This window comes from Prescottella defluvii (assembly GCF_000738775.1).
GTDB classification, from domain to species: domain Bacteria; phylum Actinomycetota; class Actinomycetes; order Mycobacteriales; family Mycobacteriaceae; genus Prescottella; species Prescottella defluvii.
This window is the reverse complement of sequence record NZ_JPOC01000022.1, coordinates 111863-169533: the sequence shown is the minus strand read 5'-3', so window position 1 is coordinate 169533 and position 57671 is coordinate 111863. Positions and strand designations below refer to the sequence as shown.

42 protein-coding genes (1 of these 42 cut by a window edge) are annotated in these 57671 nt (G+C 68.7%); 30 read left to right on the top strand and 12 right to left on the bottom strand.

The annotated features are described in order from the left end of the window. On the top strand, positions 1–233 hold the 3' portion of the coding sequence (locus tag IJ15_RS0109370; protein WP_031938076.1) for an HsmA family protein. The gene continues 154 nt to the left of window position 1, outside the view; only the last 233 of its 387 coding nucleotides appear in the window; its start codon lies off the left edge, out of view; the stop codon is at positions 231–233. 106 nt (positions 234–339) lie between these two features. On the opposite strand, the gene IJ15_RS0109365 is transcribed toward IJ15_RS0109370, so the two are convergent. Beyond that, a complete protein-coding gene (locus IJ15_RS0109365; RefSeq protein ID WP_031938075.1) occupies positions 340–876 on the bottom strand; it encodes a hypothetical protein in 537 nt (178 codons plus the stop codon). Positions 877–1087: 211 nt separating this feature from the next. Further along, a complete protein-coding gene (locus IJ15_RS0109360) occupies positions 1088–2191 on the bottom strand; it encodes an ABC transporter permease (protein WP_051918687.1) in 1104 nt (367 codons plus the stop codon). A 97-nt stretch (positions 2192–2288) separates the two neighbouring features. Between IJ15_RS0109360 and IJ15_RS0109355 the strand changes: the two genes are divergently transcribed. The 5 genes from IJ15_RS0109355 to IJ15_RS0109335 all read left to right on the top strand — a co-directional run bounded on the left by IJ15_RS0109355 (position 2289) and on the right by IJ15_RS0109335 (position 7912). Next, the gene (locus tag IJ15_RS0109355) at positions 2289–2891 is read left to right on the top strand and encodes a TetR/AcrR family transcriptional regulator (protein ID WP_231569477.1); all 603 of its coding nucleotides are present in this window, start codon (positions 2289–2291) and stop codon (positions 2889–2891) included. 113 nt (positions 2892–3004) lie between these two features. After that, the gene (locus IJ15_RS0109350) at positions 3005–5128 is read left to right on the top strand and encodes an oxidoreductase (RefSeq protein ID WP_031938072.1); all 2124 of its coding nucleotides are present in this window, start codon (positions 3005–3007) and stop codon (positions 5126–5128) included. Between the two features lie 506 nt (positions 5129–5634). Continuing rightward, positions 5635–6177, top strand: coding sequence for an HNH endonuclease (locus IJ15_RS0109345; RefSeq protein WP_156112066.1), 543 nt, complete (start codon positions 5635–5637; stop codon positions 6175–6177). Between the two features lie 25 nt (positions 6178–6202). After that, positions 6203–6454 carry a WhiB family transcriptional regulator gene (locus IJ15_RS0109340; protein ID WP_031938070.1) on the top strand — a complete coding sequence of 84 codons (252 nt, stop codon included), beginning with the start codon at positions 6203–6205 and terminating at the stop codon, positions 6452–6454. Between the two features lie 207 nt (positions 6455–6661). Beyond that, complete coding sequence (locus tag IJ15_RS0109335; RefSeq protein WP_031938069.1) at positions 6662–7912, top strand: cytochrome P450; 1251 nt, start codon at positions 6662–6664, stop codon at positions 7910–7912. Here the strand turns inward: IJ15_RS0109335 and IJ15_RS0109330 are convergent. Beyond that, entirely contained in the window at positions 7882–8397 is a 516-nt protein-coding gene (locus IJ15_RS0109330) for a hypothetical protein (protein WP_031938068.1), read from the bottom strand. The two genes, IJ15_RS0109335 and IJ15_RS0109330, sit on opposite strands and share 31 nt — an antisense overlap. Positions 8398–8583: 186 nt before the next feature. On the opposite strand from IJ15_RS0109330, the gene IJ15_RS0109325 reads away from it, so the two are divergent. Then, positions 8584–9696 (top strand): helix-turn-helix transcriptional regulator, encoded by a 1113-nt coding sequence (locus IJ15_RS0109325; protein ID WP_156112065.1) that lies wholly within the window; start codon positions 8584–8586, stop codon positions 9694–9696. Here IJ15_RS0109325 and IJ15_RS0109320 read toward each other — a convergent pair whose 3' ends face one another. Then, positions 9697–11769, bottom strand: a complete 2073-nt coding sequence (locus IJ15_RS0109320; protein ID WP_031938066.1) for an acyltransferase family protein — start codon at positions 11767–11769, stop codon at positions 9697–9699. Positions 11770–11903: 134 nt separating this feature from the next. Here IJ15_RS0109320 and IJ15_RS0109315 point away from each other — a divergent pair, with 134 nt between their 5' ends. The 7 genes from IJ15_RS0109315 to IJ15_RS0109285 all read left to right on the top strand — a co-directional run bounded on the left by IJ15_RS0109315 (position 11904) and on the right by IJ15_RS0109285 (position 17245). Then, positions 11904–13178, top strand: a complete 1275-nt coding sequence (locus IJ15_RS0109315) for an adenosylmethionine--8-amino-7-oxononanoate transaminase (RefSeq protein ID WP_407984068.1) — start codon at positions 11904–11906, stop codon at positions 13176–13178. A 49-nt stretch (positions 13179–13227) separates the two neighbouring features. Further along, positions 13228–14382 (top strand): 8-amino-7-oxononanoate synthase, encoded by a 1155-nt coding sequence (locus tag IJ15_RS0109310; protein ID WP_197059790.1) that lies wholly within the window; start codon positions 13228–13230, stop codon positions 14380–14382. Beyond that, positions 14379–15065 carry a dethiobiotin synthase gene (gene bioD / locus IJ15_RS0109305; RefSeq protein WP_031938063.1) on the top strand — a complete coding sequence of 229 codons (687 nt, stop codon included), beginning with the start codon at positions 14379–14381 and terminating at the stop codon, positions 15063–15065. The genes IJ15_RS0109310 and bioD overlap by 4 nt, the downstream gene beginning before the upstream one ends. Before the next feature lie 141 nt (positions 15066–15206). Beyond that, entirely contained in the window at positions 15207–15629 is a 423-nt protein-coding gene (locus tag IJ15_RS0109300) for a VOC family protein (RefSeq protein ID WP_031938062.1), read from the top strand. A 77-nt stretch (positions 15630–15706) separates the two neighbouring features. Beyond that, a complete protein-coding gene (locus IJ15_RS25260) occupies positions 15707–16333 on the top strand; it encodes a hypothetical protein (RefSeq protein ID WP_156112064.1) in 627 nt (208 codons plus the stop codon). Positions 16334–16414: 81 nt separating this feature from the next. Continuing rightward, positions 16415–16756, top strand: a complete 342-nt coding sequence (locus tag IJ15_RS0109290) for an ArsR/SmtB family transcription factor (protein WP_031938060.1) — start codon at positions 16415–16417, stop codon at positions 16754–16756. Positions 16757–16759: 3 nt separating this feature from the next. Continuing rightward, the gene (locus tag IJ15_RS0109285) at positions 16760–17245 is read left to right on the top strand and encodes an SRPBCC family protein (protein ID WP_031938059.1); all 486 of its coding nucleotides are present in this window, start codon (positions 16760–16762) and stop codon (positions 17243–17245) included. A 43-nt stretch (positions 17246–17288) separates the two neighbouring features. On the opposite strand, the gene IJ15_RS0109280 is transcribed toward IJ15_RS0109285, so the two are convergent. Then, positions 17289–18536 carry a DUF4303 domain-containing protein gene (locus tag IJ15_RS0109280; protein ID WP_031938058.1) on the bottom strand — a complete coding sequence of 416 codons (1248 nt, stop codon included), beginning with the start codon at positions 18534–18536 and terminating at the stop codon, positions 17289–17291. A 74-nt stretch (positions 18537–18610) separates the two neighbouring features. Between IJ15_RS0109280 and IJ15_RS0109275 the strand changes: the two genes are divergently transcribed. The 6 genes from IJ15_RS0109275 to IJ15_RS26025 all read left to right on the top strand — a co-directional run bounded on the left by IJ15_RS0109275 (position 18611) and on the right by IJ15_RS26025 (position 23405). Further along, positions 18611–18937, top strand: coding sequence for an SdpI family protein (locus IJ15_RS0109275; RefSeq protein ID WP_031938057.1), 327 nt, complete (start codon positions 18611–18613; stop codon positions 18935–18937). Positions 18938–19094: 157 nt separating this feature from the next. Continuing rightward, a complete protein-coding gene (locus tag IJ15_RS0109270) occupies positions 19095–19379 on the top strand; it encodes a hypothetical protein (RefSeq protein ID WP_031938056.1) in 285 nt (94 codons plus the stop codon). Between the two features lie 11 nt (positions 19380–19390). Further along, the gene (locus IJ15_RS0109265) at positions 19391–20194 is read left to right on the top strand and encodes a hypothetical protein (RefSeq protein WP_031938055.1); all 804 of its coding nucleotides are present in this window, start codon (positions 19391–19393) and stop codon (positions 20192–20194) included. A gap of 43 nt (positions 20195–20237) precedes the next feature. Next, positions 20238–22169, top strand: a complete 1932-nt coding sequence (locus tag IJ15_RS0109260; RefSeq protein ID WP_031938054.1) for a fumarate reductase/succinate dehydrogenase flavoprotein subunit — start codon at positions 20238–20240, stop codon at positions 22167–22169. Between the two features lies 1 nt (position 22170). After that, positions 22171–22923 carry a succinate dehydrogenase/fumarate reductase iron-sulfur subunit gene (locus tag IJ15_RS0109255; protein WP_031938053.1) on the top strand — a complete coding sequence of 251 codons (753 nt, stop codon included), beginning with the start codon at positions 22171–22173 and terminating at the stop codon, positions 22921–22923. Positions 22924–23228: 305 nt separating this feature from the next. Continuing rightward, positions 23229–23405: a hypothetical protein gene (locus IJ15_RS26025; protein WP_156112063.1), complete on the top strand. Its 177-nt coding sequence runs from the start codon at positions 23229–23231 to the stop codon at positions 23403–23405. A gap of 201 nt (positions 23406–23606) precedes the next feature. Here the strand turns inward: IJ15_RS26025 and IJ15_RS0109245 are convergent, their stop codons facing one another. Continuing rightward, positions 23607–25223 carry an ABC transporter substrate-binding protein gene (locus tag IJ15_RS0109245; RefSeq protein ID WP_031938052.1) on the bottom strand — a complete coding sequence of 539 codons (1617 nt, stop codon included), beginning with the start codon at positions 25221–25223 and terminating at the stop codon, positions 23607–23609. A gap of 93 nt (positions 25224–25316) precedes the next feature. Next, a complete protein-coding gene (locus IJ15_RS0109240) occupies positions 25317–26270 on the bottom strand; it encodes an SDR family NAD(P)-dependent oxidoreductase (protein WP_081880662.1) in 954 nt (317 codons plus the stop codon). 166 nt (positions 26271–26436) lie between these two features. On the opposite strand from IJ15_RS0109240, the gene IJ15_RS25255 reads away from it, so the two are divergent. The 6 genes from IJ15_RS25255 to IJ15_RS0109210 all read left to right on the top strand — a co-directional run bounded on the left by IJ15_RS25255 (position 26437) and on the right by IJ15_RS0109210 (position 47213). After that, positions 26437–27102: a TetR/AcrR family transcriptional regulator gene (locus IJ15_RS25255; protein ID WP_051918680.1), complete on the top strand. Its 666-nt coding sequence runs from the start codon at positions 26437–26439 to the stop codon at positions 27100–27102. 81 nt (positions 27103–27183) lie between these two features. Next, positions 27184–27918 (top strand): MBL fold metallo-hydrolase, encoded by a 735-nt coding sequence (locus IJ15_RS0109230; RefSeq protein ID WP_231569476.1) that lies wholly within the window; start codon positions 27184–27186, stop codon positions 27916–27918. Positions 27919–28277: 359 nt separating this feature from the next. Further along, complete coding sequence (locus IJ15_RS0109225; protein ID WP_031938048.1) at positions 28278–44759, top strand: amino acid adenylation domain-containing protein; 16482 nt, start codon at positions 28278–28280, stop codon at positions 44757–44759. A gap of 102 nt (positions 44760–44861) precedes the next feature. Then, positions 44862–45245: a VOC family protein gene (locus tag IJ15_RS0109220; protein ID WP_031938047.1), complete on the top strand. Its 384-nt coding sequence runs from the start codon at positions 44862–44864 to the stop codon at positions 45243–45245. A 27-nt stretch (positions 45246–45272) separates the two neighbouring features. Beyond that, on the top strand, positions 45273–46703 hold the full coding sequence (locus IJ15_RS25565) for a Mut7-C RNAse domain-containing protein (protein WP_197059789.1): 1431 nt from the start codon (positions 45273–45275) through the stop codon (positions 46701–46703). Positions 46704–46808: 105 nt separating this feature from the next. Next, complete coding sequence (locus tag IJ15_RS0109210; RefSeq protein WP_031938045.1) at positions 46809–47213, top strand: DUF1801 domain-containing protein; 405 nt, start codon at positions 46809–46811, stop codon at positions 47211–47213. A gap of 49 nt (positions 47214–47262) precedes the next feature. Here IJ15_RS0109210 and IJ15_RS0109205 read toward each other — a convergent pair whose 3' ends face one another. Further along, the gene (locus IJ15_RS0109205) at positions 47263–48759 is read right to left on the bottom strand and encodes a class I adenylate-forming enzyme family protein (protein ID WP_031938044.1); all 1497 of its coding nucleotides are present in this window, start codon (positions 48757–48759) and stop codon (positions 47263–47265) included. Positions 48760–48877: 118 nt separating this feature from the next. Between IJ15_RS0109205 and IJ15_RS0109200 the strand changes: the two genes are divergently transcribed. After that, positions 48878–50506 (top strand): acyl-CoA dehydrogenase family protein, encoded by a 1629-nt coding sequence (locus IJ15_RS0109200; protein WP_031938043.1) that lies wholly within the window; start codon positions 48878–48880, stop codon positions 50504–50506. Between the two features lie 266 nt (positions 50507–50772). After that, complete coding sequence (locus IJ15_RS0109195) at positions 50773–51267, top strand: OsmC family protein (protein WP_031938042.1); 495 nt, start codon at positions 50773–50775, stop codon at positions 51265–51267. A gap of 98 nt (positions 51268–51365) precedes the next feature. Here IJ15_RS0109195 and IJ15_RS0109190 read toward each other — a convergent pair whose 3' ends face one another. From IJ15_RS0109190 to IJ15_RS0109175, 4 genes are all read right to left on the bottom strand, one after another. After that, positions 51366–51668 carry a hypothetical protein gene (locus IJ15_RS0109190; protein WP_031938041.1) on the bottom strand — a complete coding sequence of 101 codons (303 nt, stop codon included), beginning with the start codon at positions 51666–51668 and terminating at the stop codon, positions 51366–51368. A 555-nt stretch (positions 51669–52223) separates the two neighbouring features. After that, positions 52224–53843, bottom strand: a complete 1620-nt coding sequence (locus IJ15_RS0109185) for an ABC transporter substrate-binding protein (RefSeq protein WP_156112062.1) — start codon at positions 53841–53843, stop codon at positions 52224–52226. Between the two features lie 36 nt (positions 53844–53879). Beyond that, positions 53880–54623, bottom strand: a complete 744-nt coding sequence (locus IJ15_RS0109180; RefSeq protein ID WP_031938039.1) for an SDR family NAD(P)-dependent oxidoreductase — start codon at positions 54621–54623, stop codon at positions 53880–53882. A 29-nt stretch (positions 54624–54652) separates the two neighbouring features. Further along, entirely contained in the window at positions 54653–56089 is a 1437-nt protein-coding gene (locus IJ15_RS0109175; RefSeq protein WP_031938038.1) for an MmgE/PrpD family protein, read from the bottom strand. Positions 56090–56577: 488 nt separating this feature from the next. Between IJ15_RS0109175 and IJ15_RS25560 the strand changes: the two genes are divergently transcribed. Both IJ15_RS25560 and IJ15_RS27050 read left to right on the top strand, forming a co-directional pair. Beyond that, a complete protein-coding gene (locus IJ15_RS25560; RefSeq protein WP_197059788.1) occupies positions 56578–57192 on the top strand; it encodes a TetR/AcrR family transcriptional regulator in 615 nt (204 codons plus the stop codon). Between the two features lie 140 nt (positions 57193–57332). After that, positions 57333–57599: an AlbA family DNA-binding domain-containing protein gene (locus tag IJ15_RS27050; protein WP_407984065.1), complete on the top strand. Its 267-nt coding sequence runs from the start codon at positions 57333–57335 to the stop codon at positions 57597–57599. Positions 57600–57671: the final 72 nt, after the last annotated feature.

Sequence of the window (57671 nt, the reverse complement as noted above, 5' to 3'; positions counted from 1 at the left end):
GCCGAATCTCCGACGAGTCAACGGAAACCGGAACATCCACCTTCGACAGGATCATGATCGTCACCGGAGGAGTGGCCATCGTGCTCATGGCCATTCACCTGGTGTGGGCCGTCATCGTCCTGCTCCGTGATCGTCCCTCCGAGAAGGCGAAGTTCCACCAGTTCAGCCTGGCCGTGTGGACGATCTGGCTGGTGCCCTACTTCACGGGGGCCATCGGAGCGATGACCGGCTAGCGCGGCCCGGGCCGGGCTGGGGCGCAAGTTCTTTGTCACGGCTCCTTTGCTTGGGTGATCGGAGACGCGTCCGGGAATATGTTGCGGTCGTTGCCGATTCCACCAGCTACCACACCAGTGTGACGCCCTGTGCACGAACAGTGCCGAAGAACCTCTTGCCGACATCCGAGCCGTCACGGTTGTAGCGATTCATGATCTCCGCCAGTTCATCAGCGAGTGCCTGGAGTGCTGGGCTGACGGTCTCGACACCGTCCTCTCGGTCCCATCCCCAACCCGCAGGAACTGCTTCGATCGTGATGACGATCGTGCCGTCGGACGGTGAGTCGACGGCATACGTGACCTCTGCGGGAGCGTCACGGAGGGGACTGTACACAGCCACTTCAGCAGCAGACCCCGGCCGCGTGAACGTCCGAGCGAACGCGATATCCGCATCGATCAGTTCCACAATCCGCGGCAGGCTCGCGTGTCGTCCAGCGTGACCGTATCTCCCGCCGTAGACCCGATCGCCGACCACACTGCGACCAGCTTCAGGCAGCAACCGGTCAAGCATGCGCTGCGCGGCCGACCGCTCACCATCACCAGTAGCCGGGTGGTCGATAAGGGCACGTAGACGGGTGATCCGCAAGCCGAGGCCGGTCGCCACCGAGCCACCCCCTTCTCCGCGGGAGCTGCCCAGAGACCCCGGTCCCGTATCGGGGCCAACCATACCGGCGGCACCCCACGCATATGGGGACGGTCTTGCCCACGCCCATCGTCGGGCTCGACATCTGTCAGACATGCTGCAAAGCCGAGCGCCGCCCGGAAGGTTCCTGGGCGGCGCTCGGTCTGTGCGGGCAACCGGTTCTATATGCGGATCAGTGCGCCTGGGAGGTTGCGGGCGCGGCAGCACGCTTGCGTAGCTGCGTGAGAGCGAGCAGCGCCGCGGTGACGACGAGCCACCCGCCCAGGATCAGGAGCCCGTGACCCACGCCGGCGCCGTCGAGGTAGATGATCGACTTGGCGGCGTCCAGAGCGCCTGCGCCGATCCAGAAGTTGCTCAGCATCGACCAGAATCCCGGCAGGAAGTCCGCGGGGAACGCGCCCCCCGCGGTCGGGAAGTTCACGAAGATCATCAGAGCCATCACGACCATGATTGCGGCCTTGCCGAAGATGCGGTTCACCACGATGGTGACCAGGCCGACGATGATCGTGTAGGCGACGACGACGGCGAGCATCGCCACGCTGGCAGCGAAGGATGCGCCGTAGAAGCCGACGAAGATCGCCGAGATCAGGTAGGCGAGGAGCGTGCCGATCGCCGACATCACACCCAGCACACCGAGCTGCTGCCGCAGCCGCATCCGCGGCGCCACCTGGGAGAGCACGGTGATGGTGAGGTAGCCGACGATGGTGCAGACCATGACGAGGTAGAACAGGCCGGTGCCGGTGGGGTCGTCCGCCGCGAGCGGCGCATGGTCGACGACATTCAGTTCGACGCCCTGCGCGGCGGCGAGCGGCTGGGCGAGCCCTTCGACTGCCTGCACGGTCATCACGCTCTCACCGGATGCGACGTGCACGTTCATCGGTGCGCCGAGCTCGATGACACCGGCGATCTCGCGGTTCTGCAGCCGATCGAGTGCTGCCGCGGTATCGGTTGCGGTCTCGAGGGCGAACTTGTCCCCGACGGTGGGGGAGAGGCGTTCGACGAGCGTGGTCGCTGCAGACTCGGGTCCGGCCACGACGACCTCGACATCGTGGGGCGTCGGATTGTGGAACGCGCTGACGTAGCACAGCGCGAACATCACCGCGAAGAACAGTGGGAAGACCATCGACTCGACGATCGTGCGCCACGGGGCAGCGGCGGCGGGGGTCGTCTGGGACGTGCTCGGGCCGTCGTGACCGATGGCCGGGGCGACCGCTTCGATGTCGGCCTCGAGTGCCTGGTCCCAATCGGGATGGCGGTGGCGGTGAGTGTCGGGCATGCGCACCAACCCTTTCTGATGACTACTCGTCAACATTGATGACGGTGAGGCAGTCAACACTGTTGACATCTTGGGTGTCAACATCGTTGACTAGGGGTTGGAAACTGCGAGCGAAGGGCAAGGCATGTCTGGTGAGATCGAGCACGGTGCCAGTACCGGTACCACCAACAATCGCGCCGCCGTGCATGCGGCGGCCGCGGAACTGTTCGCCGAACAGGGCTATGCGGCCACCGGAGTGCGCGATATCGCGCGCCAGGCCGGCGTCGACCCTGCGCTGGTGATCCGGTATTTCGGCTCGAAGGAAAAGCTGTTCGTGCGGACCATGACGATGTCGGACGCGTTCGTCGATCTCGTCGAGGGCCCGCTCGACGGGCTGGGCAGGGCGCTGGTGGACTTCGTCGTCCGACGCACCCGACCCCAGCAGACACGCGAATCCAATGCTATTTACGCCGCGCTCGTGCGCGCGTCGGATCGCCCTGCCGTCCGCGAGCACCTGCAGGAGGCGATCGAACAGATGCTCATCGCTCCTCTGGTGCCGCGCCTCGATGGTGACGATGCCGAGTTGCGCGCCCACCTGCTCGCAGCGCAGTTGTCGGGGTTGATGACCGCCCTGTATGTCGTCGAAAGTCCCTGGCTGCTGGCAGCGCCGATCGACGCCATCGTCGAACGCTACGGCGACGCTCTGCAGGCCCTCATCTGAATGTCGCCGAGCGTCCACCGATACCCGACCGGGTGCGCACATCCGCCCTTGTTGCACAACGCCGTTCGATCCATCTCGAGTTTATTCGCCTATCCCCAGGAATTGCTTCCCTCATGAGTGAGACCCAGACCTTCGCCCATCTCCTTGCCCCCGGCGCCATAGGCCCGATCACCCTCGACAACCGGGTGGTGCTCGCAGCCATGGACATGAACCTGTGCGAGGACGGTGAGATCCACCAGCCCGACATCGAGCACTTCGCCACCCGCGCCGCCGGCGGCACCGGAATGATCATCACCGGCTGCTGCGCGGTCGCGTATCCGCTCGGTTGTGCCAGCGAGAAAGAACCGGGCTTGTCGGAGGATCGGTTCATTCCGGGCCTGAAGGCGCTCGCCGACGCCGTCCACGAGACCGGTAGCAAGCTGTGTGTCCAGATGACCCATCACGGCAGGGTCGCCCGGATCGACACTCTCGAAGACCGCCCGATGCTCGTCCCCTCGCAGCCCAAGCCGCCGAGTGACATGCGCGCGATGATCGACTGCACGCCGGCGGAACTGAAGAAGATGGCCGCCATCCAGGGCGGCAACAAGCCGACCTACCATGAAGCCACGAAGGACGACCTGAACTGGCTGGTCCGAATGTTCGCCGAGGCGGCCGTCCGAGTGGAGAAGGCCGGCGGTGACGCGGTGGAAATCCACTGCGCCCACAACTACGTCCTCGGCGGGTTCCTCAGCAGCTACTCGAACCAGCGCGCCGACGAGTACGGCGGCTCGCTCGAGAACCGGGCGCGACTCGCGTGCGAGGTCGTGCGCGCGGTCAAGGCCGCGGTCGGCGACGGTCTCGCGGTGATCGTGCGGTTGGCGGGTCAGGAATACGGCGAATCCGGAGGCATGGCACCCGGCGAAGCGGCCGCCGCGGCGGTACTGCTCGAGCAGGCTGGTGCCGACGCGATCCATGTCACCGGCACCGCCCTCAACGCATTCGCGAACTTCACCGACGGCCCGCTGCCGAACAAGGTCGGCTTCTACACCGACAACGCAACCGTCATCAAGCACGCCGTGTCGGTCCCGGTCATCACCGTCGGCCGCATGCTGCCTGAGGTCGGTGAGAAGATGATCGCCGAAGGACGCACCGACTTCGTCGCGATGGGCCGTCAGCTGCTCGCCGACCCCGATGTAGTGAACAAGCTCAAAGCCGGTACGCCCGAGCGGGTTCGCCCCTGCATCAACTGCTACGTGTGCGTGCAGGAGAACTTCTGGGACGACACGCCTCTGTGCGCGGTCAACCCGGCCCTCGGCAACGAAACCCTGCTGCCGTTCCCCGCTGTGAAGGCACGCAAGCACGTCGTCGTCGTCGGCTCCGGCCCGGGAGGCCTCGAGTCTGCGCGCATCGCCGCCGAACGCGGGCACCGCGTCACCGTGCTCGAGAAGGCCGACCGGGTCGGCGGCACCTTGTGGTTCTCCACGCTGACCACCCCCGACAACGGGCGGCTGCTGAACTGGCTGAAGAACGAGGCCGCTCGCCTCGGTATCGACATCCGGCTCAACGCCACAGCCACCGCGGAGTCCGTCCGTGCGCTCTCGCCCGACGCGGTCGTCGTCGCGACCGGTGCCGTCCGTGAACGCCCCGCCGTCCCGGGCGGCGACCTGCCGCACGTGCACACCGGTGACACCATGCGCGCGCTCATGACCGGGTCCGGCGACGTAACCGGCCAATCTCCGTGGCTGCGACTGATGGGCCGGCTCGGCGGCCTCACCGGAATCACCAAGAGCCCCGACAAGATCCGGTTCCTCAGCAGCAAGTTCCTGAAGTTCTTGCCGATGACCCGCAACGTCGTCGTGGTCGGCGGATCCCTCGTCGGCCTCGAGCTGGCCGAGTTCCTCGCCGAACGCGGCAGCCGCGTCACCCTCGTCGCCGAGGGCGGACAACTGGGCGTCCCGATGGCTATGCCGCGCCGGTGGACCGCGGTCAAGCATGCCCGTGAAAACGGAGTCAACATCCACCGCAACGCCACGTTGACGCGGATCACCCGCAAGACCGTCGAGTTCATTGCCGGCGGGGAAACGCTGTCGGTGCGGGCCTCGATGGTGATCGTCGCCACCGGCGTGTCCGCGGCAGCGCCACTCGCGGAGGAACTCTCTGCGTCCGGTGTCGAGGTCCGTGTCGTCGGCGACGCCGGATCGGTCGACTACATCGAAGGCGCAATGCACTCGGCCTGGAAGACCGCCACCACGCTGTAGGACACCCCTCAGGGAGGGTGGAGGCCCCGTCGCATCTGCGACGGGGCCTCGCCTGTTCGGCAGGTCGCACGCCGGCCCCGTCACGAGCATCCGCGCACGGCTGAGACCCCGGCACGATTCAGATGTGCTGGGGCGCAACAAGGTTCCTGACCATCCTCGGGGAGGCGGGTCGACCCGCGTTCGACGAAAAATTCCGGCATGGTTGCGGCGAGTCGTGGCACACTGGTGATCCGGAACCGGCCATGCGATCAGGAAGGAACAGTCGGATGAACACCTACACGTATTCATTGTGCATGCAGCATCCGCTGATTCAGCGCCTGGACCGGACCGCTGAAAAGCCCGGCATCACAGCCGGATTCCGCGTCCTCTGACGCCCCTCCTCTCGGGGCGTGCGCGCCCCGAACCCCCGGCCACCATCCGGTGACCTGATGGCCGACCCAGGCCACGCAACGGGCTGCACACCTCGAGAACCCGCCACTCCCCACGAGATGAGGTTGTCGATTGTCATGGCCCGCACATCCCCCACCGCGATCACCGCGCGCACCTGGATGAATACCCGCGTGCACGTGCTCAATGCCACGTACGAGGACTTCGACGTCGTACCCGCCGCACGCGCGGTGGTGCTGGTCGCCGAAGAGCTCGCGGTCACGCTCGTCGAGCACACGCCGCGGTTCGTGGTGCGCTCCCAGCACGTCGCGATCCCGCTTCCCCGCACCATTCAGCTACTCGAGTACGTCCACACCCCGCCCCGGCCGGTGGTCGACGACGACTCCCGTGCGACGTTCCCGGCGATCCTGGTGCGCGACCACTACCGGTGCGCGTACTGCGGCCGCGGCGGTGCCCGCACGGTCGACCACGTGTTCCCCAAGAGCCGCGGCGGTGGTGACACCTACGGCAACCTCGTCGCCGCCTGCGCGGACTGCAACGGCCGCAAGGCCGATCGCACCCCCGAGGAGGCCGGCATGCCGATGCTGTGGCAGCCGCGGGCACCCCGAGACGACGCCAAACGCCAGCGTGCGATCTGGCGCGACCTGACCCCGGCACCGTGAATCGCCTTGAGAGGAGGCACATTCGATGACCACCATGATGACCTTGGCTGACCTGCTGTCGGTCACCGACGACACCACCGACTGGGATGTCGCCGCCTGCCGAGGCGACTGCCACCCTGACCGCTGGTTCCCGGATCCGAGCGAGGACTTCGACTACGCCGCCCGCGTCTGCGCCCGCTGCCCCATCGCCGCCGCGTGCGGCGCCTATGCGGCCACCACCGGCCAGACCGGGGTGTGGGGTGGCCGCGAGTACCGGCGCGGCCGCCCGGTCCGGTGAAAGGACCACCCGGCCGGATTCCGGGGGTTGGGCACGTTCGTCTCCTGCGGTTCCCGGCGGCAATCTCCGGCGGGCATGTGCGGGTTGCACAACTTTCCCCCGGTTCGCTGTCCGAAGAGTCCAAGCGGCATCGCCGATGGCCGTGTGACGATGGGATGTGCGGACGCCGAATGTGGTCGGCGATGTCCCCGAGCGAAGGAGCATGGCGTGGCAACAGTTCCCGGTGTCCCCGAGGGTTTCGACTTCACCGACCCCGATGTGTACGAGCAGCGACTACCGATCGCGGAGTTCGCCGCGCTGCGCCGGTCTGCTCCGGTCTGGTGGGTGGAGCAGCCGCCGACGAAGGGCGGATACGCCGACGAGGGCTACTGGGCGGTGACCAGGCACGAGGACGTCAAGGAGGTCTCCCGCAACAGTGAGGTGTTCTCGACGTGGGAGAACACCGCGATCGCCCGCTTCGGTGACGACATGCCCCGCGAGACCGTCGAGATGATGCGGCACCTGCTGATCAACAAGGACGCGCCCGAGCACACCAAGCTGCGCAAGGTCATCGCCCGCGGCTTCACCCCGCGCGCCGTCCAGAGTCTGCGTCCGGCGCTGAAGGCGCGGGCGGAGCAGATCGTCCAGCAGGCGGTTGCCGCCGGCTCGGGTGACTTCGTCGAACAGGTGGCGTGCGAGTTGCCGCTGCAGGCCATCGCGGAGTTGATCGGTGTGCCGCAGGAGGACCGGCACAAGATCTTCGACTGGTCCAACCAGATGATGGGCTACGACGATCCGGAGTTCGCGCAGGAGTCCGCGACGGCGTCCGCGGAGATCCTCGCCTACTCGTACGCGATGGCGGAGGAGCGGCGCAAGTGTCCCGCGCAGGACATCGTCACCCAGCTCGTCGAGGCCGACATCGACGGCGATGCGCTGGCCTCCGAGGAGTTCGGGTTCTTCGTGCTGCTGCTCGCGGTTGCCGGCAACGAGACCACCCGCAATGCCATCACCCACGGGATCCTCGCCTTCATGGACAACCCCGACCAGTGGGAGTTGTACCGGCGGGAACGTCCGGCCACCGCGGTCGACGAGATCATCCGCTGGGCCACCCCGGTCGTCGGATTCCAGCGAACCGCGTTGTCCGACACCGAACTCGGCGGCCGGCAGATCCGCAAGGGCGACCGGGTCGTGATGTTCTACTCGTCCGCCAACTACGACGAGGACGTGTTCGACAACCCCACACGATTCGACATCACGCGAGCCGACAACGACCACCTCAGTTTCGGTGGCACCGGCGCGCACTACTGCATCGGTGCGAATCTGGCGCGCATGGAGATCGAGTTGATGTTCAATGCGATCGCCGACCACATGCCCGACATCACCAAGCTCGGGGATCCGCGGCGGCTGCGGTCGGGGTGGATCAACGGCATCAAGGAACTCCAGGTGGACTACGCCGGCAAGTGCCCGGTGGTCCACTGAGAGCGACTGCGCGGCAACGGGGCCGGGACTCGATCCGAGGAGGGATCGGCCCGGCCTCGGCGTGTCGTCATGGTGACCGCCAGGGCGACGACGACAGCGGACAGGGCGGCCACGGCAACCGCGCCGAGCACTATCAGTCCTGCCTCGGCGGTGAAGTGGTTCCATCCGGCGGCCAGTAGCACCACCGCGCCGGCGGCGACGAGGGCGTCGAGCGTTACTGCGACCGCCGCGGCGATGTCACTGTCGGTGAGCACTCCCGCCAGTGCGGTGAGGGCGATGCCGTGGATGACGAACACGATCCCCAGCGTCGTGAGTGCCGGGGTCGCGAGACCGGTACCTGCCGCGAATCCGTTGGCGAGGAGCGCCAGGGGAAGAGCGCCGTAGAGGATCCGAGCGAATCCGACACCGCTGATCGTCCATCCGGTGGCGGTCGACCTGGTGTGGGCGTGGGTGGCCGAGCCCGCGTGCATGGTGGTGCTTGCCATGATTCTCACCTCGGGGAGGGTGCTTGCTGCTGGGATGCGAAGGCCCACAACCAGAACATCACGCCCCGCCGAGTTCGGCCTCGTGCAAACAGACGAGATCGGCGATAATCGAGCGTGGCAGGCTGCTGTGCACCCGACCTCCGCAAGGGGTGGTCGACCATCAGAATCGACGAGTTCTCCCGCCTCGTGTCTGCGATCTACGCGACGGCTGTCGCCCCCGAGCAGTGGGATTCGGTACTGCGCGGTCTCGTACGCGCCTTCGACGGCCACGGTTGCGGCCTGCTGACCTCGGCGACGGGCAAGCGGCGGGCCGACACCATGGTCCGGGAGGTCGGTGGTGATCCTTCCGCACTGGCGACCTACAACGAGTACTACGGTCGACTCGACTATGTGGCAGAAGTCGTGACCCGGGCTCCGATCGGCCGCATTCATACCGGGACCGAGTTGATCTACCCCAATACGCACACGGAGTTCTATGCCGACTGGTGCCGCCCCAGCCGGTTCGAGGACGGCCTGTTCGTTCGGCTGACCAGCGGGAGCAGCACGGCGTGGCTGGGAGTGGCGGCGGAGCGCGGCCCGGAACCGTTCGGGACCGCCGATCGGCTCTCGTCGTTCGGGCGGTTGGTGCCGCACCTCCGACAGGCGATTCGCACGCAGGCGAAGCTCGCCGCGCTCGCGCAGAGTGAACACGACCTGTCCGCGGCGATCGAGCAGGTGCCACGCGGCATCGTGATCATCGGACCGGACACCCGGATCCTGCACCTCAACTCCGCCGCCGAGAGAATCCTCGGCGCCGACGACGGCCTTCACCTCGATCCGGAGGGTTCCGTCGCCGCGTCCCGCACTCGATCCGATCGAGAACTCCGCGGTCTCATGTACCGCGCGCTCGAGGTGGACGGCGACGGTGTTCCCTCCGGCGGGTCAGTCTCCTGCCCTCGCCCGTCCGGGCGATGCGAATATGCAGTTCATGTGGTCCCGTTGAGCGAGGATGCCGTCGGACTGGACGCATCGACTGCCACCGCGCTCGTCGTGATCGACGACCCCGATCGTGTAGCGGGATCGGACACCGTCATGTTGCGCAGGCTGTACGCGCTCACCGACACGGAGGCGGAGGTTGCATTGCGGGTCGCGCGAGGCGACGGGCTTCGGCCGATCGCCGAGGAACTCTCCGTCTCGACCACGACGATCAGGACGCACCTGCAGCACATCTTCGAGAAGACCGCCACCCACCGCCAGGCCGAACTCGTCCGGGTCCTGCTGTCCATCGGCCCGGCGGGAAGGCCCGGACGACAGCGGTGATCACCACCAGCCGGTCGCCGGCCCGAGCAGACGATCGAGTTCGGGTGCGAGGGTGCGGACGTAGGTCGCGGTGAGGTGGTCGTCGTCGCGGTAGATCAGGACGTTGCCCTCGACCACGCGGCAGCGGTCGGTGCCGCACACGGCGTCCGACAGGTCGAGCAGTCGGACGGTCGGCAGGTACGCCGCGGCCGCCTGCGCCGGATCGACGGGCGCGAGGACCTCCGCGCGGTCGATGCCGCACGAGTCGGCGTTGCCGCCGCGCCGGGCGAGGCAGTCCGCAGCCCGGTAGCTGACGCCGTTCTCCGTGAGCCACGGCGTGTCGCGCAGGGCGATCACCGGCAGGTCCCGGGATTCGAGTTCCTGCCAGAGTGCGACGTACGTCTCCGGGGTGTAGTCGCCGGGCTCGTCCGGCAGGGGTCGGGTCGAGGTGCTGAAGACGTAGTCCGGGCGCGCCTCGGTGACGGCGTCGACGACCCCGAACGTCCACTCCTCGCACTCGCCGACCGGGTAGTCGTCGCCGACGGGCAGCAACGCGGGGCAGCCCACCTTCAAGTAGGTCTCCAAGCGGAAACGATGCTCGCGGGCCAGGATGTCCAGTGCCGGAATCCAGTGCTCGGCGTGTGAGCCACCGATCACCGCGATGCTCCGCTCGGCGTCGACGTCCCCGTAGGTGCAGGTGACGGGGTCGATCTGGCCGGCTTGCGACATACATCCGTCGCCCGTCGTCGGCGGCAGGTCGGCGTGAGCGACGAAACGGGACGGCTGCTCGCGCGCCTTGACGACGTCGGCGCCGGATGTGAGCGCCGCCGCACCCGGATAGGTGACCGGGTCGAGTTGGCCCTGCTGGGCCCATTGTTCGGTGCGCCGGTCGATGAATCCGGTCCAGGTCACCGATGCGGCGGTCACGACGACAGCGAGTACCGCGACGGCCGCGACGAGCGCCGACCGTGCCCGGCCGCGGTCGACGGTCCGGCGGATCGGGGTCTCGATCAGGCGGGTCGTCAGTTCCGCGAGCACCAGCGACACGACGATCACGGCGGCGCCACCGACAGCGCTCGCTTCGGTGCGGTCGGCGATCACCAGGTAGGCGATGAGGATCGGCCAGTGCCACAGGTAGAGGGCGTACGCGACGGAGCCGAGGCGCAGCAGCGGTCGGGAGGCGAGCAGGTCCGAGACCGGGTTCGCGCCCGCGTCCTCCTCCGGTCGCCTGCCCGCCACGATGAATGCGAGCGCGGCGCCCACCGGGACCAACGCCCACGGTCCGGGGAACTCGCTGCGCCCGTCGAGCACCATGCCGCAGCCGAGCACGATGGCCAGACCGGCGACCGACAGCGCGATCCGCCACCCCCGCGGCAGCCGGATCCACGGGACGACGCACGCCAGCACGCCGCCGGCGAGCAGTTCCCACATCCGTGCGGCGGAGTCGTAGTACAGCCACGTCTGCGGCAGATCACTGGTGGTCGCGTACAGCAGGGACGCCGCAGCCAGGGCCGCGAGGACGACGGCGAGCGGACCACGGACCGGCATCCCACGGGCACGCAACAGCCACGCGACCGCGAAGACGACGACGATCGCGGCCAGGTAGAACTGGCCCTGCACCGAGATCGACCACAGGTGCTGGAGGGGGCTCACCGACGGGTCGGCGGCCAGGTAGTCACTCGCGGTCTCGGCGAGGTGCCAGTTCTGGAGGAACGTCAGCGAGGCCGTCGTCTGGCGTGCGGTCTCGAACCACAGCGTCGACGGGTGGACCCAGACGGTGAACGCCATCGTCGCCGCGAGCACCACCACGAGGGGCGGCCCGAGTCGTCGGGTGATTCGCCCCACGATGGGGCGTGGATCGAGCCGGGACGGGCCCTCCGCGACCCGCAGCAGTGATCCGACGAAGAAGAATCCGGACAGCGCCAGGAAGATGTCGACGCCGCCGGAAACCCGTCCGAACCACACGTGGTAGACGACCACCAACCCGATCGCGAGGCCACGGAGACCGTCGAGATCGAGGCGGTGAACTGGGCGAATGCGGTTCTCTGAACCCGACGAGCCGCCGAGGGGCAGGGCGGTGGAGCGGACTGACACGCGATCCTTTCGAGGCGGCGCGGGGGCGATCCCGGATTGCCGCGGAGCGGTCGCGGCAGCGACGTCCCCAAAATACCTGTCGCATCGTCCCGGTGCCGGAGCACCTACAGTCGAGCGCCGTGAACTCCTTGCGTATGGCTTCTGAGCGGATCGTCGCCCTCGACACCGAACACCTGTGGCATCCCTACGGGGCATTTCCCGCCTCCACAGCCCCCCTGGTCGTGGAGTCCGCGGCGGGCGCCCGCCTCACTCTCGCGGACGGCACCGAACTGGTCGACGGGATGAGTTCGTGGTGGTCGGCGGTACACGGATACCGCAATCCGGTGCTCGACGCGGCGGTCACCGATCAACTCGGCCGGATGAGCCACGTCATGTTCGGTGGGCTCACCCACGCGCCGGCCGCCCGCCTCGCGGAGTTGCTCGTCGAGATCACACCTGCCGGTCTGGACAAGGTGTTCCTCGCCGACTCCGGATCGGTGTCGGTGGAGGTCGCCGTCAAGATGTGTCTGCAGTACTGGCGCGCCCAGGGGCGACCGGAGAAGTACCGGCTGCTGACGTGGCGGGGCGGCTATCACGGGGACACGTTCGCGCCGATGAGCGTGTGTGACCCGGACGGGGGCATGCACTCGATGTGGACGGACGTGATGGCACGTCAGGTCTTCGCACCCGCGCCGCCGCGCGAGTACGACGCCGCGTACGTTGCGGACCTCGAGCGCCTGGTGATCGAGCACCGTGACGAGTTGGCGGCGATCATCGTCGAGCCCGTCGTGCAGGGGGCGGGCGGCATGCGCTTCCACCACCCCGACTACCTGCGGGAGTTGCGTCGCATCTGCGACCGGCACGGACTGCTGCTGGTGTTCGACGAGATCGCCACCGGATTCGGCCGCACCGGCGAGCTGTTCGCCGCCGACCATGCCGGGCTCGCGCCCGACGTGATGTGTGTCGGCAAGGCCCTCACCGGCGGCTATCTGACGCTCGCCGCGACGCTGTGCACCACCGCCGTCGCGGAGGTGATCAGCGCCGGCGAGGGCGGCGGGATCATGCACGGCCCGACGTTCATGGGGAACCCGATGGCCTGCGCGGTCGCGGTCGCCGCGGTGGAACTGCTGCTGTCGCGGGACTGGCGTGCCGAGGTCGCGGCGCTGAACGAGGGGCTGGAGCGGGGGCTGGCGCCGGCGTGGGACATCCCCGGCGTCGTCGACGTGCGGGTGCTCGGCGGCATCGGTGTGGTCGAGTTGGCCGAGCCGGTCGACATGCAGACCGCCACCGACGCCGCCGTCGCGGCGGGCGTGTGGCTGCGCCCGTTCCGGAACCTGATCTACGCGATGCCGCCGTACGTGTGCACCGCGGAGGAGGTCGACCGCATCGCGGCCGGGATCGTGGCGGCCGCGCGTAGCCAGGTGGCGTGACGACAAGCCCACTTGAACGCCGTTCAAGTGGGCTTGTATGGTGCTCCGGATGGGAACCGATCGCAATGCTCTCAGTTGGCTGGACGACGTCGAACGCGCGAGGCGGGCGGCCGGACTGCGCCGCGAGGTGCGGACGCGGGCTGCGTCCGACCCGGTGATCGATCTCGCCTCCAACGACTACCTCGGTCTCGTCCGGCACCCGGAGGTGATCGACGGCGCAGTGGGTGCGGTCCGTCGCTGGGGCGGTGGCGCGACCGGTTCGCGACTGGTGACCGGCACGACGTCCGATCACGACCTCCTCGAACGTGAACTCGCCGAGTTCGTCGGCGCCGAGGCCGGCCTCGTGTTCGCGAGCGGCTATGCGGCGAATCTCGGTGCCGTCACGGCACTCTCGGGTCCCGGCGCGCTGATCGTTTCCGACGCGGGCGCTCATGCGTCACTGGTGGATGCGTGCCGGCTGTCCCGCTCGCGGGTCGTCGTCGCACCGCACGCCGACGTCGACTTTCTCCGGCGCACCCTGGCCGAACGCGCAGAGGAGCGGGCGCTGGTGCTCACCGATTCGGTGTTCAGCGCGGACGGCGACCTCGCACCGCTCACCGCGATGCACCGCGTGTGCCGTGACCACGGTGCGGTGCTGCTGGTCGACGAGGCGCACGGCCTCGGTGTCCGCGGGATCGGCGGGCGAGGCCTGGTCCACGAGGTCGGGCTGGCGGGGGAGTCGGACGTGGTCGTCACCGCGACGCTGTCGAAGTCGCTGGCCAGCCAGGGCGGCGTGGTGCTGGCGTCGGAGAAGGTCCGTGCCCATCTGGTGGACACGGCGCGCACCTTCATCTTCGACACCGGGCTCGCGCCCGCGGCCGTCGGGGCGGCCCGCGCGGCGCTGTCGGTGCTGATCCGGGAGCCGGAGCGGGCGATCGCGGTGCTCGACCGGGCCCGCGACCTCGCCCGCATCGTCGGGGTCGCCGAGCCCGCGTCGGCGGTGGTCTCGGTGATCCTCGGGGACCCGGAGGTGGCCTTCGCGGCAGCGGCCGCGTGCCGCGAACGGGGACTGCACGTCGGCTGCTTCCGGCCGCCGTCGGTGCCCGAGGGCACGTCGCGCCTGCGGCTGACGGCGCGCGCGACGATCGGAGCCGACGAGATGGACACCATCGAATCGGTTCTGGCCGAGGTGCTTTCGGATTCCCGTGCGGGAGTGCCCGCATGAGCGTGTTGGTGATCTCGGGTACCTCCACCGACGTCGGGAAGACCGTCGTCACGGCCGCGCTGGCGGCGGCGCTGCGCCGGTCCGGGCGCACCGTGGCGGTGTGCAAGCCCGCGCAGACCGGGGTCGGCCCGGCCGAACCCGGGGACCTCGCCGAGATCGTCCGGCTCGGCGGCGTCACCAGCACTGTCGAACTGGCCCGCTACCCGGAGCCGCTCGCCCCCGACACGGCTGCGCGCCGCAGCGGGCTCCCGATGCTGACCCGGTCCGACGTCGTGGCCGCGGTGCGCGATCTGGACGGACGGCACGACATGACGCTCGTCGAGGGCGCCGGCGGGCTGCTGGTGCGCCTCGGCGTCGACGGCTTCACACTGCGGGACGTCGCGGCCGACCTCGGCGCACCGGTGCTCGTCGTCGCCGCGCCCGGCCTGGGCACCCTCAATCACTGTGCGCTCACCGCGGAGGCACTCGGCTCGGCCGGGGTGAAGTGCGCCGGCTTCGTCGTCGGTTCCTGGCCCGAACGCCCGGACCTCGCGGCGCGCTGCAACCTCGACGACCTACCGGACGTCACGGGGGCTGCACTGGTCGGCCGGGTGCCCGAGGGCGTCGCGGGCACCGGCGCGGCAACATTCGCGGCGTCGGCGCCGGCATGGTTCGACGCCGAATGGCTCGCCGCATTGAGCTGAACGATCCTTCGGCGAGCGTGATCTCGCTGAGGTCGACGTCGGACTGGGTTCGCCGGGTCGATGAGTTTCGGGCGTTCGATGAATTTCGTGGGCATCGGGAGTCACTATCGATGACGTTGTCGCCGACCGAGCGGAGTTGTCATGTCCATCAAGGCCCGAGGCATCCACGTGAGCCTGCCGATAGCCGATCGAATGACTTCGATGCTGTTCTACCGGGACGCCTTCGGTTTCGAACCCGTCGGTGAACCCGCCGAGGACGGTGTCCCGGAACCTCTGATGTTCCGCATCGACGAGCGCACCCTGTTGGTCCTCGTTCCGGCGGGCGGCTTCGGATGGGTCCTCGGCGACGGGCGTGCGCTCGCGCCCGCGGGGACCAGCGAGTGCCTTCTGGGTCTGGAAGTGGCCACTGAACAGGAGGTTGCCGATCTGGTCCAACGCACGCGTGACGCCGGGGGAGAAGTGCTCGCCGAACCCGAGCGCAAACCCTGGGGGTACGTGGCGTTGTGCGGTGACCCGGACGGTCACGTGTGGCAGGTCGGGGTCGAACCTGAGCGGCAGGGGTAGAACGGCTCGGGCCGGCCTACTCGTCCACTTCCACCCGGCGGACCGCGGACCGCGGGCCGTGAGCTTGGAGGCCCCTCGTGGCAGTATCCATCCGGGGAGAGGGGGCGACAGTGCGCTGGATGATGTCGATGCTGGTGGTGGTGGGTTTGGTGGGCGCGGTCCCGCTGATGACGGCCGCCCCGGCGCATGCGTGTTCGTGTGTCTATCCGCCCGACGGATCGCAGATCGTCGAGCAGGTCTCCCACGCTGCGGCGGTCTTCACCGGTACGGCCATCTCCGAGCGTGTCGCCGACCAGACCGCGTTCTACGAGTTCGAGGTTCGCGAAGTGTTCGCCGGCGACGTCGGCGCATCGACGTCCGTTTCGTCCAGCGTGCAAGGCCCGGCGTGTGGGCGCAGTTTCGAGGTCGGTGCCGAGTATCTGGTGTTCACCTCCACGTACGAGACCCGCGGAGCGCAGTGGTCGGTCGACAGTTGCTCGGCGACAACGGAATCGACCGATGGTCGAACCCGCGAGGCGACGCTCGCCGTGCACGGCCAACCGCGAACGCCGAACCCGGGTGCGACCGACGTCGGGGTAGAAGAATCGTCCGTCGGAGTCGGTGTGGAGGCCTCGCGCGTGTGGACGGCGGTCGCCACCGTCGCCGCGATCGCTGTGCTGGCGGCAGTGGTGGTCTCCCTGCGGAATCGCTCGCGTCGGCAGTAACGACAGGGCGAGGACGACGACCTCGGGTGAATTCGAGTGCACACCCGTTGACATACAACCAATCGGTTGTAGGTTGGAGGGGTGAGCGGAGACGACGAGGACCGGGCGGACGCCCTGTTCCACGCGCTCGCCGACCGCACCCGGCGTGACATCATGCGCCGCGTGTTGGCCGGGGAGCACTCGGTTTCCGCGCTCGCGGCGAGGTACGACATGAGCTTCGCCGCTGTACAGAAGCACGTCTCCGTGTTGGAGAAGGCCGGCCTGCTCACCAAACGACGCAGCGGTCGGGAGCAGTTGGCCAGTGGCGACGTGGCTGCGGTGCGTTCGGTGGCATCCCTGCTCACCGATTTGGAGCAGGTGTGGCGCGGGCGCATCGCGCGTATCGACGAACTCATCGCATTCGACTCGACCCAGGAGGACTGAACGATGCCTGTAACCGATGTCAAGCAGGATCTGGACAAGCGCACCCTGACGATCACCGCCGAGTTCGCGGCGCCGGTGGAGCGGATCTGGCAGATCTACGCCGACCCGCGGCAGCTGGAGAAGGTCTGGGGTCCGCCGACGTTCCCGGCGACGGTGGTCGACCACGAGCTTGCCCCGGGTGGACGCGTCACCTACTTCATGACCGGCCCGGACGGTGAGAAGTTCGCCGGCTACTGGCAGGTCTCGGCGGTCGACGAGCCACGGAGCTTCTCGTTCGCCGACGGCTTCGCCGACGAGGACTTCAACCCGAATCCCGACATGCCGGTGTCGACGAACGTCTACACCTTCACCGAGCGCGACGGGGGGACGAGGGCCACGTACACGAGCACCTTCGAATCGGCCGAGGCGCTACAGAAGGTGCTGGACATGGGCGTGATCGAGGGAGCCACGTCGGCGATCGGCCAGATCGACGAGCTGCTGGTGTCCTGACTGCTCGCGGCGGTCGATCGCTGTGGATCGTGATCTCGCCGCGTCAGCGGCGGCTCCTCGAGATGGCGACCGCGTCACGCACGCGCGCATCCGGATCGGTGGACAGCCTGTCGAGCTCGGTCACGTACCGCGCGCGGAGGTCAGTCCCCATCCGGGTGTCCGTGAGAACGACCAGCGCGTGCCGGCGGACGGCCGCCCACGCGGATCCGAGGCCCCCGAACGCGACATCGATCTCGTCGGCAGCCAATTCGCAGTAACCGCTGCCGGGGGACAGGCGCGCACAGACCGGGTCGTGCAGCGCGGGATGGGCCGTCAGGGCCGCTTCGAGCGGGGTGTAGTCGAGTGGGGTCGGGACCCCGATGTCCCGGAACGAGGAGTACGGCGCGCTGAGAGCCCAGACGGCGACCTCCTCGGGCAGACCGTCGATCCGCGCGGTCACGACGTCCATGCGACCCAGCCGGGCGAGTGCCGCCGCGGCCCACGCGCGGTCGGGTGTGGGCAACGACCGCTGGACGACGACAGTCTCCAGCGCGTGGACGACGTCGTCGGAGGAGTCCCCGAGTTCACCGAGAAGCTTTGCCCACTGCCACTTTTCGCGGGCTCGCGAAAGGCGTCCCAACACCGCGGGTACGGCCGCCCGGCCGAGATCACGAAGCCAGGCAACCGCGCGTTCGCCTCCCGGCGGCGGTGACACGGGCGCGTCGACGATCGCGACGAGTTCGGCGATGCGGTCGTCCACGGGGAGGGCGGTGAGCCGGTCGACGGCGGCCTGTTCCTCGTCCAATTCGGGGAAGTGCTTGCGCACCTGCGCTTTCGACAAGCTGAGAGGAATCAGCTCCCAGGCCTCGTCCATTGCGACAGCAATGAAGTCGCGGTCGACGACCCCTTCGTCGACGAGGACGCGCCGGGCGGCGCGGCACGCTTTGGCGGCGGTGCGTTCGAATCGATGATGGACACGGTCCCAGGTCGCGTCGTCGTCGTCGCCTGCCGTCGCCGCCGCCGTGATCGCGTCCGCAAGGGCGTCGTCGACGTCGTCGGGATCGAGTTGCCACGGCCAGTCGGCCGGACTCCAACGCAGTGCGTCGGCGTCGAGTCCGGCGGTTGCGACGGACGCCAGCGACGTCTCACCCGCGACGCCGATCATCGGCCACGCGATCACGCCGCCGGATTCGGCGTAGAACTCGTGGAGCGCGGCGCCGTAGATCCGATCGTCCGGATACTCGGCATTCATTCTCCGCACGAACTCCACGATCCGGTCACGGAACGCCGACTCCACCCTCTTCCAGTCCACGGGCCGACCCTAGCCAGTGGCATGTCGGTAATGTCCGTTGCATCGAGATCAGCCGCAGATTGGGGGCCGGACCAGTGGACGCGTCGGAGTTGTGGGGGCTGACGATGACGCTGACGTCGACGACGCTTCTTCTCGCCGCGGTTGCCGCGCTGATACCGGGAATCGTCGGGGACGAGCCGAATCCCGTCGTGGGTATCCGCACGAAGGCGACGACGTCGAGCCCGGAAGCGTGGCAGGTCGCCCATCGCGTTGCGCGGCCGTTCCTCCGCCGGACGGTGGGGGCCGCGGCGGTGGGGTTGTGCATCCAGATATCGGTCGGTGTGTTGGCCGGTTTCGGGTCCGTGGAGTCGACTGTCGCGGCGGCCGTCGTGTGCGTGGCGGCGTTCGTCGCCCTGATGTAGGCGGCATCGAAGGGGAACGCTGCGGCGAAGGCTCTGCTGCGCTGATCTCGGCGTCCTGCCGCGGGGCAATCGACGGCGACGAGTCGGCGCTTCACGTACTGTGAGAGCCATCACATCGAGTTCGACCAGTGTATTTCGGAGCTTCTCGGAGGTACCGATGACCACCACCGAAGTGATGGATCTGCAGCGGACGATCGGCCATCTGCGTGAGTGCGTCGGGTCGCTGCGGGACGTGTACGGCGACGCTGCGGCGGTGCGACGGCTCGCGAACGATGTCGATCGCCTCGACATCGACGCCCACGACCTCACCGACTCGCCGCCGCGCCCCACGGTCGGGGCGGGCACCGAGCGGGTGCAGGTGCCGGACACCCCGTACGACCGTTCGCTGTGGCAGGGGGCTGACGACGAAGGTCTCGGCGGCAATCCGCACGAGAACGCGTGAGACCGCCGCGCGTGACCGAGATCGGTGCACCGTCGCCGGCTCGGGCGGACATCCGTGCGCGCACGCTGCGCACCGACCGCTGGTGGCTGGCGCCGCTGCTCACGACGCTCGGCCTCGCGGTCTTCGTCGTGTACGCGACGGTCCGCTCGTTCGTGCGGACCGCGTACTGGGTGGACGACTACCACTACCTGACGCCGTTCTACTCGCCGTGCATCAGTGCGTCGTGTGTGCCGGGTGCGAGCCACTTCGGTACGTGGGTCGGCGAGCTGCCGATGTGGATTCCGCTCGGATTCCTGGTGCTGCCGTTCCTGCTCGGTTTCCGGCTGACCTGTTATTACTACCGCAAGGCCTACTACCGGTCGATCTGGTTGGCGCCACCCGCGTGCGCGGTGGCCGAACCGCACTCCACCTACACCGGTGAGACGCGTCTGCCGCTGATCGTGCAGAACGCGCACCGCTACTTCTTCTATGTCGCGCTGGTGGTGTCGATGGTCAACACGTACGACGCGGTGCGGGCGTACGAGGGACCGAACGGCAGCTTCGGCCTCGGCCTGGGCAGCCTGATCATCACGGCCAACGTGATCCTGTTGTGGGCGTACACGCTGTCGTGTCACTCGTGTCGTCACGTCACCGGCGGTCGGCTCAAACACTTCTCGGCGCATCCCGTCCGCTATCGACTGTGGACGTGGGTGAGCAAGCTCAACACCCGGCACATGCAGTTGGCGTGGACCACGCTGGCGACGCTGATCATCACCGACTTCTACATCATGCTGGTCGCGAGCGGCTCCATCTCCGACCTGCGTCTCATCAACTGACGGGTTCGACGGGCACGGGCAATTCCAGCCGGAGGGGGAACACGTGGCAGAGGTGGAACGGCACAGCTACGACGTGGTGGTGATCGGTGCCGGCGGTGCCGGGTTGAGGGCCGTGATCGAGGCGCGGGAGCGGGGCCTGTCGGTGGCCGTGGTGTGCAAGTCGCTGTTCGGCAAGGCACACACCGTGATGGCCGAGGGCGGCTGTGCCGCGGCGATGGGCAACGCGAACTCCAAGGACAGTTGGCAGGTCCACTTCCGGGACACCATGCGTGGCGGCAAGTTCCTCAACAACTGGCGCATGGCCGAACTGCACGCGCGGGAGGCACCGGACCGGGTGTGGGAACTCGAGACGTACGGCGCGCTGTTCGACCGCACCGAGGACGGCCGGATCAGCCAGCGCAACTTCGGCGGGCACACGTATCCGCGCCTCGCGCACGTCGGTGACCGCACCGGCCTCGAACTGATCCGCACGATGCAGCAGAAGATCGTCTCACTGCAGCAGGAGGACTTCGCCGAGACCGGCGACTACGAGGCGCGCGTCAAGGTGTTCGCCGAGTGCACGATCACCGACCTCCTCAAGGACGGCGACCGCATCGCCGGCGCCTTCGGATACTGGCGCGAGTCGGGGCGGTTCGTGCTGTTCGACACCCCTGCGATCGTCATGGCGACCGGCGGCATCGGCAAGTCGTTCAAGGTCACGTCCAACTCGTGGGAGTACACCGGGGACGGTCACGCGCTGGCGCTACGCGCCGGCGCGAACCTGATCAACATGGAGTTCGTCCAGTTCCATCCGACCGGGATGGTGTGGCCGCCGAGCGTGAAGGGCATCCTCGTCACCGAGGGTGTCCGCGGTGACGGCGGGGTGCTCAAGAACTCGGACGGAGAGCGGTTCATGTTCTCCTACATCCCCGCGGTGTTCAAGGGCCAGTACGCGGAGACCGAGGAGGAGGCCGACCGGTGGTACGACGACCCGGACGACAACCGTCGTACCCCCGACCTGCTGCCGCGCGACGAGGTGGCCCGCGCCATCAACTCCGAGGTCAAGGCGGGGCGCTCGACCCCACACGGCGGCGTGTACCTCGACATCGCGTCCCGGATGCCCGCGGACGAGATCGTGCGCCGGTTGCCGTCGATGCACCACCAGTTCAAGGAACTCGCCGATGTCGACATCACGAAGGAGCAGATGGAGGTCGGCCCCACCTGCCACTACGTGATGGGTGGCATCGAGGTGGATCCCGACACCGGATCATCCACGGTGCCCGGCCTTTTCGCGGCCGGTGAATGCTCCGGCGGCATGCACGGTTCGAATCGGCTCGGCGGAAACTCGCTGTCGGACCTACTGGTGTTCGGTCGGCGTGCGGGACTCGGCGCCGCCGACTACGTCCAGTCGCTCGGGGCCCGGCCGACGGTCACCGAATCTGATGTCGCGTCCGCAGCGACCACGGCCCTTGCTCCGTTCGACCCGCCGGCGGAGGGACTCGGGGAGAACCCGTACACCCTGCACACCGAACTGCAACAGACCATGAATGACCTGGTCGGCATCATCCGCAACGAGGAGGAAGTCGAGCGCGCCGTTGCGAGGCTCGACGACATCAAGTCCCGTGTCGGTGGCGCGACCGTCGAGGGCCACCGCCAGTTCAATCCCGGATGGCACCTGGCGCTGGACCTGCGCAACATGGTGCTGGTGAGCGAGTGCGTCGCGCGTGCCGCGTTGATGCGGACCGAGAGCCGCGGCGGGCACACCCGCGACGATTACCCGTCGATGGACGCGCACTGGCGGTCGACGCTGCTGGTGTGCAGCACGGTGGCCGGCGACGGGGCGCTCGGTGATCACGTGTCGATCCCCGACGTGATCGTCACACGCGAGGAGCAGTCGCCGATGCGACCGGACCTGTTGGCGCTGTTCGACATCGACGAACTGGGGAAGTACTACACGGACGCCGAACTCGAGGAGCACCCGGGAAGGACGACCTGACATGGGCTACGACGCGAGGTTCCGGGTGTGGCGCGGCGACGCGACGGGCGGCGACCTGCGCGACTACACGGTCGAGGTCAACGAGGGTGAAGTGGTGCTCGACATCATCCACCGCATCCAGGCGACGCAGTCCTCCGATCTCGCGGTGCGGTGGAACTGCAAGGCAGGCAAGTGCGGGTCGTGCTCCGCAGAGGTCAACGGCAAGCCGCGGCTGATGTGCATGACGCGGATGTCGACGTTCGGCGAGGACGAGATCGTGACCGTCACGCCGATGCGCACATTTCCCGTGATCCGTGACCTCGTCACCGACGTCTCGTTCAACTACACGAAGGCGCGCCAGATCCCGTCGTTCACGCCTCCGCCCGGTCTCGCGCCGGGGGAGTACCGGATGAAACAGGTGGACGTCGAGCGTTCGCAGGAGTTCCGCAAGTGCATCGAGTGCTTCCTGTGCCAGAACACCTGTCACGTCGTGCGCGACCACGAGGAGAACAAGGAGGCGTTCGCCGGTCCGCGCTACCTGATGCGCATCGCCGAGCTCGAGATGCATCCCCTCGACACCGCGGATCGCCGCGATGCCGCGCAGGCCGAGTTCGGGCTGGGTCTGTGCAACATCACCAAGTGCTGCACCGATGTATGCCCGGAGAACATCCACATCACCGACAACGCGCTGATCCCAATGAAGGAGCGGGTCGCCGACAAGCGGTACGACCCCGTGGTGTGGCTGGGCAACAAGCTGTTTCGGCGACGGCAGTAGACCCTCGGGGCACGATTCGATCTGCCAAACATTCGATTGGTACCCCTCCGGTGTGGGCGCAAATTTTGGTATGTCGGCGCGGGGCCCCGGTCGCGTACCGGCACGGTCTGCGTCGCCGCACACCTCCGCCACCGTTCCGGTTGTTCCGCTGGTGCCGCAGAGCGCCGAGGCCCCGCGCCCGACTCCACCCGCACCCGTATGCCGGCGGCGGTGTGTAGGTGACCCCGAAGGGCACAAGAGGTAGCGGACCACGATCGCGATCTGATCGAAGAGACCGCCGATGTCACACGTCCGGGGGAACTGGCGTGAAGAACAAACTCATCACCGCTGCGGTGGCCGTGCTCGCGTCGCTGAGCCTGACCTCCTGTGGCGCGGCAGACGACACCGGTGACACCATCGACGACAACGACCGCCGTCGCCATCACTGCGGCCCCGACCACGACATCGGTCACGCCGCCGCCGTCCACCGCCCCGGAGGTTGAGCCGGTCACCTTCGGCTGCGGTGGCCGGTGCGGCCAGCGCGCGATGTTCGACGCAGACGAACCGGTGTCCTGCTGCCCCGGTTGTGGATCTCGCCGTCCGTTCCTGGCACGGGGCGGATCTGCAGCCCGCGGATCCGCCCCATCTGGTGTACGCCACGACCTCTATATCTGTTGCGGAACAACGCCGGATATCGGCAAGGGCTACTGCTCCATCCAGGCGTCGTCGAACAGGACGATGTTGTCGATACTGACGTTCGCGCCGTGCAGCTTCGGCGTCCACGCGGCGAACACGATCGACGGCGCCCACACCGCATACGGCACCGTCTCGTTGGCTACCTTCTGCATGTCGTCGATGACTGCTTGCTTCTCATCGTCGTTGCCTGCGGCCTGCAGGTTCACCAGCAACCCGTCCATTTCGGGGCTGTTGTACCCGGCGGCATTGTTGTTCGAGTCGCTGCCCAGTGATGCATACATGCGCACCAGCGGCGCGGTGTCGATCAGCGAGGCAGCTGCACGGGCAATGTCGAAGTCGCGGTCGGCATAGACCCGGCGAGTGAGGTCGGTGACGCTGTTGGCGTACACCACCTCCACGTTGAATCCGATCGAGTTCAGCGCAGCCTGGACCGCGAGCGCGCCCTGCCGGGAGGCCTCCTCGTTGATAGCCACGTAAGTCAGCTTGCCGTCGTAGCCGTCGGCCTTCGCCTGGTTCAGCAGCTCGCGCGCCTTGTCCGGGTCGAAGGCGACGCCCGGCACGTCCTCGTTGTACCACTGTGAGCCCTTGGGGTAGAGAGACGAGCCGACCGGGTCGTTGCCACCGCTGACCCGCTGGTTCATGGCCTCGGCGTCGACGCCGAGAGCGATTGCGCGGCGCACCCGTAGGTCCGCGCCCGGGCGTCCCTCGCGCTGGTTGATGACGCCGATGGCGCCGAGACCCACGATGTCGAGGTAGCCCTCGTATCCAGCGTCGAGTGCGCTGTCGATTGCCTCGGCGTTGCGGTAGAAGTATCCGCCGTCGAGCTGGCCGCTCTGCATGGACTCGACCATGCCCTGGGGGTTCGGGGTGGGAACGAAACGCAGTCCCGCCAGGCGCGGCTTGCCACCGACGTAGTCTGCACGCGGTGCGAGCTCGAGCACCTCGTTGGGCGCGAACTTGGTGACGGTGAACGGCCCCGCACCGATCGGGGTGAACGTCTGGCCGGCCTCCGAACTGGGCGCGACGATCATGCCGGGGCCCATCGAGAGCATCACCGGGAAATCGGTCCACTGACGCTCGAGCTTGAAGACGACGGTTTCCGCGTCGGGCGTGCGGATTTCGGCGACCGAGTTCACCCACACCTGCGCGATGTCGCGTTTGGCCGCGACGTATCGGTCCAAGCTCCACTTCACTGCCGCCGAGTCGACCGGCGACCCGTCACTGAAAGTGGCGCCGTCACGCAGCATGATCGTCCACGTCGACCCGCCGTCGGATGTGCTCAGCGCCTCCGCCAACTGTGGAATGTACTCGCCCTTCTCGAAGTCGTAGCGCATCAGCGTGTCGTAGATCGCGGCCAATTCGGTTCCGCCGGTCGAGCCTGCGACCGGACTCCTAGTCGGGTCGAGCGTCGCCGGGAAGCCGTACGCCCCATAGGTCATGACGCCACCATCGACGGGGCTACCGCCACCGGTACGGTCACCGACGTACCCGATCGAGTACCGGCCATCATTCGAGGCGCCGCCCGACTCCACGCCGTCGGCGGACGCACAAGCCGTCAGCACCAACGCGCCTATGGCTACAACCGCCGCCGCGCGGGATCCGCGCTGCCACAAACCTCTTCCCATCTCACAGCCTTCCGAATATGTACGTGGACCGGTCGGTCCATCGAGAACGAACGTGCAGCCCATCCAGACCCAGACGGGTTCGACGAGGGTGCGTCAGCTGACGCCCGCCCGGCGGGCGGCGAGCCCCTTCGCGAGGGTCGGCCCGAACATGCCCTCCGCCAGACTGTTTGCGCGGTCGTGCAGTAGGTCGGCCATGTCGGCGCGGTCGTAGCCGATCACGTACCGGCCGCTCTTCATCTCCCCCAACACGAAGTGCCCCAGTTCGCGCAGGTCCCACATCTGCACCGGCATGCCGTTGCTCTCGAGGAGCTTCTGCAGGTCGTCGAAGCTTTTGATGGTGCGCGCCTTCGGTGCGGGACTGGTGCTGGACCTCGTCAATGCCGCGGGCCGGTTGCGTTCCGCTTGGAACATGCCGGTGCGCATCATTCCGCCGGACGGGATGAACAGTGACGCACCGATGTTGGCCCCGGTCTCGGCGAGGCGGACGGCCAGGGATTCGGTGTAGATGCTCATCGCGGCCTTGCTCGCGGAGTACACCGCGACCCCCGGAGCTGGGGCGAGACCGCCGTCAGCAGAGGTCGTGTTGATGACCCAGCCTGGTTCGCCACCACGAAGCATCCGCGGCACGAAGGCATTCACGCCGTTGGCGACGCCGAAAACGTTGACGCCGAACGTCCACACCCAATCGTTGGTGTCGATCTCCCAGGGCTCCAGTCCCCCTGAGTCCGGACTCACGCCGGCGTTGTTGACCAGCAGATGGCAGGCGCCGTGGGTCTCGTAGACGTACTCGGCCATAGCCTCGACCGAATCTCGATCGGACACGTCCACGACACAGCCGGTGATGTCGCCGCGGCTCGCCAGTTCCGCGACCGTGGCGTCGAGCGCGCTCTTCTCGACGTCGGCCACCACGACTTTGGCTCCCTGTTCGAGGAGTGCCTCGCAGATCCCGTGACCGATTCCACTGGCGCCGCCGGTGACCACGGCCACCCGGCCTCGCAGGCTCTCGAGCAGGGGGCGGTGAGCGCGAACATCCGCTGTTTCAGACATGAAGTACCTCTCGGTCGTCGATGGAGGGGCGCCCGAGCAGTAGCCGGACCGCCGTGAAGAGCATTGACGATAGTGAAAACGTCATTTTCACTATCGGAAGCTACAATCTCACACCGTTGGTGTCCAGTGCCGAGATGCCGACCATGCGACGAGAGGTGTGACAGACGTGGCAGCAAAGAAGGGCCCACCAGCCAATCCGGTCGCGACGGCTGCGGTCGACCGACTGGTCAGCAAGCGCCGCGCCAGCTACGCGGACGACGCCGCGCGCCTCATCGGCGCGTGCCGCGAACTCATCGCGGAGTCTGGCGAGGTCGACCCGCCTGTCGGCCTGATCCTCGAACGCGCGGGACTGTCCAGTCGCGCGTTCTATCGCCTCTTCAGCTCGAAGGAAGAACTTCTCGTGGCAGTCCTTCAGGACGGGACGAACACCATGGTCGCCCACATCGAGGGACAGATGGCGAAAGCCGATGGCCCCCTCGCGCAGGTCGAGTCATGGGTCCGTTCTGCACTCGCCCCGTACGACGAGGCCGCCGTCTCGCACACGGGGTCCCTGCTCCGTCATTCCCGCAGCTGGGAGAAGACCTTCCCCCGGGAGGTGGCAACGATTCGTGCCGAGTTCCTTCGGCCGCTCGTCCGGGCGATTGACCAATTGCGACCGAGCGCAGACGACCCGACGACCGAGCGTGCCGCCGAGTTCATCTACTACTCCTACGTCGGGATGGCGGCCAAGTCCGATGCGCTGGGCCGCGCGCTCACCGACTCCGACATCGACGCACTCTGCCGGTGCGCGACGCTGATCGCCACCGAGTTCGCGGCCCCCACAGCGAGCTAGCAGCTAGGCGACGAGAACCCGAACGACGCCCCGGCTGCACTGCGCATGCGAGCCACTGAGCCACAATGGATTCCCGTGACGATGGTTGAGGAAGTAGCGCCCGGCGTGTTCCGCGGTAGCGGAACGCATGTGAACTTCGTGCTCCTGCGAGATGGTGACGCGCTCACCCTGATCGACGGCGGCTACCCCGGGGACGTCTCCGCGGTCGAAGGGGCGATCCGCTCGCTCGGCCGGCGACCGGAAGATGTCCAGGGCATGCTGCTCACGCACGCGCATGTCGATCACATGGGCGCGATCGTCGCGTTCCACCAGCGCTACGGGATCCCGGTCTTCACCGACCCAACGGAGGTGGCGCACGCGCGCCGGGAATACCTTGAGCAGGCCACGGGCAAGGACTTCATCCCGATGCTGCACAAGCACGGTGTGGTGCCGTGGCTGTTGCGCATCGCCCGCGCCGGCGCCACCAGGTCGGTGTCGGTGAACGCGCAGGCCGTCACATCCGGTCATCATCTGGATCTTCCGGGCGGCCCCCTGCCGGTGGCCACCCACGGCCACACCTCCGGGCACACCGCCTTCCTTCTACCTCAGCACGGCGTAATCGTCACCGGCGATGCGCTGGTCACCGCGCATCCGCTGTCGAGAATCCTGGGCCCGCAATTGCTCCCGCCGGTCTTCGACCACGGCCACGGGGACACACTCGGGGCCCTGGACCACCTCGCGGGCCTGGACGCCGACACCATCCTGCCGGGCCACGGCCCCGTGGTGTCGCTGCCGATCGCGGCGGCCGTCGATCAGGTGCGTGAATGCGCCAACTGAACGGCACCCGGTTCCCCGCTCACCGGCACCGGCACCGCGCTCGCGCTCGGGTCGCTCGAGGCGGTGTTCGGCGTGCTCAGCGGGGTGCTGGGTGTGGTGGCTGGGGTGGTATTCCTGGTGGTGGCCGGGGCGCAGTGGTGAGCTGAGCAGGATCGACACGAAATCGTCACTCGCTCCGTCGCGGCGCACCGACGTATCGTTGGTGCAATGACGAACATCGACGCAAACCCCGCGTCGACGAGCGCACTCGGCGTTCGGCCGCGGACGATCGGGTCACCCGGCACCGGCTGAGGTGACGGTGTCGGGTCCACAGCCCGACAATCGGACCTCTCGGTCCGTATGAAGCCGCAATCCTGCTGATGGAGCTTCCTTTTCGAGTCGAGACGGCGCCCGGCACGCCGGACGCCGGTGATCGGCTGTCGGTGACCGGTCCCGGCGCAGGGTGTTCGGATCCGATGCCCCTGACACCCGCGCAGGTGGGCCAGTGGCTCGCCCAGCAACTCGACCCGAGTGTGCCGATGGTGGTTGCGCAGTGCGTCGACATACGGGGGCAGCTCGACATCCCACTGCTGTCGCGGGCCGTCTCCGAGGCGGCCCGCGATTTCGGTTCGGGCCTGATTCGCCTGGTTCCGCACGATTCGTATCCGCGTCAGGTCGTCGACCCGTCCCTCGACACCGACACTCGTCTGGTCGACCTGCGCGGTGAACCCGACCCCGATGCCGCGGCACGCGAATGGATGCGGTTCGACATCGGCACCCCGCTCGACCTGTTCCGGGACCGACTCGCGATCACCGCACTCCTGCAGATCGCCGACGACCGCTACTTCTGGTACACGCGGACCCACCACATCGCGCTCGACGGGGTGGGCGCCGCGACGCTGCTGTATCGGATGGCGGAGCTGTACAACGCGGCCGTCGCCGATCATGCCGCGCCCCCGAACACGGCCGCCGGTCTCGAGAAGGTCCACGCGGCGGAGGCGACGTACGTCGGTTCGACGCGGTGGGAAACCGATCGCGACTACTGGCGCGAGCGGACCGCCGGGATGCCCGAGCGGTGCAGCCTCGCCGACCGCGCCGCACCGGCCCACGCCCACGGCCGGGACGTCGGAGCCGAGGTCGAACCCGAGGTCGCCGAGGCGCTGGCGGCCGCGCAGGACCGGTACGGGGTGACGCTCCCGGTGCTGGTCGCGTCGGCGATCGCCGCCTACACCGCCCGGCACGTCGGCGCGTCCGACGTCGTCCTGAGCCTGCCGGTCTCCTCCCGGACGACAGCGGTGCTGCGCCGCTCCGGGGGGACGCTCGCGAACGTCGTCCCGCTGCGGGTGTCGGTGGGTACCGGCACCACGGTCTCGGAACTGGTGGCGGACGTCGCCGCCGGACTCTCGGGCGCTCTGCGCCATCAGCGTTACCGGCACGAGGACCTGCGCCGGGACCGCGGGACGCGCGGGTCGGGCCGCGGGTTCTCGGGCCCACTGCTCAACCTGATGCTGTTCCCGACCGAACTGCGCCTCGGCGACGCCCGGACCTCGCTCGAGGTGCTGTCGTCGGGCCCGATCGAGGACCTGCTGGTGAACGTCTACCGGTACGGCGACGGCGGCACGATCCGGCTGGACTTCAAGGCCAACCCCGACCTGTACGACGACGCCACCCTCGGCCGGCACTACCGGCGGTTCGCCAGGATCCTGCGCGAACTGGTGACCGCCGACCCCGATGCCCCCGTCGGTGAACTCCCGCTCGTCGACGCCGCGGAGACCGCGGCACTGCTCGCGCAGTCGTACACCCCCGGCGTGCCGGGCGGCGGGACGCTGCCCGACCTGGTGGCCCGTGCCGCCGAACCGGACCGGGACCGCGTCGCGGTGGTGTGCGGCGCCGACGCGCTGACGTACCGCGAGCTGTGCGACGACGCGAATCGTCTTGCGCGCAAACTCGTCACGCTCGGGGTCGGGCCGGAGTCGCGCGTGGCGGTCGTGTCGGGACGGTCCACGGACCTCGTCGTGGCGCTGCTCGCGGTCCTGGCCGCGGGCGGGTCGTACGTGCCGATCGAGACCCCGTCGCCGCGTGCCCGCCGCGACTATGTGCTCGCGGACGCGCGGGTGACCTGTGTGCTGACGACCGCCGCGCTCGCCGAGGAGCTGGCGGGCGTCGACGCGGCCGTCGTCGCCCTCGACTCGCGCGCCACCCGCGACGAGCTGGCGCGGCTGCCGTCCGCGCCCGTGACCGACGCGGACCGGATCGCCCCGCTGCGACCGGACCACCCGGCGTACTCGATCTACACATCGGGCTCCACCGGTCGGCCGAAGGGGGTGCAGGTGAGCCACCGCAGTGCCGCCGCGCTGCTCACCAACGCGAACGCCTCGTTCGGTACCACCGCCGCCGACGTGTGGACGATGTTCCATTCCTTCGCGTTCGACTTCTCGGTGTGGGAGATCTGGGGCCCGCTGACCTCCGGCGGAACGCTGGTGGTGGTGGATCGGGACACGGTGCGGACCCCGGACGTGTTCCTCGAGTTGCTCCGCCGCGAACGGGTGAGCGTCGTCAACCAGACGCCCGCGGCCTTCCTGCAGTTGGCCGAGGCCGAGCAGGACGCGGCCACCTCCCTGCCCGACCTGCGCCGGGTCTTCGTCGGCGGCGACGAGTACGACCAGCGGCGTCTCGTGCCGTGGCTCCAGCGTCATGCGGAGGACCGGGCGGACCTCGTGGGCGTGTACGGCATCACCGAGACCACGGTGTTCCTCAGCTCGATGCCGATGACCCCGGAGTCGGCGGCGCAGGGCGGCGGCAACGTCGTCGGGCGGGGACTGCCCGGTGTGCGACTGCATCTGCTCGATCGCCGACTGCGGCCCGTCCCGGTCGGTGTCGTCGGAGAGATCTACGCCGGCGGTGCGCAGGTCGCCCGCGGCTACGCCGGGCGCCCCGGACTCACCGCCGAGCGATTCGTCGCCGACCCGTTCTCCGGCGGTGGCAGCCGGATGTACCGGTCGGGGGACCTCGCCCGCCTCGACAACGCCGGACAGCTGGTGTTCCTGGGGCGCAGCGACTTCCAGGTCCAGGTGCGGGGCTTCCGGGTGGAACCCGGGGAGATCGAAGCGGCCCTCGTGGAGTGTCCCGGTGTCGCGCACGCCGTCGTGGTGCCGCGCCGGGCCGCACCCGCAGACCCGGTGCGACTGATCGCGTACGTCGTGCCGGAGTCGGGTGCGGTGCTGGAACCGGCGGCGGTGCGGGAGCAGGTGGCGGGCACCCTCGCCTCGTACATGGTGCCGGCCGCGGTGACGGTCCTCGAGCGGCTGCCGCTGACCGTGAACGGGAAGGTCGACCGGAAGGCATTGCCGGAACCGGACTTCGGTGCCGCGTCGAGGTCGGGTCGGGCGCCGGCCGGGGCCGCCGAGGAGCGGTTGGCCGGACTGTTCGAGGAGGTCCTCGGGACGGACTCCGTGGGCGCCGAGGACTCGTTCTTCGCATTGGGCGGCGACTCGATCATGGCGATCCAGTTGGCGTCCCGCGCGCGCACGGCCGGACTCGCGTTGACCCCGCGCGACGTCTTCGAGCGGCCGTCGGTCGCGGGACTGGCGTCGGTGGCCACCGCACTCGCCGGACCTGCCCCGGTGCTCGAGGAACTGCCGGGCGGTGGGGTGGGGCCGGTGGCCGCGACACCGATCGTGCGCTGGCTCGTCGACCGTGGCGGCTCGTGGACACGGCTGTCGCAGTCGGTGTGCGTGGCCTCGCCGATCGGACTGGACGGCGACGACCTGCGCACCGCGGTGCAGGCCGTCCTCGACCACCACGACATGCTGCGCGCCCGCTACGTCGGCGGCCCCGACCGTGGCGCCGCGGCCTTCGAGGTCCCGCCGCCGGGCACGGTCGAGGCCGCCGACGTCGTGCACCGGCTCCCGCTCACCGCCGACCCCGGCACCGACGATGCCGCCGCGGCACTGGTCCGGGCACGCGGTGAGGCCGCCGACCGACTCGACCCCACGGCCGGTCGGATGCTGCAGGTGGTGTGGTGCGATGCCGGGCCGGGCCGGTCGGGACGTCTGCTGCTGGTGGCCCACCACCTGGTCGTCGACGGCGTGTCGTGGCGAATCCTGTTGCCGGACCTGGCATCTGCCTGGCAGCAGGCGCGAGACGGGCGGTCGGTGCGACTGCCGCCGGTGGGGACGTCGATGCGGACGTGGGCGCACGTCCTGGGACGGCGTGCGCGCGGGGACCATGCCGCCGAGATCGCTTACTGGCGGGGTGTGCTCACCGGCGCCGACCCGGACCTCGGCCGTCGGCCGTGGGATCCCCGGATCGACGTGGCCGACACCGTCGAGACCGTGACCGTCGATCTGCCGCAGGCCGTGACCGAGGCACTGTCCACCGCGGTGCCGGAGAGCGTGCACGGGAGCGTCGACGACGCCGTCGTCACTGCGCTCGCCCTGGCGCTGACCACCTGGCGTCATCGGCGCGGCGCCGCACCGGACGCGTCGACACTGCTCACGATCGAGGCGCACGGCCGCGAGGACCAGGTGGTGGCGGGAGCGGACCTGTCGCGGACCGTGGGGTGGTTCACCACCACGCACCCGGTGCGCCTCGACCTCGCGGGCATCGACCTCGACGCCGCGTTCGCCGGTGGGCCGGTCGCGGGGGAGGCCCTCAAACTCGTCAAGGAGCAGCTGCGGGCCGCCCCCCACCACGGAATCGGTTACGGCATACTGCGTTACCTCGCCCGCAACGCCGCTGCCCCGGGCCCCCTCGACGGGTTGCCGACACCGCAGATCAGCATCAACTACCTGGGACGGATGGTGGTGGCGTCGCACGGCGTGGGCGGGGACTGGCTGCCGGTCGACGAACTCGGTGACCTGGGTTCGATGGTGGAACCGGACATGCCCGCCACCGCCGGCCTCGACATCAACCTGATCACCGTCGACACCGATCGGGGACCGACGTTGCGGGCGAGCCTGGCGTACCCGGGTGGCGTGCTCGACCGGCGGGCCGTCGAGGACCTGGCCGAGCTGTGGCGGTCGGCGTGCCGGTCGCTCGCGTCGGCGGCCGACCGGCCCGGCGCCGGCGGCCTGACCCCCTCGGATCTGCCGCTCGTGCATCTCGACCAGGCGACCGTCGAGCGTCTCGAACAGGAGCACCCGGGGCTTGCCGACGTGTGGCCGCTGTCGCCGCTGCAGGCGGGACTGTTGTTCCAGACCGAGCTGGCGGGCGACGCGCACGACCCGTACCTGGTGCAACTCGAGATCGCGCTGGGCGGGGCGGTCGATGTCGACCGGGTCCGCCGCGCCGTTCAGACTCTCCTGGATCGTCATGCGAGCCTGCGGGTCTCGTTCGCCACCGGGCCGGACGGCGACCCCGTGCAGTTGGTGCCGGAACACGTGGAACTGCCCTGGGCGGTCGCCGACCTCGAGAACGTCGTGGACCCCGACGCGGCCACGCGGGTGCTGGCCGACGACCGTGCCCGGCGCTTCGACATGGGGGTGTCGCCGCTGCTGCGGGGGCTGCTGATCCGCACCGGCCCCGATGCGCACCGACTGGTGCTGACGCACCACCACATCCTGCTCGACGGCTGGTCGGTGCCACTGCTGGTGCGCGAACTGCTCGAGGCCTACGTCGCACCTGGTCCGGGCGCGGCGCCGGTGCCGCCGTCGTTCCGGGAGTACCTGTCCTGGCTGGCGGGCGCCGACCTCGCGGCATCGACGGCGCGCTGGGTGGACGCGTTGGCGGGCGTCGACGAGCCGACGCTGCTGGGGCCGCTCGAGCGGGGGCGACAGTTGCCGACGGTGCCCCGGGCGGACCGGCTGCTCCTCACCGGCGAGGCGACCGCCCGGCTCGAGGCGGTCGCGCGTGAGCGGGGGGTCACCCTCAGCACCGTCGTGCGGGCGGCGTGGGGAATCGTGCTGGGGGCGTGGACCCGCCGCGACGACGTGGTCTTCGGCGCGATCGTGTCCGGACGGCCGCCGCAGATCGACGGCGTCGAGTCGATGATCGGCCTGTTCATCAACACGATCCCGGTACGGATCCGCCTGCATCCCGCCGAGACGCTCAGCGAACTCCTCGACCGTGTCCACGCCGAGCAGACCTCGCTGCTCGACCACGAGCACGTCGGTCTCGCCGACATCGAACGGGCGACCGGCGCGGCCGCTCTGTTCGACACCATCACCGTCTTCGAGTCGTATCCGGTCGACCGGGCGGGACTGACCGCGGACACCGACTTCGCCGGGATGCGGGTGACCGACGTCGCCGTCCGCGACGCCACCCACTATCCGTTCGCACTCGCGGCGTCGCTGAACGGCGGGCTCGAGATCCGGATCGACTACGCACCCGAACTCTTCGACGCGGTGGAGGTCGACGCGGTGGCCGATCGGCTCGAGCGGGTGCTGCACGCGTTCGCCGACGACCCCGGGCAGACGTTGGCCCGGCTGCGACTGCTGTCCGATGCCGACTACCACCGACTCGCGCCCGTGCTCGGACGCCGCGGCGGCCGGCACCGCACCCTGGCCGGGATCCTCACCGACGCGGCCGCGCTCGACCCGGACGCGCCCGCACTGTCGTGCGGCGATCGCACCGTCACCTACGCCGAACTCGACGCCCGGTCCTCGCGCACGGCCCGGTGGCTGATCGACGCCGGAATCGGCCCGGAGAGCGTCGTCGCGCTGGGATTGACCCGGTCCCTCGAGTTCGTCGAGTCGGTGTGGGCGGTCGCGAAGACCGGGGCCGCGTTCGTGCCCGTGGATCCGACGTATCCGGCGGAGCGGATCGACCACATGCTCCGCGACTCGGGCGCGGCGGCAGGGTTGACCGTGCGGGACCGGCGGGCCCGGCTGTCCGACCGGATCCGGTGGTGGGAGATCGACTCCGACGATCACCGGGACCGGTTGGCGCTCTACTCGGCGGACCCGGTCACCGACGCGGACCGTACGGCGACCCTGCGAGTCGACAACCCGGCCTACCTGATCTACACGTCCGGCTCGACGGGGCTGCCGAAGGGGGTGGTGCTCACCCATCGCGGTCTCGCGAACCTCGTCGTGCAGGAGCGCGAAAGCCTCACCGTTACTTCCCATTCCCGGGTCTCCCAGTTCACGTCGCCGAGTTTCGACGCGTCCGTCTTCGAGTTGCTGATGGCCTTCGGGTCGGGCGCGCACCTGGTGATCGCCCCACCCGACGTCTACGGCGGCCGGGAACTGGCCCGGCAACTGGCGGACGGGCGGGACACGCACGCGTTCTTCACCCCGAGCGTGCTCGGGTCGCTCGATCCGGACGGCGTACAGGGCCTGGACTCGCTGCGGTCCCTGGCGGTGGCGGGGGAGCCGTGCCCGCCCGAACTGGTCGGCCGGTGGGCGTCGGGCCGCGACATGTTCAACGCCTACGGGCCCACCGAGGTCACGATCATGTCGAACATCGCCGGCCCGCTCGCCCCGGACGACCCGGTCACCATCGGCGGCCCGACACTCGGCTTCGTGGAGCTGGTGCTCGACGCGCGCCTGCAACCGGTCCCGATCGGTGTCCCGGGCGAGTTGTACCTGGGCGGACCGGCGATCGCGCGGGGCTATCACCGGCGGCCCGGTCTCACCGCGGAACGGTTCGTCGCCAGCCCCTTCGTGGCGGCGACCGACGACCCCACGGGCGAGGACGAGGGCACCACACCAGGTGACCGTCTGTACCGCACGGGCGACATCGTCCGGTGGCTGCGGGACGGTCCCGCCCTGACCCTCGAATACCTCGGGCGCAGCGACCTGCAGGTCAAGGTGCGCGGGTTCCGCATCGAACTCGGCGAGATCGACACGGCCCTCGCCGAGCACCCGGCGGTGGAGTTCGCGGCGACCCTCGGCCGGACCGCGCCGTCGGGGGAGACCGTCCTGGTCTCGTACGTCCGTTCCGGGGACGACCCGGCCGTCGACCCCGACGAACTGGTCCGTCACCTCGCCGGCCGGCTACCGTCGCACATGGTTCCGGCGCTGATCGTGCCGATCACGGAGGTCCCGCTCACCCCCGCCGGCAAACTGGACCAGCGGGCGCTGCCCGCCCCCGACTTCCCCCGCCTCGTCGATGCCACGACCGCCGCGGTGCTCACCCCGATCGAGGCGATCGTCGCCGCGCACCTGCGGTCCGTGCTGGGCATCGACCGAATCGGTTTGGACGACAGCTTCTTCGACCTCGGGGGCAACTCGTTGATGGCCACGCGGGTCACCGGCCGGCTCGATGCCGCGCTCGACGCCGACCTCGACGTCCGTGCACTGTTCGAGGCGCCGACCGTGCGCGGGCTCGCCGCGCGGGTCGAGCACGGCGCAGGCGCCGAGCACCGGCCTGTGCTGCGGCCGTACGACCGACCCGACGTGCTGCCGCTGTCGTCGGCACAGTTGCGGATGTGGTCGATCAACCAACTCGACACGTCGTCGCCCGCCTACAACATCGTCATGGCGGTGCGCCTGCGCGGCGACCTCGACGAGGAGGCGCTCGCCGCCGCGGTCCGGGACGTCGTGTGCCGCCACTCCAGTCTGCGCACGATGTACCCGGTGGTCGACGGCACACCGAGCCAGCGGATCGTCGACATCGGCGAGGTGCCCGAACCGCCGGTGGTGGCGGTGCTCCGCGCCGACCTCGACCCGCACCTGCAGCGGTTCGCGTCGCCGGGCTTCGACGTGAGCACCGAGGTGCCGCTGCGGGCCGAACTGATCCGTGTGTCCGGCTCCGAGCACGTGCTGGTCGTCGCGGCACATCACATCAGTGCCGACGGCTACTCGATGGCGGCTCTGGGCCGGGACGTCATGCGCGCGTACGAGTCCCGCCGGCGAGGGGTGCCGCCGGACTGGCCGCCACCGCCCGTGGAGTACGTCGACTACGCGTTGTGGCAGCGGGAGCTGCTCGGGTCGCCCGACGATCCGGAATCGCGCTACGCGCGGCAGCTCGACTACTGGAGCCGGACGCTCGACGGCATCCCCGATCTGGTCCCGCTACCCACCGACCGGCCGCGCCCACCGCGGCAGTCGCTGCGCGGCGCCATCGTCGGTGTCGACGTCGACCGGGCGACCCACACCGCGCTCGCCGATCTGGCGCGCCGGGGCAACGCGACCATGTTCATGGTCGCGCACGCCGCGCTCGCGGTGCTCGTCGCCCGGCTGTCGAGCACCAGCGACATCGTCATCGGTACCCCCGTTTCCGGCCGCGGGGAGGCCGGGCTGGACGACGTGGTCGGCATGTTCGTCGGGACCCTCGTGCTGCGGACACCGATTGACACCGGTGCCGGATTCTCCGACGTGCTGAGCACGGTCCGCGAGGTCGACCTCGGCGCCTTCGCGCGCACCGACCTGCCGTTCGAACGTCTCGTCGACGAGTTGGCCCCGACCCGGTCGACGTCGTATGCGCCGCTGTTCCAGGTGCTCGTCGAGTACCGCGCCGACATGACCGACCACCTGCGGCTGCCGGGCCTCGACGTCGAACCGATCGAGCGGGACCTCGGGGTCTCGAAGTTCGATCTGCAGCTGAGCGTGTCGGAGTCGTTCGACCCGGACGGCGCCCCGGAGGGCATGCGCCTGGACCTCACGTACGCGACCGACCTGTGGGACGACGGCACCGTCCGAGGATTCGCCGACCGGCTGCACCGGATCCTCGGCGCCGCCGCGGTGGACCCGCACCGTCCGGTCGGTGACATCGACCTGCTCACGGCCCACGAGCGGTCGGCGATCGGATCGGCGATCGGATCGGCGGTGCTCACCGGAGCCCCGACGGGGATGGACACCCTCGCCGACGTGTTCGCGGCCACTGCTGCCGAGCACCCGGACGCGACGGCCGTGGTGTCCGGCGGCACCCGGCTCACGTACGCGGACCTCGCGGCGTCCGCGAACCGGCTCGCGCGCCTGCTCGTGAGTCGTGGTGTGGGTCCGGAAACTGTTGTGGCACTGGTGCTTCCGAGATCGACGGAGATGATGGTGGCGATCGTCGCCACCGTCGCGACCGGCGCCGCCTACCTGCCCGTCGACACCGGATCACCCGCCGAGCGGATCGCGTTGGTGCTCGGCGACGCCGCACCTGCGTGCGTGGTGACCACCGTGGATGCGGCCGCCGCGCTGGACCCGGTGACGGCCCCGTTGCTGCTGCTCGACGACGGCGCGACCCGCGTCGAACTCGAACGTCTCTCACCGGCGCCGCTGCAGGGCGCCGAGCGCACCGCGGCCCTGCGCCCGGACAACACCGCGTACGTCATCTACACCTCAGGGTCGACGGGCCGGCCGAAGGGCGTGCAGGTGACGCACCGCAGCGCGGTGGCCCTCCTCGCGAACGGGAAGTCGTTGTTCGATCTGCGCGCCACCGACGCGTGGACGATCTTCCACTCGTTCGCGTTCGACGTGGCGGTGTGGGAGGTATGGGGCCCGCTGGCGAGCGGTGCAACCGCGGTGCTCGTGGACCCCGTGACGGCGCGGACTCCGGAGGACTTCGTCGCCCTGCTGCGCCGCGAACGGATCACGGTGCTCAACCAGACCCCCGCGTCGTTCTACCAGTTGGTGGATCGCGACACCGCCGATCTGCCCCTGCGCTACGTGTTCGTCGGTGGCGAGGAACTCGCACTCGAACAGGTCGCCCGCTGGTACGACCGCTGCCCGGGCAGCGCGGGACGGGTGTTCGAGATGTACGGGGTCACCGAGGCCACGGTCATCGACAGTGCGGCCGCGCTCGACCGTGCCTCGCTGACCGGGATCTCCGGCACCGTGATCGGCCGGGGCATCCCGGGCGTCGGCCTGCACGTGCTCGACGCACGTCTGCACCCGGTCCCGGACGGGGTGGTGGGAGAGATCTACCTCTCCGGTGAGGCCGTGGCGCGCGGCTACATCCGACGGCCGGGCCTGACCGCCACCCGGTTCGTCGCGGACGGCCGCGGCGGTGGGCGGCGGCTCTACCGGACCGGCGACCTGGGCCGCCGCGGCCCCGGCGGGCAACTGGAGTTCTTGGGGCGCAGCGATTTCCAGGTGCAGGTGCGTGGGTTCCGGATCGAACTCGGCGAACTCGAGTCGGCCCTGCTGCGGTGTGACGGGGTGACGCAGGCCGTGGTCGTCGCGCAACGTGGCGGCAGTGCCGGCAGCGATCGGCTCATCGGGTACGTGGTTCCCGCGGCGGGTCGCACCCTCGACCCGGTCGAGGTCCGTCGGCAGGTGGAGACGTTGCTGCCGTCCTACATGGTGCCGGCCGCGGTGACGGTGCTCGACGCACTGCCGGTCACGGTCAACGGCAAGATCGACCGGAAGGCGCTGCCGGAACCGGATTTCGGGGCGTTCGCCGGTGGTGGCCGCCGGCCGGCCGGGGAGGTCGAGGAGGCGCTGGCCGGGCTGTTCGCGCAGGCGCTCGGCGTGCCGGAGGTAGCGGCGGACGACTCGTTCTTCGTGCTCGGCGGCGACTCGATCACCGTCATCTCGCTGGTGTCGCGAGCCCGGGCGAGCGGGTTCGGGCTCACCCCGCAGGACGTCTTCGAGCACCCGTCGGTGGCGGGACTGGCCACGGTGATCCGGGCCGGAGGCGAACCGGGCGGACGTCCGGTGCTCGACGAGCTGGACGGCGGCGGTGTCGGCCCGGTCGAGCCGACACCGATCGTCCGCTGGCTGGCCGAGCGCGGCGGGAACTGGGACCACTTCTCGCAGTCGGTCACCGTTGCGGTCCCGGCGGAACTGTCCGCCGCCGACCTCGCCGGCGCCTTCCAGGAGGTGCTCGACCGGCACGACATGCTGCGGGCCCGCCGGATCGGCGCGGGCACCGACCTGCACCTCGAGGTCCCCGAACCGGGCACGGTGGTGGTCGGCGAGTGTCTGCGGCGGGTGGACTGCTCGGATGTCGTCGACAGTGACCTCGACTCGGTGGCGGCGCGGGAGCGGGTCTCGGCGATCGATCGTCTCGACCCGGCGAGCGGTGTGATGGTGCAGGCGGTGTGGTGCGACGCGGGACCCGGCCGCGCGGGCCGGCTGTCGGTCGCGATCCACCACCTGGTGGTCGACGGGGTGTCGTGGCGGATCCTGCTGCCCGATCTGGTGTCCGCGTCGGAGCAGATCCGCTCCGGCCGGGAACCCCGATTGCCCTCGGTCGGCACCTCGATGCGGACGTGGGCGCACGAACTCGCGGTGGCGGCCACCGCACCGGATCGTGTTGCCGAGATGGACTGGTGGACGGACACGCTCGTGCCACCGGACCCGGTGCTCGGCGATCACCGGTTCGATCCGGACACGGACACCTCCGTCGGCGAACTCGAGGTGAGCCAGACCGTCGAGGTCACTCGGCGGTTGCTCGATCGCCTGCCCGAGGCCTACCGGGCGACACCGGGCGATGCGGTGTTGTGTGCGACGGCGATCGCGGCGGCACGGTGGAACCGGTGGGGCGGTGTCGGACGGTGGGTGCGTGCCGTCGTGTCCGTCGAAGGGCACGGCCGGGACGAGGACGCCGTGCCCGGGGCCGACCTGTCCCGCACCGTCGGATGGTTCACCACCGCGTATCCGATCCGCCTCGACCTCACCGACGTCGACCCCGCGGACCCGGGCGACGTTCTGCGCACCGTCAAGGAGCAGGTGCGCGCGGTCCCCGGTCACGGCATCGGCTACGGACTGCTGCGGTACCTCAACCCGGACACCGGTCCCGCCCTCGCCGCCCTCGCCACCCCGCAGATCTCGGTCAACTATCTCGGGCGACTGGCGGGGGACGCGTCCGGGGACTGGAGTGCGGCGGTCGGCGCCGCGGATTCCGGCCCCGCCTCCGCCGCCGGTAGCGACGGCCCGGTGCCGACCACCCTCGCGGTGGACGCCTACATCGCCGACGGTCCGGCGGGCCCGCAACTGATCGCGAAGATCCGGCACGCGCGCGAGGTGCTCGACGCGGACGCCACCCGCGAGTTCGTGACGCTGTGGGAGGACGCGCTCGGCGAACTCTCCGAGCACCTCGGCGACCCGGCGAGCGGGGGCCTCACCCCGTCGGATCTGGACCTGGTTCCCGCGACGCGCGCGGAGATCGCGCGCTGGGAACGCGCGCACCGCGGTGTCGTCGACGTGTGGCCACCGACTCCGCTGCAGGAGGGGTTGCTCTTCCACGCGCTGCTGGCGCAGGAGGACGTCGACGCCTACCACGTCCAGTTGGTCCTGGACCTCGACGGTGACATGGACGGACCGCGGATGGCCGCGGCGGCGCAGGCACTGCTGGACCGGCACGCGAGCCTGCGCACGGTGTTCGACAACCGGGACGACGGCAGTGTCGTGCAGGTGCTGCTGGACCACGTTCCCGTCGACTGGTCGGCGGTCACCGTCGCCACCGCAGCGGACGGTGACGCCGTGATCGACCGTGATCGCGGCCGCCACTTCGACATGCGCGCCGCGCCGCTGATCCGCTTCCTGCTGATCGATGTCGGCGGTCGGTCCCACCGACTGGTGATCACCAACCACCACATCGTGCTGGACGGCTGGTCCGCGCCGCTGCTGGTGGCGGATCTGTTCGACCTGTACGCAAACGGCGGCACACCCCTCGACCGGGCGGCGCCGCCGTACCGGGACTACCTCGCGTGGCTGGTCTCGCGGGACGCGGTCGCCGCGGCACGAGCCTGGGCGACGGCGCTGTCCGGGCTGCCCGGACCGACGCTGGCCGCCCCCCATGCGGCCGGGCGGCAGCTGTCGGCGAGTGCGAGCGAGACTGTGCCACTGGATGATTCGACCGCTGCGGCTCTGGTGCGGACATCCGAGACGGTGGGGGTGACCGTCAACACCGTCCTGCAGGTGGCGTGGGGCATCCTCCTCGGCGAGATGAGCGCCGGGACCGACGTCGTGTTCGGCACCACGGTCTCCGGTCGCCCGCCGATGGTCGCGGGCGCCGAGGCGATGGTGGGGCTGTTCATCAACACGGTGCCGGTGCGAGTGCGGCTCGATCCCGACGAGACCGTGCGCCAGTTGCTGGTGCGGCTGCAACGGGAGCGGACCGCACTGATGGCGCACGAGCACTTCGGGCTCACCGCGATCCAGCAGGCGGCCGGGTTCGGTGGACTGTTCGACACCGCGATGGTGTTCGAGTCGTATCCGATGGACCCCGGTGCACTCGACCGGCTCACCGACCGCACCGGACTGCGGGTGACCGGCGTCGTCGGCAATGATTCGACGCACTATCCGCTGTCGCTGATGGCGTTCGAGGACACGCGGTTGCGGATGCGGCTGCGGTACTCGCCGGACGCACTCGATCCGGCCGACGTCGAGGATCTCGCGCAGCGACTGCGGCGCGTCGTCGAGACCGTGGCGCACCGCCCCGACACCCCGGTGGGACGGATCGATCTGCTCGGCGGTGCCCGCCGCGCGGAACTCGTCGACGTCGCGGAGGCGGCGTCGGTGCCGCCGCGGACCTGGCCGCAGATCCTCGCGGATGCCGCCTCCCGCGATCCCGATGCGATCGCGTTGCGCTGGAATGGAACCGACACCACCTATCGTGAACTCGACGAGCGCTCCACGCGGCTGGCGCGGGAACTGGTCGACCGGGGCGTCGGCCCGGAGGACTTCGTGCCGGTCGCGGTGCCGCGTTCGGCCGAGTCGGTGACGGCCACGTGGGCGGTCGCCAAGAGCGGTGCGGCGCCCGTGCCGATCGACCCGAAACTGCCGGCGGGGCGCATCGAGTACATGCTCGAGGACTGCGGCGCCGCGGTCGGTCTCACCGCGACCGGCGACCACGTGCTTCCGGGCGGCGTCGACTGGGTGGCCCTGGACGGACTCGACCTGGACCGTCGCTCGGCGCTGCCGATCCGCGACGACGAGCGCACCCATCCGGTCCGCATGGCCGACCCCGCCTACCTGATCTACACGTCCGGATCCACCGGTGCACCCAAGGGCGTCGTCGTGTCGCACGCCGGGCTGCCGCACCTGACCGCCGCGCAGGTGGATCATCAAGGCGCGAGTCCGGACTCGCGGGTCCTGCACGTGTGTTCCCCGAGTTTCGATGTCTCGATCCTCGAACTGATGCTCGCCTTCGGTGCCGGCGCGACATTGGTGGTGGCGCCGCCCGACCTGTACGCGGGCGCCGAGCTCGCGACGTACGCGCGGGAGGAACGGATCACGCATCTGCTGGTGACCCCCGCGGTGTGCGGGACGATCGAGCCGGGGTCGCTGCCCGACGTCGAGGTGATCGAGGTGGGCGGCGAACTGTTCGGTGCCGAGCTGGTGGACGCGTGGGCGCACCGCACCCGGTTGCTCAACGCGTACGGTCCCACCGAGTGCACCGTGTGCGTGACGACCAGCGACCCGCTCGAGCCCGGAACGCCGATCACGATGGGCGGACCGGTGCCCCGCTCCGGTGTCGGCGCCGTCGTCCTCGACTGCTGGATGCGCCCGGTGCCCGACGGCGGTGAGGGCGAACTGTACCTGTTCGGCCCGTGCCTGGCCCGCGGCTATCGGGGACAGCCGGCACTCACGTCGGAGAGATTCGTCGCGAATCCCTTCGGGGACTACGGGTCTCGGATGTACCGCTCCGGTGACCTCGTGCGTCGTTGCGGCGGGCGGGGCCTGCAGTACGTGGGACGCACCGACTTCCAGATCAAGATCCGTGGACTGCGCATCGAGATCGGGGACGTCGACGCCGCCCTCACCGCGCACCCGGAGGTGGAGTTCGCCGCGTCCCTCGGCCACGACGCGCCCAACGGGGAGACGGTGCTGGTGTCGTACGTCCGGCTCACCTCGGACGGTGCCGTCGACGGTGCCGCCCTGCGGAAGTTCGCGGCGACGTCGCTGCCGGCCTACATGGTGCCGTCGGCGATCACGATCCTCGACGAGGTGCCGATGAACTCGAACGGCAAACTCGACCGCGCCGCGCTGCCCGCGCCGGCGTTCACGGCGGGGGAGTACCGGCCGCCGCGCACCGACGTCGAGCGCGTGCTGTGCCAGGTGTTCGCCGACGTCCTCGGCGCCGAGCGGGTCGGCATCGACGACAACTTCTTCGAACTCGGGGGCAACTCCCTCAGCGCCGTGCGGGTGGTCGCCGAGGTGCAGTCGCGACTGCACCGGGCACTGCCGATGCAGTGGGTGTTCGGTGACCCGACGCCCGCCGTGATCGCGCGGCGTATCGCGGGGGACGCCGGAACGCCGGAACAGTCGGGGAACCTGCTCAGGATGCGGGCCGGCGACGGGGGCAACCCGCTGTTCTGTGTGCATCCGGCGATCGGACTGGTGGGCTGCTACACCGGACTCGTGCCGTACGTGCCGTCCGGGCGTCCGGTGTACGGCCTGCAGTCGCCGGGAACGGTCGACGTCGACCACGATCCCGGGTCGATGGAGGCACTGGCCCGCGAGTACGTCGAGCTGATCCGGCGGGTACGCCCCCACGGTCCCTATCACCTGCTCGGGTACTCGGTCGGCGGCGCCATCGCCCACGCGATGGCCGTCCGGCTACGGGACCTCGACGAGGAGGTCGGGACCCTGATCATGCTGGACACGCAGACCGCCGACTCGGTCCCGGAGGCGTCCCGTACCCCGAGCCTGGGCATGCTGTTCGCCGAGTTTGCGGGAATCGACGAGATCGACGGCCCCGACGGCGACCTCACCCCAGAACGTGCGGAGCAGTTGCTGCGGCAGAGCGGCGGACCGTACGCGTCGCTGACCGCCGACGATCTGCGCCGGCTGTACGCCGACTACGTCCACACCGTCGGCCTCGGGCAGGCGTACCGGCCGGCGGAGTTCGACGGCGATCTCGTCTACATCGCGGCCGACGGCGGATCGGGACGGTCGCGGACGCCGTGGGATCGCTTCGTGTCCGGTGCTGTCCGGGTCCATCCGGTCAGCCACACGCACAACAGGCTCACCACACCCGAGGCGCTCGCGGAGATCGGACCGATCGTCGGTGCCTGTCTGGACGGCGACGTCCGATGATCTTGCGGGACAACCGCGATCGGTGCTTGGATGGTGCGCAGCGTCGCGTGCCGATGACGGACTGCGTCAGGCATGGAGGCGTCGTAGCACAAGGGGTCTTCCATGGCCGTCTCGTTCAATCACACCATCGTCTTCGCGCACGACAAGTACGTGTCCGCGCACTTCCTCACCTCGCTCTTCGGCCTGCCGGACCCGGTTCCGGCCGGTCCGTTCCTGGCGGTCGTGCTGGAGCACGGCGTCACTCTCGACTTCGCGGATCCGCCGATCGACGTCCTGCCGCAGCACTACGCGTTCCTCGTCAGCGAGGACGACTTCGACCGCATCTACGGACGGATCCTCGACCAGGGGATGGAGCACTGGGCCGATCCGCACCGGACCCGGCCGGGCACCTTCAATCGGAACGACGGTGGTCGCGGCGTCTACTTCCGGGACCCGGCCGGACACAACCTCGAGATCCTCACCCGCCCGTACGGTTCCGGCGGGTAGAGGGGCGGAGACGGCGAAGGTAGGCGGGTGGGCGACGCCCCGCTCGGTGCGGTACCGGTGAGGGATCGACATAGGTGCGAGTTCCGCTTCTACGGGGAGCTGGACGAGTTTCTGCGGCCCGCACAACGCCGGCGGAGCTTCGAGCATGCCTTCGACGGGACGCCGTCGGTCAAGGATCGGATCGAATCACTCGGTGTCCCACACACCGAGGTCGATCTGATCCTCGTCGACGGCGACCCCGTGGCCTTCGACCATCGACTCGCCGGCGGGGAACGCGTCGCGGTGTATCCGGCGTTCCAGACGCTCGAACTGCCGGGGGCCCCGCCGCTGCGCCCGCCGTTGCCGCAGCCGCGATTCGTCCTCGACGTGCACCTCGGCCATCTCGCGCGCTACCTGAGGCTGCTCGGATTCGACACTCGGTACCGCAACGACAGCGGCGACGACGAACTGCTCGCGCTGTCGCGCCGGGAGGATCGGATCCTGCTGACCCGGGACGTCGGCCTGCTCCGGCGGGCGGCACTCGTCCACGGCGGCTTCCTGCACGAGACCGATTCCCGGCGCCAACTGCGCGAGGTGCTCGACCGGTTCCACCTGCAGGAGCGCATCGCGCCGCTCACGCGGTGCGCCCGCTGCAACGGGCTGATCGGACCGGCGACACCCGCGCTGGCACGCGGGCGCGTACCCAGCGGCGTCCTGCGGGAGCAGAAGAGATTCAGTCGCTGCCGGGACTGCGGGCAGTTGTACTGGCCGGGTGGGCATCTCGACCGTCTGCGGGCGCGCCTGGCGGAGATCGGGGTGTGGCTCCAGGAGGACGGCAGCACACCGCAGGCAACGGTGCAGAATGAGGCCATGAGGCTGTGGATCGTCGAGTACGTTGCCGGGGAGCCGGGTTGCCCACCGGTTCTCAAGGGAAAGCTCAACCGGCCGTGGAACTGGAACGCGTTCGATCCCGAGCCCGCCGAGGCGCCGGTCGAGTCGGACTACGAACTCGTCACGACGAATCGGCGGCTCGACGTCGACTACTGGGGCGTCAACTGGCTCGCATCAGAGCAGTTCCTGCGGATCTGCCGTGGCTTCGGACTCCGGCTCGTGACGGTGCCGGTGCGAGTACTGCAGTCCGGCGGGGTGCCGACGGCGAAGCGGTACAGCTACCTGCGCTGGGGTGAGTGGGCGTCGGTGATCGACGTGGCGGCATCCGACGTCGAACTCGAACTCGATCTCGTCAGCGGTGAGCCGTCCCGTCATCGGAACTTCCCCGACGCGCCGATGTTCGAATCTGTCGCCAGGTTCGAGATCGCGGAGGAGCGAGTTCCCACTGCCGCCGCCTTCATCTGCACCGACGTCGACTACAAACTCGTCTGCACCGACGAGTTCAAACGCGCCTGCGAGGCGGCGGAGCTGCGCGGCCTGGAGTTCTCGCCGCTCACCGAGTACACGAAGACCGACTTCTGGGGGTAGTCCTGGATCGGGGCGATTCGCGATGCGGCCGCGCCCTCCGACGGGGATACTCGGGTGGCACGTGGGCGACACCATTCGTGGATCGTGAGAGGACGGCCGCAACCTGTGAAGCAGACGACGCACAGCTCTGACGACGGAGCGGGACAGGATGCCCCTTCTCGACTGATCGACGCGAGGATCGAGGAACTCGGCGACTGGCGCGGCGAGATGCTCGCCCGGATCCGAGCCCTCATCGTGCAGGCCGACCCCGACGCGGTCGAGGAGTGGAAGTGGCGCGGAGTCCCGGTGTGGTCGCACGACGGAATGATCTGCACCGGTGAGACGTACAAGAACGCCGTGAAGGTGACCTTCGCCAAGGGTGCGTCGCTGGACGACCCCGCGGGGCTGTTCAACTCCAGCCTCGAAGGAAGCACCAGACGCGCCATCGATTTCCACGAAGGCGACGAGATCGACGAGAAGGCCTTTGCGGCGCTCGTCCGCTCCGCCGTCGAACTGAACGCAGGACGGTGACCGCCTCGCCCCGCACCGACGTTCTACGGTGCGGGGCGACAGCTTCCGATCAGAGCACCGTGTCGCGGATCGTGTGCTTGGTGAGCTTGCCCGACGGGTTGCGCGGCAGTGTGTCGACGGTGATCGCCTCGCGGGGCAGCTTGTAGCGGGCGAGCTTGTCCGCGAGGTACTCCCGGATCTCCTCGATACTCAGGTCGGCGCCGTCGGAGGTGACGACCACGGCCACGACGATCTCGCCCCACTGCGGGTCCGGTCGCCCGATCACGGCGACGTCCGCGATCCGGGGGTGCGCGCGCAGCGACTCCTCGACCTCCTGCGAGTAGACGTTCTCGCCGCCGACGATGATGACGTCCTTGAGACGGTCGACGATGAACAGGAATCCGTCCTCGTCGATGCGGGCGACGTCGCCGGTCCGGTACCAGCCGTCGGTGAATGCGTCCGCCGTCGCGGCCGGGTTGCCCAGGTAGCCGCGCATGCGGGTGTCGGCGCGCATCCAGATCTCGCCGGTATCACCGGCTTTCGCGTCGGACCCGTTCGGTGTCACGACGCGCAGGTCGACGCCGGGCATGCCGCCGCGGCCGATCGAGCCGGCACGGGTGAGCTGCTCGTCCGGATACAGCGCGGTGCCCACCGGGCCCATCTCGCTCATGCCGTACACCTGGTAGAACCGATCGGTGCGGTAGGCCTCGACCAGCATCCGGGCGGTCTCCTCGCCCAGGGGCGCGCCACCGTAGATCCACTTGTCGACACTCGACAGGTCGTAGGACGTGAAGTCCAGGCCCTTGGCCTTGCAGACCTGCAGTGGTGCCAGGTAGGCGACGGGTGCGCCGAAGAACGCGGTGACCTTGTGCTCCTGCACCGTTTCCAGGAACGCGATGGGGTCGTACTCCTCGAGGAGCACGACGGTGCCGCCGAGGAAGAGCGTGGTGAGCATCCAGTTGTTGAGGGGCGACGCGTGCCAGATCGGCATCGCGATCAGCATCCGGTCGTCCCGCGTCAGCGGGATGGTGGAGGCGATCAGCGGCGGCACGGACGCGATGCTGCGGTGCGTGTGCTCGCAACCCTTGGGGGCGCTGGTGGTGCCGGAGGTGTAGAGCACCTGCGCGAGGTCGTCCTCGGTGACGGCGACGCCGTCGGATTCCGGCGCCTGATCGACGGCCCGACGGAAGGCGTCGGTGGTGAGCCAGGTGGTCTCCGGTGCGGCGGCCGTGACGATCTCGGCGAAGGCGGAGCCCACCACGCCGACCCGGGCGCCGCTGTGCTCGATCGTGTAGCGCACCTCGGGGACCTGCAGTTTGTGGTTGACCGGCACCAGGACGCCGCCGGCCCGCCAGATGCCGAACGCGGCGATGACGAACTCGGGGGTGTTGGTGGTCATCACCGCGACCCGGTCACCTCGGCGGACCCCCGCCTCGGCGAAGACGGTGGCCGCGCGGCGACTCGCCGAGAGCAGTTCGGCATAGCTCACGCGCCGGTCGACATGGATCAGCGCGTCCTTCGTGGGGAACTTCCGGGCGGAGGACTCGAGGAGGGTGTTCAGGTTCAAGGATGCTCCCGAATTGTCGTCGCGGCGGGCATTGCCGACAAGCATTGAACCATGATTCAATGCTTGCTGTGAAGGGGAACCTTCGATTTCGTCGACCAGCGATCGGAGTGCAGCTGCCATGACCAAGACCCATGTCACCCATGAGGTGTTCAACCAGTCGGCACCGCGCGTCGACGTGAACGAGTACACCTCGAACCCGGCGCTCGTCGAGGCCGTCGGGCGCTACGGCGGTGACTGGGGCGCTGCGGAACTCGCGGAGGTCGGCGCGCTCGTCGGCAGCGAGTCCTACCAGCAGGACGCGGACCTGGTGAACACGTTCACCCCGGAACTGCGCACCCACGACCGCTGGGGCAACCGCATCGACGCCGTCGACTTCCATCCCGCGTACCACCGCATCTACGCCGAGTCCGTCAAGCACGGCGCCCACACCCGGGCCTGGGCGGATCCGCGGCCCGGTGCCAACGTCGTGCGGGCGGGCATCTTCATGCAGTTCGCGCAGATCGAACCGGGACACACCTGCCCGGTCTCGATGACCCACGCCGCGGTGCCGTCGCTCGCACTCACCCCGGAACTCGCCGACGTCTGGCTGCCGCGCGTCTACTCCCGCGAGTACGATCCGCGACTGGTCGCCGGCAAGTCCAGCGCGATCTTCGGCATGGCGATGACGGAGAAGCAGGGCGGCTCCGACGTCCGCGCGAACACCACCCGCGCGGAGGCCCTCGCCGACGGCACCTGGGCGCTGACCGGACACAAGTGGTTCTGCTCCGCGCCGCAGTCCGACGCGTTCCTGGTGCTCGCTCAGACCAGCGCCGGGCTGACCTGCTTCCTGGTGCCGCGTGTGCTGCCCGACGGCGAGCGCAACGTCTTCCGTATCCAGCGCCTCAAGGACAAGCTCGGCAACAAGTCCAACGCGTCGTCGGAGATCGAACTCGACGGCACCATCGGCTGGCTCGTCGGCGAACTCGGCCGCGGTGTGCCCACCATCATCGAGATGGTCAACCGCACCCGACTGGATTGCGTCTACGGCTCGGCGGCCGGCATGCGGCAGTCCGTCGCCGAAGCGGCCTGGCACGCCCGGCACCGGGCCGCGTTCGGCAAGACGCTGATCGATCAGCCCGCGATGACCGCGGTCATCGCGGATCTGCAGCTCGAGTCCGAGGCCGCGACGTGGACGGCCATGCGTCTCGCCGCCGCGCACGACGACGAGTCCGGCGAGGAGGCCTCTTTCCGCCGCCTCGCGGCCGCCGTGTCGAAGTACTGGGTGTGCAAGCGCGGCCCGAACCACGCCTACGAATCGCTCGAGTGCCTCGGTGGCAACGGCTACACCGAGCTGTTCCCGCTCGCGCGCCGCTACCGCGAGCAGCCGGTGATGGCCGTCTGGGAGGGCTCCGGCAACGTCATCGCCCTGGACGTGCTGCGCGCCATGGCCCGCGAGCCGGAGTCCGTGACCGCATTCGACAACGAGGTCGCGCTGGCCGCCGGCACGTCGAAGACCTTCGACGCGCATCTCGCCAAGATGCGCCGCCAACTCGCCGAACTCGCGGCCGAGCCCGACGCCGCACAGGGGCGGGTCCGCCGCGCCGTCGAGTCGATGGCGCTGGCGCTGCAGGCGTCGCTGCTGCTGCGCGAGGCGCCCACCGCCGTCGCCGAGGGCTTCGTCGCTGCCCGCCTCGGCGAGGACCGAGCCTTCGAATACGGCACACTGCCAGACGGTTTGGACGTCGCGGCGATCGCCGCGCGCGCTTAGCGCATGTCGGACAATCTGCGGCTCCATGCGACGACCGCGTTCAGGGCGGCCGCGGCGCGGTAGACGATCGCGAGCGCAGGACACCTTGTCGCCGCGGACCCGTTCGGGGCGGGTTCGCGGCCGCCCACCGTCTACTGTTCGCCCCATGAATCGACTGTGGTGGGGGAGCGACACGTACGGGTCCAGGTAATGGCTGAAAGCCGCGATCAGACCAGTACTTCCCGGACGGTGGCCGGTAGCTCGCATTGGTCTGAGAGGATCGGCGCGTGCGCGAACACCACTACACCCTCACCGTCGCCTGGACTGGAAATCGGGGCGTCGGCACAGCCGATCACCGCGCCTATGACCGCGAGCATCGGGTGTCGGCCCCAGCGAAGCCCGACCTACCTGGCAGCTCCGACCCCGCCTTCCGAGGTGACCCCGCGCGGTGGAACCCTGAGGAACTGCTGGTCGCATCGCTGGCTCAGTGTCACATGCTCTGGTTCCTCAGTCTGGCCGCGTCCGCCGGAATCGTGGTCATCGGGTACACCGACCGTCCCGTAGGGACGATGGCCGAGGAACCCAGCGGTGCAGGGCAGTTCACCGAAGTCACGCTCAACCCCGACGTCACGGTGCGCGACCGGAATTCCCGAGACGTCCTGGGCGCGGACCTGCTGGCCCAGATCGAGTCGCTGCATCAAAAGGCGAACGAGATGTGCTTCATCGCCCGGTCGGTGAACTTCGCGGTCCGGCACCGGCCCACCACCCGGGTCGAGTGCTGACGCAGACACCGTCCCTCTGACAACCGGCGGAACGGCCAGTGTTGCCTGTACCCGCGTGCTGTCAGACATGCCCGAGCGGCCCTGGGGTGGATCAGGGTTCAGCGGGGGAGGAGACCGGTCAACAGCCAGACGCCCACTGCCGTGAGTGCGAAGTTCACGATCAGGAAGACGATCGGTGCGCCGGTTCCGCGTCGTCTCCGTGACAAAGTCTCCAGGACACCGGAGCTCACGCCGCCGACAGACAGTACGAACATCGTGACAGCTCCGTCGACACCTCTGGCGTAGCCGAGCAGCGCGCTGGTGAGCAGCGCAATGCCGGAGAACACGGCGACGCCGCACATGGCCCAGGTGATGCCTCGGAGTTTCTCGTACTGCCGCGAGTTCAGACTGGTCGTGAACACCTGGAGCCTCTCGATAGGGTGCAGGTGAGTTCCTCGCCGCGGACCTGCCGTTCGAGGACTGCCGCCGGCGGGCGCAGGTGTCACAGTAGGTAAGACGGCGCGATCTTGCAGCCGTGTGCGGTCAGCGCGCGGCAGATCGGCGGGGGCGCCGTACTCCTGCTTGTGTTCGTCGATGTAGTCGACGATCACCGATTGCGGCGGTCAAGCTCCGCCGCGAAGAAAGTCGATGCCGACTTCAGAATATCGTTGGCACGCTTGAGTTCTCGATTCTCTTCCCGAAGCTTTCGAGGTTCCTCGGCCACGCTTCCATTGCACCCGTGCACAGCGGGCCGCACGACATCAGACTTCATGCTGATTGCCCGCAAAGAGTCGAAGAGCCCCCTGACCGACCTGCCCGACCGCCACCTGCACCCGTTTCCCCTACGTCATCGCCGTGATGAACGAGAACATGTCCGGCGGCTACACGACCACCTACATCGACGACTACGGCGGAAAGCGGACCCGACAATTGATCGGGTCCGCTTTCCGCCGCCGACGCCAGGCGGCGGGGCCGGATCAGCTCATCCACGCCTGGCCGAACAGCATGATGCCGTCGACGGTGGGGGTGACGCCGTGGACCTTCGGGGTCCACACGATGAAGCTGCGATGCGCGCCCAACGTCAGGAACGGCACGGTCTCGTTGACCAGCGTCTGCATCTGGGCCAGGACGTCGCGCTGCGTCTCGAAGGTGGGGGCCTCCTGCAGGTCGACGAGCAGCGCGTCCATCTGCGGGTTCTTGTAGCCGACGGCGTTGTTGTTGGACGTGCTCCGGAGGGATCCCTCCAGGCGCAGGAACGGGTTCGACTCGGAGACGCTCAGCGCGGCGTACGCCAGGTCGAAATCGTGGTCGACGTAGCGCCGCTTGATCAGGTCGGTGGAGTTGTTCGCGTATTGGATCTCGACGGTGAAGCCGACCGCCTGGAGCATCGACTGCAGGGTCAGGGCCTGGTCCTTGGCGGTGGGCTCGTTCAGCCCGACGTAGACGATCTTGCCGTCGTAGCCGTCGGCCTTGGCCTCTTCGAGGTACTTGCGCGCCATCTCGGGGTCGTAGGCGAGCGATTCGACGTCGTTGTTCCACACCGACCAGTCCTGGAACAGCTGCGGGCCGGGCATGCCCTTGCCGGCGTCCACCCGCTCGTCGAACGTGACGGTGTCGACGGCGTGGGCGATCGCCTGGCGCACGCGCAGGTCCGAGCCGGGGCGGCCCTCACGGTTGTTGATCAGGGCCATCGCGCCGACGTTCGAGATGTCGATGTAGCCCGGCAGGCCTTGGGAGAGGGCGTTGTCGACCGGCTCGACGTTGCGGACGAAGGCCATGTCGGCGCCGCCGGAGACGACGGAGTCGACCTTGCTCTGCTCGCCCTTGATGTCGACGAAGCGCAGCTCCTCGAGGTGGGGCGTGCCCGCCCAGTAGTCATCGCGGCGCTTGAGCACGAGGCTCTCGTTCACGGCGAGCGATTCCATGGTGAACGGGCCGGCGCCGATCGGGCTGAACTTCTCGGTGGCGACGGAGCCCTGGCCCACGATCAGCCCGTGGGAGCCCGCGAGGAGCGACGGGAACAACGCCCACGGCTTGTTCAGAGTGATCACGACGGTGTCGGGGTCGGTGGACTGGATGTCCTGGACGCTGTCGATCCACAGCTGGCTGCCGACGGCTTTGCTCTCGTTGAATCGGTTCACGCTCCACAGCACGGCGGCCGAGTCGAGCGGCGTCCCGTCGCTGAATGTCACGCCGGGGCGGAGCTTGAGGGTCCAGACGGTGTTGTCGGCGTTGGTGTCCAGCGATTGGGCGAGCTGCGGCACGAACGCGCCGCTCTCGTCGTCGAAACGCATGAGGACGTCGTACACGGCGGCCATCTCCGAGCCGCCGGTGGTGCCGGTGGCCTGCGTGATGACGGGGTCGAGGCTGGTGACGCTGGCGTACGGGGCGAACGAGAGCGTGCCGCCGGAGACCGGGGGGCCCGACGGCTCGACGACGCCGACGAGGCCGTTCTCGGTGACTTTCGCGGTGTCGACGACCGTCTCGATGGTGGGGGCGTTGGAGCAGGCGGACAGCAGCAGGGCGCCGGAGACGGCGGTGACGACAATTGCTCGCGCGCGCCGGGAGAGCAATCGCGGAGCCGAAATTTTACTCAATGTATCTCCTGGGAATAGTCAAAGATGCGCGGCGAGTCAACGGAGTTTGATGGTTCCGCCATCGACCATGAGGGTCTGGCCCGTCATGAATTTGCTGTCATCGCTCGCGAGGAACGCGACGACGGGCGCGATGTCCTCTTCCGGATCACCCATCCGGCCGAGCGGAATGCGCTCGATGGTCTTCGCGTAGTCGTCGGGGAATGCTGCGGCCCAATCGGCCACACCGCCGGTCACGGCGATGGGGCACACCACATTGACGCGCACGCCGGCCTTCGACCATTCATTGGCGGCCACGCGGCTGATCCCGCGGATCGCTTCCTTCGCGGCGGCGTAGGAGGTTTGCGTGGGCCGGCCCTCGAGCGCAGCCCCGGAACCGAAGTTGACGACGGAGCCGCGGGTCTTCTCGAGGTGCGGGTACGCGGCGCGCATCATCTGATAGGTGCCGTAGAAACCGGACTTGAAGGACAGCTCGAACATTTCCTCGGTCTGTTCGAGGAAAGGGGCCTGGCTCGACGCGTGCGCATTGTTGATCAGAATGTTGAGGCCGCCGAATTGCTCCACGGCCGTCCGGCAGATCTGCGCCGCAGATTCCGCATTGGAGATATCGCCGCCGGTGTACAGGGCCGCGTCGCCGAGCTCGTCCGCGAGCGCTTGCCCGAGGGCGTCGTTGATGTCGACGATGACGACCTTAGCGCCGTCCTTGATCAGCGTTTGGACGATTGCCCGGCCGATTCCGCTTGCGCCGCCGGTGACGATAGCGACCTTGTTGTCGAGCTTCATGTGGGTTTCCTTTCCAGATTCGGGGCGGGTCACTTGATCTTTTCGAGCAGCGGGGTGAGGGATTCCTGCACATTCTCGATCGATTCCAGGTTCCGCACGGCGTCGAACAGGTTCTGGATGTCCTGGGGGTCCATCAGGTCCTCGCAGAACTGCTCCAACTTCACGAGCACCCGATCCCAGGTGGGCCGCGACTCGTCGGACCAGGGGTCGCCGGGCGCGAAGTCGGACTCGATCACGACCTCTTCGCTGGCGGTGCGGATCGTCAGCGACCCGCGGGTCCGGCGGGGTCGGCCTTCGTCCGAGGTGTTGATCTGCGCGTTCCACTCCTCCGCGAGGCTGGGGTCCGGCGCGGTGGTGATGCGGCTCGCGAGGTCCCACACCCGCTGGTCGTTCATCGCCTCCTCGGTGTACCAGGCCGGCCCGGGGGTGCGGCCGAGGAGAACCTGGGCGAGGACGAACGGGATGTGGAACTGCGCCTTCATCGGGGCGCGATGGTCCGGCTCGAAGGACGCGGCGGGCTCGGAGAACACGGTCATGCTGTACGCGGCCGGGTTCAGGCGGACCTCGATGTGCTCGATGTCGTCGGCCTCGAGGGTGTGCTCGCGCATGTACTCCTGCAGCGCCGCGGCGGGCGCGTGGGTGTAGCGGCAGGACGGCAGGTACTTGATCGCGGAGTCCCGGATCCACCACTGTGTGCCGAAGTCCTTGGTGATGATCTCCAGATCCGCGTCCATGAATCCCTGGCCCTGGATGAAGCCGGGGGAGAGCTCGAACAGATCCATTTCCCCGACGTAGCCGTACTCCGCCATGGTTGTGGCGGTGAGGGCGCACTGGGTGAGGTGGAAATTCGGGGCCCACTTGTAGGAGCCGATTTCCGTGCGCTTCGCGGAATTGGAGTTGCGGGCAGTGGGCGCGGTGCCGGCGACCAGCGCGAAGGCGTTCGCCATCTGGTTCTGGTCGAGATTCATGATGATGCCCGACGATGCGGCGGAACCGATGCTCGCGTAACCGCTGCCGAACATCTGCGACCACTTGAACTGGCCGTCCTCGAACGTCATGAACAGGCTGGCCAGGTTCACCCGGGCGCTCAGGTCGAAGCCGATCGCGACGGCGCGGATGAACTCACGGCCGGACGCGCCGAGACGCTCCGCCTCCGCGAGGCCCGCGGCGACATTCATGATCACGAAGTGCGCGGAATTGAAGAATGTGTCGTCCGCGTCCAACAGATTCATGGACTCGGAGTTCACGGAGGCCGCCACCAGGGCGGACACCTTCTGGCCGAGCCCGAAGATCGTCGCCTCCTCGGGGCCGCCCATGCGCAGCGCGACATTGTGGGACATCTGCGAGCGCTCCATCTTCGCCGCGGAAAGCCCGCAGATCAAAGAGTCGAGGATCAGCAGCTTGGTGTAGTCGACAACGTCCTCGGGGAGGTCGTCAAAGCTTGTGGTGCAAGCAAATTCCGCCATTTTCTCGGGAATGCTGTGGTCGCGCTCAGGTGTCATCGTTAGTCCAATCTAATGCGGGAAGGGGGGATTTTGGCTTTAACTCAGAAAGCGGACCAGTAATTGTTTACGTGTTCGAGAGCGTATGAGGCCCGACCTGTTGCTGATCGCGTGAGGCGCTAGATGCAGAGGCCTTGGATGTGATGATGAAGGTTATTGACGGATAGTGCCGACGGTGTCATAGCGTCAAAATTTGAGCTTTCACGCTGAATTGGAGAAACGCCATAGATTGCGTTCCACGATGGATGCTCAAAAGTACATAACAGCTGTTGTGTTGCGGTTGCGAGAGTCACCATAGCTGACTGTGTTCCAGCCCACAAGGATTTGTGTAGGTTGGTCTGTGCGAAGGTGCCACATGGACAGGCGGCGCGGCACTGGTGTCTACTCACGTCTGCGCGGACCGGTCAGCAGAACATGGAAGTATTGACACCATGAACGTGAGGATGCAGGCGATGACGACCCGATCTGGAACCAGCTCGAACCGAGTTGATGCTCGACACGAGATTGCTAGCGCCGCATGTGATCTGGTCGCTGTCGGCGGTCTGGACAATGTCTCGCTGCGTCGGATCGCCAAACACCTGGGATCGACCACCGGCTACATCTCGCACTACTACGATGATAAGGATGACCTACTCGAAGCCGCTCTTCTCGCGGCGCTGGACGAACTCACGATGGCATCACCCAGGGCGACTGCGACACTGGACGAATGGCTCGACATAGCGGTTGAAGGCCTGCCGCGCGACGGCAAACCGCAACGATTCTGGCGTGTACTGACTGCCTTCCAAGCCGCCAGTCTGGGAAGTGTGAGGCTTTCGGGGGTGCTGCAGAACTACGCGCCTGATCGGGAGGAAAACTTGGTCAGGAACCTAGCCGATTTGGTGCCGCGCGAATCATCTAGCTCCGAGCTCAACGCGCTCGCTCATTCGATCCGCACTCTTGTTGCCGGGATTGGAACAACCTCGGCAATCGCTCCGGAAGCTTTTTCAGTCGATCAGCAGCGTGCCGTGCTGCGGGCGGGGGCGCACGGGCTGATTGAAGAATTCATAGGACGGCAGCGCACGACCTGACGTGGGCGTTCAGCGGCGACACGACAGGAACCTCGGCTATCGCAATTAGCCGGCGGGACTGCTCCCACTCCGGTTGACCGGTGGGGTTGAACGGATCAGGGCGGTTCGTCGGCGACGTTGGCCGTTGAGACAATCGCCGTATGACATCGCCTGACCTCTTATCGTCTCCCCGAACGGAGTCCGAGCTTCAGTCGGCACTTACCGGCGGACTCCTGGAAGAGACCCACTATCTGGATCTGAAGCGCGAAATTTCTCCTGGGAAGAGTGGGAGCAAGGGGATCGGGAAGGACCTTGCCGCGTTCGCAGTCGATGGCGGGATGATTCTGATCGGCGTGGAGGAGAATGATGACCCGCGTAACTGCCGTCACTCACCCCGTAACCCCTCACCGAACTCAGCCCGTCGCTGAGTTCTCAAACTCGTAAGTCTCCGACCATGCCGGGGCGATTCACCTGGGTCCGGTTGTCGATCCGTGGGACGC

Bases quoted from the DNA above. Each gene is read 5' to 3' on its own strand.
- IJ15_RS0109340 (WP_031938070.1), top strand. From the start codon at position 6,203: ATGACCACCATGATGACCTTGGCTGACCTGCTGTCGGTCACCGACGAC.
- IJ15_RS0109360 (WP_051918687.1), bottom strand. From the start codon at position 2,191: ATGCCCGACACTCACCGCCACCGCCATCCCGATTGGGACCAGGCACTC.
- IJ15_RS0109200 (WP_031938043.1), top strand. From the start codon at position 48,878: ATGACCAAGACCCATGTCACCCATGAGGTGTTCAACCAGTCGGCACCG.
- IJ15_RS0109245 (WP_031938052.1), bottom strand. From the start codon at position 25,223: ATGGGAAGAGGTTTGTGGCAGCGCGGATCCCGCGCGGCGGCGGTTGTA.
- IJ15_RS0109350 (WP_031938072.1), top strand. From the start codon at position 3,005: ATGAGTGAGACCCAGACCTTCGCCCATCTCCTTGCCCCCGGCGCCATA.
- IJ15_RS0109345 (WP_156112066.1), top strand. From the start codon at position 5,635: ATGGCCCGCACATCCCCCACCGCGATCACCGCGCGCACCTGGATGAAT.
- IJ15_RS27050 (WP_407984065.1), top strand. From the start codon at position 57,333: ATGACATCGCCTGACCTCTTATCGTCTCCCCGAACGGAGTCCGAGCTT.
- IJ15_RS25560 (WP_197059788.1), top strand. From the start codon at position 56,578: ATGACGACCCGATCTGGAACCAGCTCGAACCGAGTTGATGCTCGACAC.
- bioD (WP_031938063.1), top strand. From the start codon at position 14,379: ATGAGCGTGTTGGTGATCTCGGGTACCTCCACCGACGTCGGGAAGACC.
- IJ15_RS0109230 (WP_231569476.1), top strand. From the start codon at position 27,184: ATGGTTGAGGAAGTAGCGCCCGGCGTGTTCCGCGGTAGCGGAACGCAT.
- IJ15_RS0109310 (WP_197059790.1), top strand. From the start codon at position 13,228: ATGGGAACCGATCGCAATGCTCTCAGTTGGCTGGACGACGTCGAACGC.
- IJ15_RS0109255 (WP_031938053.1), top strand. From the start codon at position 22,171: ATGGGCTACGACGCGAGGTTCCGGGTGTGGCGCGGCGACGCGACGGGC.
- IJ15_RS0109225 (WP_031938048.1), top strand. From the start codon at position 28,278: ATGGAGCTTCCTTTTCGAGTCGAGACGGCGCCCGGCACGCCGGACGCC.
- IJ15_RS0109220 (WP_031938047.1), top strand. From the start codon at position 44,862: ATGGCCGTCTCGTTCAATCACACCATCGTCTTCGCGCACGACAAGTAC.
- IJ15_RS0109330 (WP_031938068.1), bottom strand. From the start codon at position 8,397: ATGGCAAGCACCACCATGCACGCGGGCTCGGCCACCCACGCCCACACC.
- IJ15_RS0109315 (WP_407984068.1), top strand. From the start codon at position 11,904: ATGGCTTCTGAGCGGATCGTCGCCCTCGACACCGAACACCTGTGGCAT.
- IJ15_RS0109285 (WP_031938059.1), top strand. From the start codon at position 16,760: ATGCCTGTAACCGATGTCAAGCAGGATCTGGACAAGCGCACCCTGACG.
- IJ15_RS0109300 (WP_031938062.1), top strand. From the start codon at position 15,207: ATGTCCATCAAGGCCCGAGGCATCCACGTGAGCCTGCCGATAGCCGAT.
- IJ15_RS0109240 (WP_081880662.1), bottom strand. From the start codon at position 26,270: ATGTCTGAAACAGCGGATGTTCGCGCTCACCGCCCCCTGCTCGAGAGC.
- IJ15_RS0109180 (WP_031938039.1), bottom strand. From the start codon at position 54,623: ATGAAGCTCGACAACAAGGTCGCTATCGTCACCGGCGGCGCAAGCGGA.
- IJ15_RS0109175 (WP_031938038.1), bottom strand. From the start codon at position 56,089: ATGGCGGAATTTGCTTGCACCACAAGCTTTGACGACCTCCCCGAGGAC.
- IJ15_RS0109270 (WP_031938056.1), top strand. From the start codon at position 19,095: ATGACCACCACCGAAGTGATGGATCTGCAGCGGACGATCGGCCATCTG.